Annotated in this window: 45 protein-coding genes and 1 pseudogene (1 of these 46 running past the window's edge); 30 read left to right on the forward strand and 16 right to left on the reverse strand. The window is 62.6% G+C overall.

Annotated elements, in window-relative coordinates; genetic code table 11:
• Positions 1 to 224: 224 nt before the first annotated feature.
• The 6 genes from recC to HBO05_RS26065 all read left to right on the forward strand — a co-directional run bounded on the left by recC (position 225) and on the right by HBO05_RS26065 (position 11,865).
• On the forward strand, positions 225 to 3,674 hold the full coding sequence (gene recC / locus HBO05_RS26040) for an exodeoxyribonuclease V subunit gamma (RefSeq protein ID WP_172314594.1): 3,450 nt from the start codon (positions 225 to 227) through the stop codon (positions 3,672 to 3,674).
• Positions 3,671 to 7,351 (forward strand): exodeoxyribonuclease V subunit beta, encoded by a 3,681-nt coding sequence (gene recB / locus HBO05_RS26045; RefSeq protein WP_172314596.1) that lies wholly within the window; start codon positions 3,671 to 3,673, stop codon positions 7,349 to 7,351. Before recC ends, recB begins: the two co-directional genes overlap by 4 nt.
• Positions 7,348 to 9,393: an exodeoxyribonuclease V subunit alpha gene (gene recD, locus HBO05_RS26050; protein ID WP_172314598.1), complete on the forward strand. Its 2,046-nt coding sequence runs from the start codon at positions 7,348 to 7,350 to the stop codon at positions 9,391 to 9,393. The genes recB and recD overlap by 4 nt, the downstream gene beginning before the upstream one ends.
• A 138-nt stretch (positions 9,394 to 9,531) precedes the next feature.
• Positions 9,532 to 10,104, forward strand: coding sequence for a YfiR family protein (locus HBO05_RS26055; RefSeq protein ID WP_169955144.1), 573 nt, complete (start codon positions 9,532 to 9,534; stop codon positions 10,102 to 10,104).
• Entirely contained in the window at positions 10,101 to 11,369 is a 1,269-nt protein-coding gene (locus tag HBO05_RS26060; protein ID WP_169955143.1) for a diguanylate cyclase, read from the forward strand. The genes HBO05_RS26055 and HBO05_RS26060 overlap by 4 nt, the downstream gene beginning before the upstream one ends.
• Positions 11,370 to 11,373: 4 nt before the next feature.
• Positions 11,374 to 11,865, forward strand: a complete 492-nt coding sequence (locus HBO05_RS26065; protein WP_169955142.1) for an OmpA family protein — start codon at positions 11,374 to 11,376, stop codon at positions 11,863 to 11,865.
• Between the two features lie 855 nt (positions 11,866 to 12,720).
• On the opposite strand, the gene HBO05_RS26070 is transcribed toward HBO05_RS26065, so the two are convergent.
• Positions 12,721 to 13,668, reverse strand: coding sequence for a LysR family transcriptional regulator (locus HBO05_RS26070; RefSeq protein ID WP_169955141.1), 948 nt, complete (start codon positions 13,666 to 13,668; stop codon positions 12,721 to 12,723).
• Positions 13,669 to 13,799: 131 nt separating this feature from the next.
• Between HBO05_RS26070 and HBO05_RS26075 the strand changes: the two genes are divergently transcribed.
• Both HBO05_RS26075 and mmsB read left to right on the forward strand, forming a co-directional pair.
• On the forward strand, positions 13,800 to 15,326 hold the full coding sequence (locus tag HBO05_RS26075) for a CoA-acylating methylmalonate-semialdehyde dehydrogenase (protein ID WP_170043672.1): 1,527 nt from the start codon (positions 13,800 to 13,802) through the stop codon (positions 15,324 to 15,326).
• A 14-nt stretch (positions 15,327 to 15,340) separates the two neighbouring features.
• The gene (gene mmsB, locus HBO05_RS26080) at positions 15,341 to 16,228 is read left to right on the forward strand and encodes a 3-hydroxyisobutyrate dehydrogenase (protein ID WP_172314600.1); all 888 of its coding nucleotides are present in this window, start codon (positions 15,341 to 15,343) and stop codon (positions 16,226 to 16,228) included.
• A gap of 48 nt (positions 16,229 to 16,276) precedes the next feature.
• Here mmsB and HBO05_RS26085 read toward each other — a convergent pair whose 3' ends face one another.
• Positions 16,277 to 16,621, reverse strand: coding sequence for a cupin domain-containing protein (locus tag HBO05_RS26085; protein ID WP_076962673.1), 345 nt, complete (start codon positions 16,619 to 16,621; stop codon positions 16,277 to 16,279).
• 363 nt (positions 16,622 to 16,984) lie between these two features.
• Here HBO05_RS26085 and kynB point away from each other — a divergent pair, with 363 nt between their 5' ends.
• Both kynB and kynA read left to right on the forward strand, forming a co-directional pair.
• Positions 16,985 to 17,635 carry an arylformamidase gene (kynB, locus tag HBO05_RS26090; protein ID WP_169955138.1) on the forward strand — a complete coding sequence of 217 codons (651 nt, stop codon included), beginning with the start codon at positions 16,985 to 16,987 and terminating at the stop codon, positions 17,633 to 17,635.
• On the forward strand, positions 17,632 to 18,489 hold the full coding sequence (kynA, locus tag HBO05_RS26095) for a tryptophan 2,3-dioxygenase (RefSeq protein WP_032862811.1): 858 nt from the start codon (positions 17,632 to 17,634) through the stop codon (positions 18,487 to 18,489). Before kynB ends, kynA begins: the two co-directional genes overlap by 4 nt.
• 223 nt (positions 18,490 to 18,712) lie before the next feature.
• Here kynA and HBO05_RS26100 read toward each other — a convergent pair whose 3' ends face one another.
• A complete protein-coding gene (locus tag HBO05_RS26100; protein WP_169955137.1) occupies positions 18,713 to 20,116 on the reverse strand; it encodes an amino acid permease in 1,404 nt (467 codons plus the stop codon).
• 71 nt (positions 20,117 to 20,187) lie between these two features.
• Positions 20,188 to 21,195: an anthranilate 1,2-dioxygenase electron transfer component AntC gene (gene antC, locus HBO05_RS26105; RefSeq protein ID WP_172314602.1), complete on the reverse strand. Its 1,008-nt coding sequence runs from the start codon at positions 21,193 to 21,195 to the stop codon at positions 20,188 to 20,190.
• Positions 21,196 to 21,207: 12 nt separating this feature from the next.
• Here antC and HBO05_RS29400 point away from each other — a divergent pair.
• Positions 21,208 to 21,327 (forward strand): annotated as a pseudogene (locus tag HBO05_RS29400) (outer membrane lipoprotein carrier protein LolA); the annotation flags it as partial.
• An 18-nt stretch (positions 21,328 to 21,345) separates the two neighbouring features.
• On the opposite strand, the gene antB reads toward HBO05_RS29400, so the two are convergent.
• Positions 21,346 to 21,837: an anthranilate 1,2-dioxygenase small subunit gene (gene antB / locus HBO05_RS26110; protein ID WP_169955136.1), complete on the reverse strand. Its 492-nt coding sequence runs from the start codon at positions 21,835 to 21,837 to the stop codon at positions 21,346 to 21,348.
• A complete protein-coding gene (antA, locus tag HBO05_RS26115) occupies positions 21,837 to 23,228 on the reverse strand; it encodes an anthranilate 1,2-dioxygenase large subunit (protein ID WP_169955135.1) in 1,392 nt (463 codons plus the stop codon). The genes antB and antA overlap by 1 nt, the downstream gene beginning before the upstream one ends.
• Positions 23,229 to 23,537: 309 nt before the next feature.
• Between antA and HBO05_RS26120 the strand changes: the two genes are divergently transcribed.
• Positions 23,538 to 24,539, forward strand: a complete 1,002-nt coding sequence (locus tag HBO05_RS26120; RefSeq protein WP_172314604.1) for a helix-turn-helix domain-containing protein — start codon at positions 23,538 to 23,540, stop codon at positions 24,537 to 24,539.
• A 133-nt stretch (positions 24,540 to 24,672) separates the two neighbouring features.
• Here the strand turns inward: HBO05_RS26120 and HBO05_RS26125 are convergent, their stop codons facing one another.
• Positions 24,673 to 25,548, reverse strand: coding sequence for a LysR family transcriptional regulator (locus HBO05_RS26125; protein WP_170043670.1), 876 nt, complete (start codon positions 25,546 to 25,548; stop codon positions 24,673 to 24,675).
• Positions 25,549 to 25,662: 114 nt separating this feature from the next.
• Here HBO05_RS26125 and HBO05_RS26130 point away from each other — a divergent pair, with 114 nt between their 5' ends.
• Genes HBO05_RS26130 through catA form a run of 3 tightly spaced genes read left to right on the forward strand, consistent with a single transcriptional unit; the run spans position 25,663 to position 28,066 of the window.
• A complete protein-coding gene (locus tag HBO05_RS26130; RefSeq protein WP_170043669.1) occupies positions 25,663 to 26,790 on the forward strand; it encodes a muconate cycloisomerase family protein in 1,128 nt (375 codons plus the stop codon).
• Between the two features lie 13 nt (positions 26,791 to 26,803).
• On the forward strand, positions 26,804 to 27,094 hold the full coding sequence (gene catC / locus HBO05_RS26135) for a muconolactone Delta-isomerase (protein ID WP_029299901.1): 291 nt from the start codon (positions 26,804 to 26,806) through the stop codon (positions 27,092 to 27,094).
• A gap of 42 nt (positions 27,095 to 27,136) precedes the next feature.
• Positions 27,137 to 28,066 (forward strand): catechol 1,2-dioxygenase, encoded by a 930-nt coding sequence (gene catA / locus HBO05_RS26140; protein WP_169955131.1) that lies wholly within the window; start codon positions 27,137 to 27,139, stop codon positions 28,064 to 28,066.
• Between the two features lie 153 nt (positions 28,067 to 28,219).
• Here catA and HBO05_RS26145 read toward each other — a convergent pair whose 3' ends face one another.
• Positions 28,220 to 28,693 (reverse strand): Lrp/AsnC family transcriptional regulator, encoded by a 474-nt coding sequence (locus HBO05_RS26145; RefSeq protein WP_017531067.1) that lies wholly within the window; start codon positions 28,691 to 28,693, stop codon positions 28,220 to 28,222.
• 143 nt (positions 28,694 to 28,836) lie between these two features.
• On the opposite strand from HBO05_RS26145, the gene kynU reads away from it, so the two are divergent.
• Positions 28,837 to 30,087: a kynureninase gene (kynU, locus tag HBO05_RS26150; RefSeq protein WP_172314606.1), complete on the forward strand. Its 1,251-nt coding sequence runs from the start codon at positions 28,837 to 28,839 to the stop codon at positions 30,085 to 30,087.
• A gap of 163 nt (positions 30,088 to 30,250) precedes the next feature.
• Positions 30,251 to 31,657 carry an amino acid permease gene (locus HBO05_RS26155; protein WP_172314608.1) on the forward strand — a complete coding sequence of 469 codons (1,407 nt, stop codon included), beginning with the start codon at positions 30,251 to 30,253 and terminating at the stop codon, positions 31,655 to 31,657.
• On the opposite strand, the gene HBO05_RS26160 is transcribed toward HBO05_RS26155, so the two are convergent.
• Positions 31,603 to 32,499, reverse strand: a complete 897-nt coding sequence (locus HBO05_RS26160) for a LysR substrate-binding domain-containing protein (RefSeq protein ID WP_170043667.1) — start codon at positions 32,497 to 32,499, stop codon at positions 31,603 to 31,605. The genes HBO05_RS26155 and HBO05_RS26160 overlap by 55 nt on opposite strands.
• A 190-nt stretch (positions 32,500 to 32,689) precedes the next feature.
• Between HBO05_RS26160 and HBO05_RS26165 the strand changes: the two genes are divergently transcribed.
• The 4 genes from HBO05_RS26165 (at position 32,690) to HBO05_RS26180 (ending at position 36,710) form a co-directional block, all read left to right on the forward strand.
• A complete protein-coding gene (locus HBO05_RS26165) occupies positions 32,690 to 33,454 on the forward strand; it encodes a sulfite exporter TauE/SafE family protein (protein WP_170043666.1) in 765 nt (254 codons plus the stop codon).
• Between the two features lie 123 nt (positions 33,455 to 33,577).
• Positions 33,578 to 34,168: an NAD(P)H-dependent oxidoreductase gene (locus HBO05_RS26170; RefSeq protein WP_169955126.1), complete on the forward strand. Its 591-nt coding sequence runs from the start codon at positions 33,578 to 33,580 to the stop codon at positions 34,166 to 34,168.
• A gap of 41 nt (positions 34,169 to 34,209) precedes the next feature.
• Positions 34,210 to 35,106 (forward strand): LysR family transcriptional regulator, encoded by an 897-nt coding sequence (locus tag HBO05_RS26175; RefSeq protein ID WP_169955125.1) that lies wholly within the window; start codon positions 34,210 to 34,212, stop codon positions 35,104 to 35,106.
• A 158-nt stretch (positions 35,107 to 35,264) separates the two neighbouring features.
• Entirely contained in the window at positions 35,265 to 36,710 is a 1,446-nt protein-coding gene (locus tag HBO05_RS26180; RefSeq protein WP_170058538.1) for a SulP family inorganic anion transporter, read from the forward strand.
• A gap of 23 nt (positions 36,711 to 36,733) precedes the next feature.
• Here the strand turns inward: HBO05_RS26180 and HBO05_RS26185 are convergent, their stop codons facing one another.
• Positions 36,734 to 37,114, reverse strand: a complete 381-nt coding sequence (locus HBO05_RS26185) for a lysozyme inhibitor LprI family protein (RefSeq protein WP_172314610.1) — start codon at positions 37,112 to 37,114, stop codon at positions 36,734 to 36,736.
• A 186-nt stretch (positions 37,115 to 37,300) separates the two neighbouring features.
• Between HBO05_RS26185 and HBO05_RS26190 the strand changes: the two genes are divergently transcribed.
• The 5 genes from HBO05_RS26190 to HBO05_RS26210 all read left to right on the forward strand — a co-directional run bounded on the left by HBO05_RS26190 (position 37,301) and on the right by HBO05_RS26210 (position 44,078).
• Positions 37,301 to 38,704, forward strand: a complete 1,404-nt coding sequence (locus HBO05_RS26190) for a gluconate:H+ symporter (RefSeq protein WP_169955122.1) — start codon at positions 37,301 to 37,303, stop codon at positions 38,702 to 38,704.
• A gap of 26 nt (positions 38,705 to 38,730) precedes the next feature.
• Positions 38,731 to 39,591, forward strand: a complete 861-nt coding sequence (locus tag HBO05_RS26195; RefSeq protein ID WP_169955121.1) for a MurR/RpiR family transcriptional regulator — start codon at positions 38,731 to 38,733, stop codon at positions 39,589 to 39,591.
• A 1-nt stretch (position 39,592) separates the two neighbouring features.
• Positions 39,593 to 41,056: a D-aminoacylase gene (locus HBO05_RS26200; protein ID WP_172314612.1), complete on the forward strand. Its 1,464-nt coding sequence runs from the start codon at positions 39,593 to 39,595 to the stop codon at positions 41,054 to 41,056.
• Between the two features lie 107 nt (positions 41,057 to 41,163).
• Positions 41,164 to 43,620 (forward strand): DUF6543 domain-containing protein, encoded by a 2,457-nt coding sequence (locus HBO05_RS26205; RefSeq protein WP_172314614.1) that lies wholly within the window; start codon positions 41,164 to 41,166, stop codon positions 43,618 to 43,620.
• A gap of 89 nt (positions 43,621 to 43,709) precedes the next feature.
• Positions 43,710 to 44,078: a glyoxalase superfamily protein gene (locus tag HBO05_RS26210; RefSeq protein ID WP_170043659.1), complete on the forward strand. Its 369-nt coding sequence runs from the start codon at positions 43,710 to 43,712 to the stop codon at positions 44,076 to 44,078.
• A 626-nt stretch (positions 44,079 to 44,704) separates the two neighbouring features.
• On the opposite strand, the gene HBO05_RS26215 is transcribed toward HBO05_RS26210, so the two are convergent.
• From HBO05_RS26215 to HBO05_RS26230, 4 genes are all read right to left on the reverse strand, one after another.
• Positions 44,705 to 46,624: a methyl-accepting chemotaxis protein gene (locus HBO05_RS26215; protein ID WP_172314616.1), complete on the reverse strand. Its 1,920-nt coding sequence runs from the start codon at positions 46,622 to 46,624 to the stop codon at positions 44,705 to 44,707.
• 162 nt (positions 46,625 to 46,786) lie between these two features.
• Positions 46,787 to 48,607 (reverse strand): CocE/NonD family hydrolase, encoded by a 1,821-nt coding sequence (locus HBO05_RS26220; RefSeq protein WP_172314681.1) that lies wholly within the window; start codon positions 48,605 to 48,607, stop codon positions 46,787 to 46,789.
• A 19-nt stretch (positions 48,608 to 48,626) separates the two neighbouring features.
• Positions 48,627 to 50,066: a Na+/H+ antiporter NhaC family protein gene (locus tag HBO05_RS26225; protein WP_169955116.1), complete on the reverse strand. Its 1,440-nt coding sequence runs from the start codon at positions 50,064 to 50,066 to the stop codon at positions 48,627 to 48,629.
• 211 nt (positions 50,067 to 50,277) lie between these two features.
• Complete coding sequence (locus tag HBO05_RS26230) at positions 50,278 to 51,171, reverse strand: LysR family transcriptional regulator (protein ID WP_170058532.1); 894 nt, start codon at positions 51,169 to 51,171, stop codon at positions 50,278 to 50,280.
• 241 nt (positions 51,172 to 51,412) lie between these two features.
• Between HBO05_RS26230 and HBO05_RS26235 the strand changes: the two genes are divergently transcribed.
• The gene (locus tag HBO05_RS26235) at positions 51,413 to 52,567 is read left to right on the forward strand and encodes an OprD family porin (RefSeq protein ID WP_262381132.1); all 1,155 of its coding nucleotides are present in this window, start codon (positions 51,413 to 51,415) and stop codon (positions 52,565 to 52,567) included.
• 3 nt (positions 52,568 to 52,570) lie between these two features.
• Here the strand turns inward: HBO05_RS26235 and HBO05_RS26240 are convergent, their stop codons facing one another.
• Entirely contained in the window at positions 52,571 to 53,986 is a 1,416-nt protein-coding gene (locus tag HBO05_RS26240) for a glycosyltransferase family 39 protein (protein ID WP_172314618.1), read from the reverse strand.
• A gap of 196 nt (positions 53,987 to 54,182) precedes the next feature.
• On the opposite strand from HBO05_RS26240, the gene HBO05_RS26245 reads away from it, so the two are divergent.
• The 3 genes from HBO05_RS26245 (at position 54,183) to HBO05_RS26255 (ending at position 57,487) form a co-directional block, all read left to right on the forward strand.
• Entirely contained in the window at positions 54,183 to 54,641 is a 459-nt protein-coding gene (locus HBO05_RS26245) for a GNAT family N-acetyltransferase (protein ID WP_169955112.1), read from the forward strand.
• A 90-nt stretch (positions 54,642 to 54,731) separates the two neighbouring features.
• Positions 54,732 to 56,231, forward strand: coding sequence for a PLP-dependent aminotransferase family protein (locus tag HBO05_RS26250; RefSeq protein WP_172314620.1), 1,500 nt, complete (start codon positions 54,732 to 54,734; stop codon positions 56,229 to 56,231).
• Between the two features lie 53 nt (positions 56,232 to 56,284).
• Entirely contained in the window at positions 56,285 to 57,487 is a 1,203-nt protein-coding gene (locus tag HBO05_RS26255; protein ID WP_172314622.1) for a benzoate/H(+) symporter BenE family transporter, read from the forward strand.
• Here the strand turns inward: HBO05_RS26255 and HBO05_RS26260 are convergent.
• Positions 57,484 to 57,671: the final stretch of a hypothetical protein gene (locus HBO05_RS26260; protein WP_172314624.1), read on the reverse strand. Its footprint extends 316 nt past the window's final position; 188 of the gene's 504 nt are visible here — the last part of the coding sequence; its start codon lies off the right edge, out of view — the gene reads right to left on this strand; it ends in the stop codon at positions 57,484 to 57,486. The two genes, HBO05_RS26255 and HBO05_RS26260, sit on opposite strands and share 4 nt — an antisense overlap.

Genomic DNA, 57,671 nt, shown 5'->3' on the forward strand with positions numbered 1-57,671 from the left:
GCAGTGAAACGATGCATCGCCGATGGTAGTGTGGGGTTTCCCCATGTGAGAGTAGGTCATCGTCAAGATTAAATTCCGAAACCCCAATTGCGAAAGCAGTTGGGGTTTTGTTTTGGGCGGTCGAAAAGGCGCTGAGGCGATTTGGCACGTCGTCCAACTCTGTCCATAACGCCCTTCAATGCTAAAGTCCCACCCTCGATTTTGCTTTTCCCAAGGAAGCCGTTATGCCGGATGCAACGTCCCTCAGCGCTGGATTCATGGTCGTCCACGGCAATCGCCTGGATGAACTGCGCAGCCTGGTTGTCAGTTGGATGCGTCGTTATCCGCTGGCTCCCCTGGAAAACGAAATCGCCCTGGTACAAAGCAACGGCATCGCGCAATGGCTCAAGCTGGCTCTTGCCGAAGACCCGGAAGAAGACGACATGGGTGGTTGCGGCATCGCCGCTGCAATCGACGTGCAACTGCCCGGCAGCTTTATGTGGCAGCTCTATCGCATGGTTTTGGGCCGTGACGAAATCCCGGTCAAATCCCTGCTGGATAAAGCCCCACTGACCTGGCGCCTTATGCGCCTGTTGCCCGAGTTGATCGACCAGCCGCACTTCGAGCCCCTGCAACGTTTCCTCACCCACGACACCGACCTGCGTAAACGCTACCAACTGGCGGAACGCCTGGCCGACCTGTTCGACCAATACCAGGTCTACCGTGCGGACTGGCTGGAAGACTGGGCCGCTGGTCGCCACCAACTGCGCAATGGCCGAGGCGAAGCCAAGCCCCTGAGCCCGGCCAACTGCTGGCAGGCCGAGTTATGGCGGGCGTTGCTGCTGGACGTTGGCGAGCAAGGCATGGCGCAGAGCCGTGCCGGGGTCCACCAGCGTTTTATCGAACGCATCAACAACCTGGATGCCGCCCCGCAAGGCCTACCGTCGCGAGTCATCGTGTTTGGCATATCCTCCCTGCCAGCCCAGGCCCTTGAAGCATTGGCCGGCCTGGCCCGTTTCAGCCAGGTGTTGCTCTGCGTACACAACCCTTGCCGTCACCATTGGTCCGACATCGTTGCCGACAAAGACCTACTGCGAAACGAATACAAACGCCAGGCGCGCAAGACCGGGATGCCCGTCACCATCGACCCGCAAACCTTGCACCAGCATGCCCACCCCTTGCTGGCCGCCTGGGGCAAGCAAGGTCGCGACTACATCAACCTGCTGGACAGCTACGACGACCCCAACAGCTACCGTTCGGCCTTCCGTGACGGGCGCATCGACCTGTTCAGCGACAGCGAACCGACCACCATCCTCAACCAGTTACAGGACGATATCCTCGAACTGCGCCCGCTCCCCGAAACCCGTGAGCGCTGGCCTGCCGTTGATCTGCAGCATGACACTTCGATTCGCTTCCACATCGCCCACAGCGCCCAGCGCGAAGTGGAAATCCTCCACGACCAACTGCTCCAGCGCTTCAGCGCGGACCCCACGTTGCGCCCCCGCGACGTTATCGTCATGGTCCCGGACGTTGACAGCTATGCACCGCATATACGCGCGGTGTTCGGCCAGTTGGACAAGAAAGACCCACGATTCATCCCCTTCACCCTGACGGACCAGGGCCAACGGGGCCGCGACCCGCTGTTGATCGCCGTCGAGCACCTGCTGAAACTCCCGGACAGCCGTTTCCCGGTCAGCGAGATCCTTGATTTGCTGGACGTCCCCGCCTTGCGCGAACGTTTCGCGATCCAGGAGCGCGACCTGCCCACACTGCACCGGTGGATCGAAGGCGCGGGCATCCGCTGGGGGCTCGATGCCGAACAACGCGCCGGCCTGGGCTTGCCGAGTGCGCTGGAGCAGAATAGCTGGCGTTTCGGCCTGCGCCGCATGCTGCTGGGCTACGCCGTCGGCAGTGGGGCTGCCTGCGATGGCATTGAGCCCTATGACGAAATCGGCGGCCTCGACGCGGCGCTGATCGGCCCACTGGTCGCCTTGCTTGACGCATTGCACGCTGCACATCAAGCGCTGTCACAACCCGCGACCCCGCACGCTTGGGGTGCACGCCTGCAAGGCCTGATGCAACGCTTCTTCCTGGCCAGCAATGAACACGACGACTATCTGCTGGGCCAACTCGAGCAACTGCGGGAAGACTGGCTGGAAACCTGCGAGTCCGTCGGCCTGTGCGATGAGTTACCGCTGACTGTCGTCCGTGAAGCATGGCTTGCCGGCCTCGACCAGGGTCGCCTGTCCCAGCGCTTTCTCGCCGGCGCCGTGAATTTCTGCACCCTGATGCCGATGCGCGCCATCCCCTTCAAGCTGGTGTGCCTGCTGGGCATGAACGACGGCGACTATCCGCGTGCGCAACCGCCGCTGGATTTCGACCTGATGGGCAGCGACTACCGCCCCGGCGACCGCTCCCGGCGTGAAGACGACCGATACCTGCTGCTCGAAGCCCTGCTTTCCGCACGCGACCAGCTCTACATCAGTTGGGTCGGCCGCAGCATCCGCGATAACAGCGAGCGCCCGGCGTCCGTGCTGATCGGTCAACTGCGCGATCACCTCGCCAGCGGCTGGCAGCACGCCCAGGAGCAACCACTGCTGGAGGCGATGACCCAAGAGCATCCGTTGCAACCCTTCAGTGCGCGTTACTTCCACGAGGGTGACCCTCTGTTCAGCTACGCCCGCGAATGGCAGCTACTGCACGAAGCCCAGGACGAAGCCCGCGAAACAGCGCGCCTGGCAGCCTACATCCAGGAAGAGCCCTTGAGCCTGGGCCAGTTGCAGGACTTCTTGCGCAACCCTGTCAGGCATTTCTTTAGCCAGCGCCTGAAAGTGTTTTTCGAAGCTGCCGAAGTGCCCCTGGCCGATGAAGAACCCTTCGTCCTCGACGCCCTGCAGCGCTACACCTTGAGCGACAGCCTGCTCGCCGCCGCGCTGACCGACCCGGATCATCTGGAGCAAGCCCTGGAGGCACAGGCACAACGTCTTCAAGGCAGTGGCCTGTTGCCCATGGTCGGCTTCGGCGAGTGCCTGCGCAACGAACTGATCGAACCCTTGCCTGACTTGCTGCAACGCTACCAGCAACTCCTGGCTCTCTGGCCCACGCCACACAACACCGCAGAGCCCGTCAGCTTCGCGCACCATGGGATTGCGCTCGACGGCTGGATCAGCGGCTTGCACCGGCGCAGTGATGGCGGCTTGCTCAGCGTGACCACCATCCCCAACAGCATCGGCTCGATCAAGACCCGCAAGTGGCATCGCTTGATCCGCCCATGGGTCAATCACCTGGTGGCCTGTGCCTGCGGCTTGCCGTTGAGCACAGGGTTGGTGGCGAGTGATGACACACTCTTGCTGGCACCCCTGGAGCAAAACCTTGCCCAGGATGTGCTCGGTAATCTGTTATTGGCCTGGCAGGCCGGCATGAGTGAGCCGCTGCCGGTCGCGGTCAAGACGGCGTTTGCCTGGCTCGGCCAGACTGATCCGGATAAAGCCCAGGCCGCCGCCCTTAAAGCCTACGAAGGCGATGGCATCACCAGCGACGGCGAGCGCCGTGAAAGCCCGGCCCTCACCCGGCAGTTCCCCGACTACGCGGCCCTGGTCGCCAGCGAAGATTTCGAAGGCTGGGCTGAAACCCTGTATCGCCCCTTGATAACCGCACCCTGGCGATCACTGACCAGCGAGGAGGCCCGTCCATGAGTGCCATCAAACCCCTGGCCCTGGCCTTCCCCCTGCGTGGCAGCCAACTGATCGAAGCCAGCGCCGGCACCGGCAAGACCTTCACCATCTCCGCGCTGTACCTGCGCCTGGTACTGGGCCACGGCGGCGACGAGGCGGGTTTTGGTCGCGAATTGCTGCCGCCGCAGATCCTCGTAGTGACCTTCACCGATGCTGCCACCAAAGAGCTGCGCGAACGCATCCGCACCCGCCTGGCCCAAGCGGCGCGCTTTTTTCGTGACGAAATCGAGCAGCCCGACGCCTTGATCGCCGAGCTGCGCGCTCAGTACAGCGCCGAGCAATGGCCTGGCTGCGCCAACCGCCTGGATATCGCCGCGCAATGGATGGACGAGGCCGCCGTCTCGACCATCCACAGTTGGTGCCAGCGCATGCTGCGCGAACACGCGTTCGACAGTGGCAGCCTGTTTACCCAGACCCTGGAAACCGACCACAGCGATTTGCTCGGCGAAGTGTTGCGCGACTACTGGCGCCTGTTCTGCTACCCGATGCACGGCGATGCGCTGAACTGGGTCCGCAGCAACTGGGGCGGCCCTGCGGCGCTGATGCCCCGAGTGCGTGCGCTGTTTGGCAGCGAGCGCCCCGCTGACGATCCGCGCGAGCCCGCCGAACTGATCGAGACCTGCCTGCACGAACGCCGCGAAGCCCTGGTGGCGCTCAAGGCCCCTTGGCAGGAATGGGCCGCCGAGTTGCGCGAAATCTGCCTGCAAGCCGTCGCCGCCAAGGCGGTGGACGGGCGCAAGATGCAGGCTCGTTATTTCGAGCCCTGGTTCGAGAAAATCAGCGCCTGGGCTGCCGACGAAACCCTGGAGCAACTGGATATCGGCACCGGTTTCACGCGCCTGACCCCCGATGGCATGGCTGAAGCCTGGAAGGGCGATGTACCCCATCACCCCGGCCTGGATGCCATGGCGGGCCTCAAAGCCAGCCTCGACGCCTTGCCCACGCCCGACGCGGCGGTGCTGCAACACGCGGCCGCCTGGGTCGGTAAACGTTTTGAGGAAGAGAAGCGCCGGCGCGCCGAGATGGGTTTTGACGACATGCTCATCCGCCTGGACACCGCCCTGCAAGCCGAGGGGGGCGAGCGCCTGGCGAGTGTGATCCGCGAGCAATTCCCGGTGGCCCTGATCGACGAATTCCAGGACACCGACCCGGTGCAGTACCGGATCTTCGAAAGCATCTACCGCATCGAAGACAACAACCCGCACAGCGGCCTGTTCCTGATCGGCGACCCCAAGCAGGCGATCTACGCGTTTCGCGGCGCCGATATCTACACCTACTTGCGCGCCCGCCAGGCCACCGCCGGGCGCTTGCATACCCTGGGCACCAACTTTCGCTCCAGCCATGCCATGGTCGAGGCGGTCAACCATGTGTTCGAGCGTGCGGAAACCGGGCGTGGGGCGTTTCTGTTTAGTACGCCCGACGGCGACAACCCGGTGCCTTTCCTACCGGTCTCGTCCCAGGGCCGCAAAGAGCAGTTGCAGGTCGATGGACATACACTGCCGGCCTTGAATATCTGGCACCTGGCCACTGACCAGCCGATCTCCAATGTGCTGTATCGCCAGCAATTGGCCGGCGCGTGCGCCAGCCAGATTGTCGCGTTGCTCAATGGTGGCCAGCAGGGCACGGCGGGGTTTATCAAGGGGACGGACTTTACCCCCGTGCAACCGTCGAACATCGCCATCCTTGTGCGTGACGGCAAGGAAGCCCAGGCCGTACGCGGCGAACTGGCCGCGCGCGGTGTGCGCAGTGTGTACCTGTCCGATAAGGATTCGGTGTTCGCATCCCAGGAAGCCCACGACCTGCTCGCCTGGCTCAAGGCCTGCGCCGAACCGGATGTCGAGCGCCCGCTACGCGCGGCCCTGGCCTGCGTCACCCTTAACTTGTCGCTGCCCCAGCTGGAGCAACTGAACCAGGACGAACTGGCCTGGGAGCAGCGCGTCATGCAGTTTCGCGACTACCGCGTGATCTGGCGCACCCAGGGCGTGTTGCCGATGCTGCGGCGCCTGCTGCATGACTTCAAATTGCCGCAAACCCTGATCGCCCGCAGCGATGGCGTACGGGTGCTGACCAACCTGCTGCACCTGTGCGAATTGCTGCAACAGGCCGCTGCAGAACTGGACGGCGAACAAGCGCTGATCCGCCATCTTGCAGAGCACCTGGCGCTCTCGGGCCAGGCCGGCGAAGAGCAGATCCTGCGCCTGGAAAGCGATGAGCAACTGGTCAAGGTGGTGACCATCCACAAGTCCAAGGGCCTGGAATACGACCTGGTTTTCCTGCCGTTTATCTGCTCGGCCAAGCCGGTCGACGGCAGCCGCCTGCCGCTGCATTACCACGATGCCAACGGCAAGTCCCAGGTCAGCCTCAAACCCACCGCCGAACTGATCGCCCAGGCCGATGACGAGCGCCTGGCCGAAGACCTGCGTCTGTTCTACGTGGCGCTGACTCGGGCCAAACATGCCTGTTGGCTCGGCGTGGCCGACCTCAAGCGCGGCAATAACAACAGTTCGGTGCTGCACCTCTCGGCCCTGGGCTATCTGCTGGGTGGCGGCGCGCCCCTGGGTGAGTCCGCAGCCCTGGCCCGTTGGTTGATGGATGTGCAGGACGGCTGCGCGGCAATTGCCTACGGGCAAATGCCCCAAGCCGACAGCAACACTTACCAGCCACCGCGCAATGACGCGACCTTGCTCGCGCCGCTCCTGCCCAAGCGCAAGGCGGCGGAAAACTGGTGGATTGCTTCCTACAGCGCCCTGCGCATCGGCGAAAGCATGAGCGCCGCCAGCCTGGAAGCCCCGGAAAGCCCACAAGCCCAAAAGCTGTTCGACGACGAACGCCTGGACCCGGATGCACCGCGCGAAGTCGCCGCGTCTGGCGGGGATATTCACCGTTTCCCACGGGGCCCCAACCCCGGGACCTTTCTCCACGGCCTGTTGGAGTGGGCCGGCAACGAAGGCTTCAACGTAACCGGCGAAGCCATCGAAGATGCCGTCGCCCGGCGCTGCAACCGACGCGGCTGGGAAGGCTGGATCGGCACCCTCAGCGGCTGGCTCGGGCACCTGTTGCAAGTGCCGCTGGGCCTGGGCCATGGGCAGGCAGCGATGAGCCTGAGCGACCTGCAGCACTACCAGATCGAAATGGAGTTCTGGTTCGCCAGCCACAAAGTCGATGTGCTTGCCCTCGACCAACTGGTCTGCCAGTACACCCATGACGGCGTGTCGCGGGTCGCCGCCGAGCCGGTATTGCTCAACGGCATGTTCAAGGGCTTTATCGACCTGACCTTCGAGCACGACGGCCGCTACTACGTGGCGGACTACAAATCCAACTGGCTCGGTGCCGACGACGCGGCCTACACCCGCGAGGCCATGGAACAGTCGATTCTCGACCATCGTTATGACCTGCAATACGTCCTCTACCTGCTGGCCCTGCATCGCCAGCTCAAGGCGCGGCTGCCCGATTACGATTACGACCGGCATGTGGGCGGCGCGCTCTACCTGTTCCTGCGCGGTAGCCAAGCCGCGAGCCAGGGCGCGTACTTCACCCGGCCGCCTCGGGAGCTGATCGAACGCCTGGACTTGCTGTTCCAGGGCAAGCCGCAACCGCCCAAGGTCGAACCGGCCTGGGAACAAGGAGTCCTGCTATGAGCCTCTCGACAATGCCGCTGGAGGCACTGGCACCGCTGGATCGCGCTGACGACCTGATGCACCTGCTGGAGCGCTGGGTCGAGCGCGGCTGGCTGCGGGCGCTGGACAAGGCGTTCGTCGGCTTTCTCCATGAGCTCGACCCACAGGCCGACCCCCTGGTGCTGCTGGCCGCCGCCCTGACCAGTCACCAACTGGGCCACGGCCATGTGTGCCTGGATTTGTTCGAGACCCTGAATGCCCCGGATTTCGCCCTGTCGTTGCCCCCTGAAGGTGATCTTTCCAGTGGCGTGATGCTGCCCTCGCAACTGCTCGATGGCCTGGACGGTGACCATTGGTGCCAGGCCCTGGCCGCAAGCCCGCTGGTGGCGCTGGCCGTGGATGGCAGTGTGGCGGCGCAGAGCCGGCCTTTGGTGTTGTCGGGCAAGCGCCTGTACCTGCGGCGTTACTGGACCTATGAGCGGCGCATCGACAGCGCCCTGCGCCAGCGTCTTGCCGCGCAGGAAGCGGTCTCGGCGGACCTGCCCCAGCGCTTGAATGGCCTGTTCCAGCAGCCGCCACCGGATGGCGTGGTCGACTGGCAGAAACTCGCCTGTGCCCTGGCCACGCGTGGCGCGTTCAGCATCGTCACCGGCGGCCCCGGCACCGGCAAGACCACCACCGTGGTGCGTTTGTTGGCCTTGCTGCAAGCGCCCGCGGTGGAGCAGGGCACGGCCCTGCGCATCCGCCTGGCGGCACCTACCGGCAAGGCGGCGGCGCGCTTGACCGAGTCCATCAGCCAGCAAGTACGCTCGCTGCAAGTGCCAGAGGCCGTGCGCGAAAAAATCCCCACCGAGGTCACCACCGTGCACCGGTTGTTGGGCAGCCGCCCCGGCACTCGGCATTTTCGCCATCACGCGGGCAACTTGTTGCCGCTGGATGTGCTGGTGGTCGATGAAGCCTCGATGATCGACCTGGAAATGATGGCCAACCTGCTAGATGCCTTGCCACCCCATGCGCGCCTGGTACTGCTGGGGGACAAGGACCAGTTGGCCTCGGTGGAGGCCGGCGCGGTACTCGGCGATTTGTGCCGCGATGCCGAAGCGGGCTGGTACAGCCCCGGCACTCGCCAATGGCTGGAAAGTGTCAGCGGCGAGAGCCTGGCGGGCAGCGGCTTGCAGGAAGACCTCGATGCCAGCCATCCGCTGGCGCAACAGGTGGTGATGCTGCGCTATTCCCGGCGTTTCGGCGAAGGCAGTGGCATCGGCCAACTGGCGCGTTGGGTCAACCAGCAAAACCCCGAACAGGCCCGGCTACTGCTGGATGCCGGCAGCCACGACCTGTCTTGCCTGCGCCTCAAGGGCGAGCATGATCGCGCCCTGGAGCGCCTGGTGCTGGATGGGCAAGGCGGTGATGCCCAGGGCTATCGCTACTACCTGAACCTGCTGCGCACCACGCGCCCGCCAGCCCAGACACCCCGCGACGACCCGCGCTGGACCGACTGGGCACGCCAGTTGTTGCAAGCCTTCGATGCCTTCCAATTGCTCTGCGCGGTGCGCAAGGGCCCCTGGGGCGTCGAAGGCCTCAACCAACGCATCACCGCCGCGCTGCTCAAGGCCCGGCTGATCGACAGCGACCAGCAATGGTACGAAGGCCGCCCGGTCCTGATGACCCGCAACGACTACGGCCTGGGCTTGATGAACGGTGACATCGGTATCGCCTTGAAGCTGCCCGAAAGCGACGGCGGGCCGCAGGTGCTGCGTGTGGCCTTCCCGCGCAACGATGGCCAGGGCGGGGTGCGCTTTGTACTGCCCAGCCGCCTCAATGATGTGGAAACCGTCTATGCCATGACCGTGCACAAGTCCCAGGGCTCGGAGTTCGCCCACACTGCCTTGATCCTGCCGGATGCGCTGAACCCGGTACTGACCAAGGAGCTGATTTACACCGGCATCACCCGTGCCAAGGACCGCTTCAGCTTGATCGAGACCCGTGGCGCAGTATTCGAGGAAGCGGTGCGGCGCAAAGTGAAACGGTTGAGCGGGCTGATGTTGGAGCTGGGTGTGTGATGCGTAGGAAAAACCTGACTGATATGTCGGTTTTTTCGTAATAAATGGCGGGATCTACCTAGGCCCCGTCTCGATGGGGTTTCCGCCAATATGCTATCGTTGCGGCATCATCCCGAGAAGATCATAGAGAATCGCTGCATGAACGTGGCTGTCTCGCCCGCAGAGCGTAGTTGGAGCTGGAGACGATTGCTGCTATCGGCCGTTCTGTGCCTCGTCACGCCTCTGGCTTTTGCCCAGGCGTCCACTGTCAGTGCGGCCGACCAGCGGGCCCAGGCCGTCACGCAGGTGGTACTGGGGATTCTCAGCTACGCCCGCTGGCCGGTGGAACCCACCCAACTGCGCTTGTGCATCGTGGGCCCGACCCAATACACCGATGACCTGGTCAAGGGCACAACCCAGGCCACAGGCCGGCCGGTGGTGGTCCAGCGCCTGCTGGCGGACAACCCCAATATAGTCAATGCCTGCGACGCGCTGTATATCGGCAAGCTCTCCACTGAAGAACGCAGCCACTTGTTCACCGCCTTGATCGGCCGCCCGGTGCTGAGCATCAGCGAAGGTGGCGACCAATGCACCGTGGGCAGTCTGTTCTGCCTGCGGGTGGGCGATGAGCAGGTGTCGTTCGAGGTCAACCTCGACTCCGTGGCCCGCAGCGGCGTGCGCATTCATCCCAGCGTGTTGCAATTGTCCCGCCGGCGAGCGCCGGAGCCATGAGGCTGCGTAACGCCACAAGCCGCCCCACTTTACGTTCGGTCTTAGGTCGCGGGCACCTGAGTGTGGCGCTGTTGGCGGTCGCCATGGCCAGCGTGTCCCTGACCCTGCTGGGCGTGCTGGCCCTGCGGGTATATGCCGACCACAACCTGCACCTGATCGCCCGCTCGATCAATTACACCGTGGAAGCCGCGGTGGTGTTCAACGACCGCGTGGCGGCCACCGAAGCCCTGGCGTTGATTGCCTCCACGGAAGAGGTGGCCGAAGCCCGGGTGCTGGACCTTAATGGCAAAACCCTGGCCCATTGGGTGCGCCCGGAGACCGGGATGTTGTCCAGGGTCGAGCTGGAGCTGGCCCATACGTTGCTGGAAGAGGCCATCAGCCAGCCGATCCTGCACCAAGGCAAGCAGATTGGCACCGTTGAGTTGAGCGGTCACGGCGGTAGCCTGTTGCGCTTTTTGCTCAGCGGCCTGGCGGGGATCATTATCTGCACCGCCTTGAGTGGCTGGGTCGCGATTTACCTGGCGCGGCGCATGCTGCGTGGCATCACCGGCCCATTGCACAGCCTGGCCGACGTCGCCCACGCCGCGCGCAGCGAGCGGGCTTTCGACCGCCGCGTGCCGCCGGCACAGATCGCCGAACTCGACAGCCTGGGCAATGACTTCAATGCCCTGCTCGACGAGCTTGAAGCCTGGCAAACCCACCTGCAAAGTGAAAACGAAACCCTCGCCCACCAGGCCAGCCATGACAGCCTGACCGGGCTGCCCAACCGCGCCTTCTTCGAGGGCCGCCTGATCCGGGCCTTGCGCAGTGCGGCCAAGCTCAACGAACGGGTGGCGGTGCTGTTCCTCGACAGTGACCGCTTCAAAGACATCAACGACAACTTCGGGCATGCCGCCGGTGACGCGGTACTGGTGGCCGTCGCCGCGCGCGTACGGGCGCAACTGCGCGAGAGCGACCTGGTGGCGCGCCTGGGCGGCGATGAGTTCGCCATCCTGCTCTCGCCCCTGCACAAGCTTGAAGATGCCCAGCGCATCGCCGACAAAATCATCGCCAGCATGGACCAGCCCATCCCGCTGCCGGGCAACACCGAAGTGTTGACCTCACTCAGTATCGGTATCGCGGTTTATCCCGATCATGGCGCCACTCCCGGCGCCCTGCTCAATGCCGCCGATGCGGCGATGTACCAGGCCAAACGCCTTTCCCAGGGCGGCCAGCACACGGCGGAGTCGGAGCACCCCGCTGCCAACGTTCAACACAGGAGTTGATCCCTTGTTTGCTAACACACGTGTTCTCTTTATCACCTTGTTTATCGCGCTGCTGGCGCTGAGCGGCTGCCAGACCGCCCCGCCCAAGGGCCTGACACCGGCGCAAGTGGCGGTGCTCAAGCAACAAGGCTTCGAACTGACCGACGAAGGCTGGGCGTTTGGCCTGTCGGGCAAAGTGCTGTTTGGCAGCGACGTCGAAAAGCTCAACAAACCCAGCACCGAGATCGTCGAACGCATCGGCAAGGCCCTCACCGGCGTGGGCATCGAACGTGTACGCGTAGACGGGCACACCGACGCTTCGGGCAAGGAAGCCTACAACCAGCAACTGTCCCTGCGCCGGGCGAAAAGCGTGGGCAAGGTCTTGGTGGACGTGGGTATGAAGGAGGAAAACGTGCAACTGCGTGGCCTGGGCAGTAGCGAGCCGGTGGCCTCCAACAGCACTGCCGCGGGCCGTACCGAGAACCGCCGGGTATCGATTGTAGTGATCGCCGACTGAGCCGACAGCTCGGCCTAACTGTGCAACCAAACTGTGGGAGCGGGCTTGCTCGCGAAGGCGGTGGTTCAGCCGGGTATGTATTGACTGACCCAGCGCTATCGCTGGCAAGCCAGCTCCTACAGTTTTTTGTGTCGCCCCAAAACTGCGCCCGACGCTACTCACCTGTGGGAGCGGGCTTGCTCGCGAAGGCGGTGGTTCAGCCGGGTATGTATTGACTGACCCAGCGCTATCGCTGGCAAGCCAGCTCCTACAGTTTTTGTGTCGCCCCAAAATTCTGCGCCCGACGCCACTCAACTGTGGGAGCGGGCTTGCCCGCGAAGGCGGTGGTTCAGCCGGGTATGTATTGACTGACCCAGCGCTATCGCTGGCAAGCCAGCTCCTACAGTTTTTGTGTCGCCCCAAAATTCTGCGCCCGACGCCATTCAACTGTGGGAGCGGGCTTGCTCGCGAAGGTGGTGGTTCAGTCGGGTATGTATTGACTGACCCAGCGCTATCGCTGGCAAGCCAGCTCCTACAGTTTTTTGTGTCGCCCCAAAATTCTGCGCCCGACGCCATTCAACTGTGGGAGCGGGCTTGCTCGCGAAGGCGGTGGTTCAGTCGGGTATGTATTGACTGACCCAGCGCTATCGCTGGCAAGCCAGCTCCTACAGTTTTTTGTGTCGCCCCAAAATTCTGCGCCCGCCGCTACTCACCTGTGGGAGCGGGCTTGCTCGCGAAGGCGGTGGTTCAGCCGGGTATGTAGCGATTGACCCAGCGCGATCGCTGGCAAGCCAGCTCCTACAGTTTTTGTGTCGTCCCAAAATTCTGCGCCCGCCGCTACTCACCTGTGGGAGCGGGCTTGCCCGCGATAGCGGTTCAGTCGGCAAACACCATCTCTCGCGTCTCGCCCATCAAAAGCCCCTGGTTCTGCTCCGTCACCTCACGGATGTAATCCCACAACAACGTAATCCGTTTCAACTTGCGCAAATCCTCCCGGCAGTACATCCAGAACTGCCGCGTAATATTGATCTCCTCCCCCAACACCGGCAGCAGCCGCGAGTCCTGCGCCGCCAGGAAGCACGGCAAGATCGCCAGCGAACGCCCCTGCTGCGCTGCTACGTACTGCGCGATCACGCTGGTGCTGCGCAGGCTGGCGCTGGCGCCCGGGACGACATTGGCCAGGTACAGCAGCTCTGAGCTGAACGCCAGGTCATCCACATAGCTGATAAACGGATGGTCGGCCAGGTCGGCGGGGCGGCGGATGGGTGGGTGTTGGTCGAGGTAGTCCTGGGTCGCGTACAGCTGCAACTTGTAGTCGCACAGTTTGCAGCACACGTAGGGCCCGTGCTCCGGGCGCTCCAGGGCGATGACGATGTCGGCTTCGCGCTTGGACAGGCTGATGAAGTGGGGCAGGGGCAAGATATCCACCGAGATCGCCGGGTAGGTATCGACGAAGTGGCTCAGTTGCGGGGTGACGAAAAAGCTGCCGAAACCTTCGGTGCAACCCATGCGCACATGCCCCGACAGCGCCACGCCGGAGCCGGAGACTTGCTCGCAGGCCATGTGCAAGGTGCTTTCGATGGACTCGGCGTAACCCAGCAAACGCTGGCCTTCGTTGGTCAGGACGAAGCCGCTGGTCCGGGATTTCTCGAACAGCAGGGTGCCCAACGAGCCTTCCAGCGAGTTGATGCGCCGCGACACGGTGGTGTAGTCCACCGCCAGGCGCTTGGCGGCGACGCTGGCCTTGCGGGTGCGCGCCACTTCGAGGAAAAACTTCAGGTCATCCCAGTTCAGCGACCCTAAGGAGGTGATGTTTTTTTGCATGTTGGACCGGCTTTTATGTGGGTTCTTATTGGAAGTTTGCACATCTATACTCCAAAAATCGTCCGAACGCCTCATCCTCAAGGCGCTTCACGCCTTGGCTCTCTGCATAACTACAAGATCTGGAGACCACAATGAACGCATCGCTTACGTCTGCCGATACCACCGTGAAACAGGCCAAACTGTTGATCAACGGTGAATGGGTCGAGTCCAAGACCACCGAGTGGCAAGACATCGTCAACCCGGCGACCCAACAAGTCCTGGCCCGTGTGCCCTTCGCCACGGCCGATGAAGTCAACGCGGCCATCGACGCTGCCCATCGCGCCTTCCAGACCTGGAAGCTGACGCCGATCGGCGCGCGCATGCGCATCATGCTCAAGCTGCAGGCGCTGATCCGTGAACACTCCAAGCGCATCGCCGTTGTCCTCAGTGCCGAGCAAGGCAAGACCATTGCCGATGCCGAGGGCGATATTTTCCGTGGCCTGGAAGTGGTCGAGCACGCCTGTTCCATCGGCACCCTGCAAATGGGCGAGTTCGCCGAGAACGTTGCCGGTGGCGTCGATACCTACACCTTGCGCCAACCCATCGGCGTCTGCGCCGGCATCACCCCGTTCAACTTCCCGGCGATGATCCCGCTGTGGATGTTCCCGATGGCCATCGCCTGCGGTAACACCTTCGTGCTCAAGCCTTCGGAACAGGATCCGCTGTCGACCCTGATGCTGGTGGAGCTGGCGCTGGAGGCTGGCGTGCCAGCGGGCGTGCTGAACGTGGTCCACGGTGGCAAGGATGTGGTGGATGCCCTGTGCACCCACAAAGATATCAAGGCCGTGTCTTTCGTTGGCTCGACCGCCGTTGGCACCCACGTCTACGACCTGGCGGGCAAGCACGGCAAGCGCGTGCAGTCGATGATGGGCGCGAAGAACCATGCGGTGGTGCTGCCCGATGCCAACCGTGAACAGACCCTCAACGCGCTGGTTGGCGCCGGTTTCGGCGCGGCTGGCCAGCGCTGCATGGCCACCTCGGTGGTGGTGCTGGTGGGCGCGGCCAAGCAGTGGCTGCCGGACCTCAAGGCCCTGGCGCTGAAGCTTAAAGTCAACGCCGGCAGCGAAGCCGGGACCGACGTGGGCCCGGTGATTTCCAAGCGCGCCAAGGCACGCATTCTCGACCTGATCGCAAGCGGCGTGAAAGAAGGCGCCAAGCTGGAGCTGGACGGCCGCGACATCCAGGTGCCGGGCTTCGAGCAAGGCAACTTCGTCGGCCCGACCCTGTTCTCGGGCGTGACCACCGACATGCAGATCTACACCCAGGAAATCTTCGGCCCGGTGCTGGTGGTGCTGGAAGTCGATACCCTCGACGAAGCCATCGCCCTGGTCAACGCCAACCCGTTCGGCAACGGCACCGGCCTGTTCACCCAGAGCGGTGCGGCGGCGCGCAAGTTCCAGAGCGAAATCGACGTCGGCCAGGTGGGCATCAACATCCCGATCCCAGTGCCAGTGCCGATCTTCAGCTTCACCGGTTCCCGTGGCTCGAAACTCGGCGACCTGGGCCCGTACGGCAAGCAAGTGGTGCAGTTCTACACCCAGACCAAAACCGTCACCAGCCGCTGGTTCGACGACGACAGCGTCAATGATGGCGTCAACACCACCATCAACCTGCGTTGATCAAGGAGACGACCATGAAGATTGCATTTATCGGCCTGGGCAACATGGGCGCCCCCATGGCCCGTAACCTGATCAAGGCTGGCCACGCGCTGAACTTGTTCGACCTGAACCAGACCGTGCTCAAGGAACTGGCCGAATTGGGCGGCACCATCAGCGCCTCACCGCGCGCGGCAGCAGAAGGCGCCGAACTGGTGTTGACCATGCTGCCCGCTGCCGCCCATGTGCGCAGCGTCTGGCTGAATGAAGACGGCGTGCTCGCCGGCATCGGCAAAGGCGTGCCCGCGGTAGATTGCAGCACCATCGACCCGCAGACCGCGCGTGACGTGGCGGCTGCGGCAGCCAAGCACGGTGTGGCGATGGCTGATGCGCCGGTCTCTGGCGGCACGGGCGGGGCGCAGGCCGGGACGCTGACGTTTATGGTCGGCGCCACCCCGGAACTGTTCGCCACCCTGCAACCGGTGCTGGCGCAGATGGGTCGCAACATCGTGCATTGCGGTGAAGTCGGCACCGGGCAGATCGCCAAGATCTGCAACAACCTGCTGCTGGGGATCAGCATGGTCGGCGTCAGCGAGGCCATGGCCCTGGGCGATGCGCTGGGCATCGACACCCAGGTGCTGGCCGGCATCATCAACAGCTCCACCGGGCGTTGCTGGAGTTCGGACATCTACAACCCATGGCCGGGCGTGATCGAGACCGCGCCGTCGTCCCGGGGCTATACCGGTGGGTTTGGCGCTGATCTGATGCTCAAGGACCTGGGCCTGGCCACCGAAGCAGCACGCCAGGCGCACCAGCCAGTGATCCTGGGGGCGGTCGCGCAGCAGTTGTATCAAGCGATGAGCCAGCGTGGGGAAGGAGGCAAGGACTTCTCGGCGATCATCAACAGCTATCGCAAGCCTCAATAGGGGATTTTCCGGGAGCCCGCGTCGGGTGGGCTCCCGGGTTTTTCGTGCTCAGGCAAACACGAAGTACTTACGCACCGTCTCGACCACTTCCCACGTGCCCTTCATGCCGGGCTCCACCACAAAGATATCCCCAGCGCGCAAATGGATCGGCTCCAGGCCGTCCGGGGTGATCACGCAGTAGCCTTCCTGGAAATGGCAGTATTCCCACTTCACGTATTCCACGTACCACTTGCCCGGGGTGCAGATCCAGGTGCCCATGATCTTGCTGCCGTCTTCGCTGGTGTAGGCGTTGAGGTTGACGGTGTGCGGGTCGCCCTCGAGTTTCTGCCATTTGCAGGCATCCAGGACCGGCAGGGGATGGGTATCGCGCAGTACGGTGATCGGCTGGGACATGATGGCTCCAAGGCAGGGAAGTGAAGCCCAACCCTATAGCCCCGGGCCGGATGCCAGTGGTCTGAACTCGACACTGGGATGCCCAGAAGCGCATTGGCATACGATCTTAAAACCTACGCCGACCCTGTGGGAGCGGGCTTGCCCGCGATGGCGGTGTGTCAGGTGCCGCATTTTTCACTGGTCCACTGCCATCGCGGGCAAGCCCGCTCCCACATTTGATCTGGGGTGGCTGATGGATCCATTCACTAATCAGACATTTCTTCGCAGTAAGTACGAAAGAAATCAGCCTTTGCGCTGGAATTCGCAAGAATATTTACCGCTGGCCCTCGTATCATTCACTTTAGAAACAACCGAGAGCCTTGTATGAATCCAATAAAAACGTGGTGGGATATCAGCCCGCCCTTGAGCACCGCCACCCCGACCTGGCCGGGCGATACGCCCTTCCAGGAAGAACGCGTCTGGCAGTTCGGCCCCGAATGCCCGGTGAACGTCGGGCGCATCACCCTGTCGCCCCACACCGGCGCCCATGTCGATGCGCCGTTGCACTACAGCGCCGACGGTGCGCCCATCGGCGAAGTGTCGCTGGATGTTTACCTGGGCCCGTGCCGGGTCCTGTATTGCCTGGGCAGCGGCGCGCTGGTGCAGCCCGAGCAGTTGCAAGGTCGCCTGGATAACCTGCCGGAACGGGTGCTGCTGCGCACTTATCAACAGGCGCCGCTGACCACCTGGGATTCGAACTTCACCGCCGTCGCCCACGAAACCGTCGAGCTGCTGGCCAGCCTCGGCGTGCGCCTGATCGGCATCGACACGCCGTCCCTGGACCCGCAACAGTCCAAGACCATGGATGCCCACAACGCCGTCGCCCGGCATGGCATGGCGATTCTCGAAGGTATCGTGCTCGACGACGTGCCGGAGGGCGATTACGAGTTGATCGCGCTGCCGCTGCGTTTTGCCAACCTCGATGCCAGCCCGGTACGAGCAATCCTGCGCCCGCTCAAGGAGCCCACGCGATGAGCCAGTGTCCTTTTTCCCCTGATTACCAGCCGCCTGAAGAGTGGCATAACGCCGAGCTGAATTTTTCCGAGTCCATGAGCTACGGCGATTACCTGGACCTGGGCAAAGTGCTCACGGCCCAGCACCCGCTGTCGCCGGACCACAACGAGATGCTGTTCATCATCCAGCACCAGACTTCCGAGTTGTGGATGAAGCTGATGCTCCACGAACTCAAGGCCGCCCGTGAGCACGTGCGCCTGGGTGAGCTGGCGCCGGCGTTCAAGATGCTGGCGCGGGTGTCGCGGATTTTCGACCAACTGGTGCATGCCTGGGCCGTGCTGGCGACCATGACGCCATCGGAGTACAAGGCGATCCGCCCGTACCTGGGGCAGTCGTCGGGTTTCCAGTCGTTCCAGTACCGGGAAATCGAGTTCATCCTTGGCAATAAAAGCGCGGCGCTGTTGCGGCCCCACGCCCATCGCCCGGAGTTGCTCAAGGAGCTGCAAGTGGCGATTGCCACGCCGTCGCTGTATGACGAGGCGATCAACCTGATGATCAAGGCGGGCCTGGCGATTGACCCGCAGCGTGCGCAACGCGACCCGACGGCGCCCACGGTTCACGACGAATCCGTGGAGGCGGCATGGCGCGAGGTGTATCGCGATCCGAACCGTTACTGGGACTTGTATCAGTTGGCCGAGAAGTTTATCGACCTGGAAGACTCGTTCCGCCAATGGCGTTTCCGCCATGTGACCACGGTGGAGCGGATCATCGGCTTCCAGCCAGGCACCGGTGGCACTGAGGGCGTGGGGTACTTGCGCAAGATGCTCGATACGGTGCTGTTCCCCGAGCTGTGGCGGGTGCGTTCGACGCTCTGATTGAAACCCAACAAAAAGCCCCGGCACTCATTGAGTACCGGGGCTTTTTGTTGGCAATGCATTCCTATTGTGACCCCGTTCATGTGGGAGGCCGGGCTTGCCCTAATGCCCGTCAGTCAAGCGCAGATCCCCTGTAGGAGCGGGCTTGCCCGCGATGCAGGCGGCGCGGTCGTTCAGTTAGACCGAGTCGATGCCATCGCAGGCAAGCCAGCTCCTACACAGGTTATTGTGCGACGGCGACGGCCTTGGCTTTCTTCGAACGCAACCAGTACGCCGCAAAGAGAATCCCCACCCACACCGGCATCGCATACACCGAGGGGCGCATGTCCGGGATGGCCAGCATCACGCCAACGATCACCAGCATGAACGCCAGGCACAGGTAGTTGCTGAACGGGAACCAGAAGGTCTTGAACGACGGCACCACGCCTTGCTCGCCCATGGCCTTGCGGAACTTGATGTGCGTCAGGCTGATCAGCGCCCAGTTGATCATCAGCGAAGCAACCACCAGGGCAAACAACAGCACCAGTGCATCCTTGGGTGCCACGTAGTTGATCACCACGCACAGCAACGTCACCAGGGCCGAAATGCCCAGGGCGCGCAACGGTACGCCTTGCTTGTTGAGCTTCATCAGCGCCTTGGGCGCGTCGCCTTGCTCGGCCAGGCCGAACAGCATGCGGCTGTTGCAGTACACGCCGCTGTTGTACACCGACAGTGCGGCGGTCAGCACCACGAAGTTGAGGATGTGCGCGGCGGTGTCGTTACCGATCAACGAGAAGATCTGCACGAACGGGCTGGCACTGTAGGCATCGCCGGACGCGCCGAGGGTTTGCAGCAGTTGATCCCATGGGTACAACGACAGCAGCACGGTCAGGGCGCCGACGTAGAAAATCAGGATCCGGTACACCACCTGGTTGATCGCCTTGGGGATCACCTTGCGCGGTTCGCTGGCTTCGGCAGCCGTAATACCCACCAGCTCCAGGCCGCCGAACGAGAACATGATGAACGCCATCGCCATCAGCAGGCCCATGCCGCCGTTGGGGAAGAAACCGCCGTGGTCCCACAGGTTGCTGATCGACGCCTGCGGGCCACCGGTACCGCTGAACAGCAGGTAGCAGCCGAGCACGATCATGCCGATGATCGCCACTACCTTGATGATCGCGAACCAGAACTCGGTCTCACCGAAGAACTTCACGTTCAGGGTGTTGATCAGGTTCACGGCGATAAAGAACACCACCGCGCTGACCCAGGTCGGTATTTCCGGCCACCAGAACTGGATGTACTTGCCCACCGCCGTTAATTCGGCCATGCCCACCAGCACATACAGCACCCAGTAGTTCCAGCCGGCGAGGAAGCCTGCATAGCCGCCCCAGTACTTGTGGGCGAAGTGGCTGAAGGAGCCGGCGACCGGTTCCTCGACGATCATCTCGCCCAGCTGGCGCATGATCAGGAACGCGATAAACCCGGCTATCGCATAGCCCAGGATCATCGACGGCCCCGCCGACTTCAGCACCCCGGCCGAACCGAGGAACAAGCCCGTACCAATCGCCCCGCCCAGGGCAATCAGCTGAATATGCCGGTTTTTCAGGCCACGCTTGAGGCCCACCGGGTTAACCATGTCATCCGCCATTAACATTCCCTTCTACTTGTTTTTTTCAGGGTTGATCCTGCACGCCAGACCCGCCCCTCACTGCTGAGGGGTCAGATATTACTCTCGGTAAACTTTTCGTAATACAGCTGAACGCCATCAAGTGCCTGTTCTTGCAGCCACTTCTTGATCGATTCGACCATTGGAGGGGGGCCGCAGACGTACATATCGGCCGATCTATCCCGCAATTCGGCCAGGTCGAAATGCTCGGTCAAATAGCCGCGCTTGCCAGGCCACTGCGGCGATGGGTCGCTGAGCACTTCGGTGTAGCGAAAACCGCGCAAGGTTTGGGCATACGCCTTGATGCGCTCGGCCTCGCACAAATCCTCGGCCCCGCGCACCCCGTAATACAGGTGCACCGGTTGCTCGCAGCCGCGCTCGGCTAATTCATCGAGCATCCCCAAGAGTGCCGACAACCCGGTGCCGCCGGCCACCAGCACCAGTGGCTGGGTGACGTGCCGCAGATAAAACGCACCCAGCGGTGCTTCCAGGGTGATTTCATCGCCGACCTGGCAGCGCTCGCGTATGTAATTGCTCATCACCCCGTCCGGCAGCAAGCGGATCAAAAACTGCAAGCGGTTGCCCGGGCGGTTGGCGAAGGAGTAGGAGCGCTGGTGCTCGGTGCCGGGGATCGACAGGCGCGCATATTGCCCCGGCAGAAAGTCCAGGGCCTGCTCCAGTTGCACCGCCAGAATCGCGGTGCTGGCCGACACCTGTTGCACCTCGCAGACCCTGGCGCTGACCTGCACCGGCCCTGGCGTATTGCACAGGCTCGAATCGAAATCGAAGTAAAACGCCGCATCCGATTGGACTCGGGTCTGGCAACTGAGCATCTTGCGCTGTTGCAGCTCGAGGCTGGACAAGGCCTCGTCATCCACATAGTCCTGGCTGTAGTCGCCGGACTCGCAACGCCCCTGGCAGGTGCCGCACACGCCTTCGCGGCAATCGAGGGGGATCTTGATGCCACTGCGCAATGCTGCATCCAGCAGGATTTCGTTGCTGCCCACCGCAAAGAACAAGGTCTTGCCATCGGCAAAACTGAAGGCCACTTTGTGATTCATCCACCGTTCTCCATGGATTGGGTAATACCTGTAGGAGCGAGCTTGCTCGCGAAAAACGTTAACGATGGCGCGGGCATCCTGAATGCACGCGCAGCCCTTGGTTTTTTCGCGAGCAAGCTCGCTCCTACAGTTGCAGGGAGGGCGTCAACGTCAGAGGTGGTAGAAATCCAGCACCGAGTTGATCGTGTCATTGAGCAGCAGCGCATGCTTGCGCGTGATCAGCCAGCTGTCGCCGTGGGGCTTGAGGGTGTAGGTGGCGTGGCCATAGAACTGCTCCGACATCGCCAGCCGATAAAACAGCGTGTGCCAGTTCAACCGCACCTGCAGGCAGCCATCAGCCTGCTCGGCGATCCGCACGTTATTGATCAGGTGCAAGGTGCGCGGCATCGGCGTGGCGGACGCGGCCTTGCCGGTGCGCAGGCGGAACACCCGGTCTTCCAGGCCCGAACGGTTGGCGTAGTAGATCAGCGACATCTCGCGCTTGGGATCGCGGGTGTAGACGTGCTCCGAGTCCCACTGCGGCAGGTGGAACTCACTCTGCGGGTCGAACAACTGCACGTAGGCGTCCCAGTCCTGGGCGTCGCACAGCTCGGATTTGCGGTAGAAAAACTGCTCGATCTGATACTGCAATTGCGCGCTCATCATTTCACCTCGTGCAGTTTCAACGATTGTGCGTCCAGACCGTCCAGCAGGAAGGTCTGCCAGTTGCGGTGCTGGTTGACGTACAGCCCTTCGTGGGTGAATTCGGTGCCGGTCATGGCCGGTTGGATGCCGATGGCCTCGCTGTTGGGCGTCGGCCCGGTTTCCCAGCGATGGCTGCCCCGGGAGATATCGCTCCAGCGTTCCAGGCGGCCCTGGAAGCCGCGCTGGGCTTCGCGAAATTCCACCAGGTCATCCGGGGTGCCCATGCCGGACACGTTGAAGAAGTCTTCAAACTGGCGGATGCGGTTTTCGCGGTCGGCGTCGGACTCGTGCTTGACCCCCAGGCACTGGCTGATGATCTCGGTCTTGTTCCACGCCACCGGGCGGATGATGCGCAGTTGCGAGCTGATCTGGTCGAGAAAGAACAGGCTCGGGTAGACGTTCAGGTTGCGCAGGCGGTGCATCATCCACTCGGCCTTTTGCTGGCCGTGTTCTGCCACCAGGCGCGGCATGATGGTGGCGTAGCCGGAGCGCACGCTGGGGTTGGGCATGTCGCTGAACAACACGCTGTGGCCGTTGTTGAAGGCAAACCAGCCATCATCGGTATTGGCATCGCCGGCGCCGAGTTTGCTGTAGTCCAGGGTGCTGCCGCAGGCGCTGCCGTTCTCTGTGTTGACCTGCTGGCGATGCTGCACCGTGGCCACGTAGTTATAGTGCACGGTGCTGACGTGGTAGCCGTCCAGGCCGTTTTCGTTCTGCAGCTTCCAGTTGCCGTCGTAGGTGTAGGCCGACTTGCCGGGCAGCACTTCCAGCTCACCGGTGGCGGACTGCGCGACCATCATGTCGAAGAACACTTTGGAATCGCCAAGGAAGTCTTGCAGGCTGTCGGTGCCAGTCACATCGAGGCTGATAAACACAAAGCCCTTGTAGCTCTCGATGCGCGCCTTCTTCAGGCCGCGGGTGGCCTTGTCGAAACCCTCCGGGTATTCCCCCGGCGCCTTGACCTTCACCAGGCGCCCGTCGCTCTTGTAGCACCAGGCGTGGAACGGGCAGGTGAAGGTCGACTGGTTGCCCTTGCCGACACGGGTCAGGGTGGTGCCGCGGTGCTGGCAGGCGTTGATCAGGGCGTTGAGCTGGCCTTCGCCGTCGCGGGTGATGATCATCGGCTGGCGCCCGGCGCGCATGGTTACGAAGTCGTGGTTGTTGGCCAGTTCGCTTTCGTGGCAGGCGTAGATCCAATTCTTTTCGAAGATCAGTTCCATCTCCAGGTCGAACAGCTCGGGCTCGGTGAACATGTCCCGGGCGATGCGGAACACACCCTCGGCCGGACGAAAATCCAGGCAGCTTTCGATAAACGTTTTCCACTGCTCGACGCTTCTTGCACCACTCATGGGAGGCACCTTTTATTGGGTAGCTAATCGGTGGTTCATTAGAGGCGGGCAGGGGGGCGGCCAGCTATCCGCTTAATGGGGGAAGATGGGCCGCATAGTTGGGGAGCAAGTACCCACTCAGGTGCAACGGCGCCGGGGAATGCGCTACTGTCTGGCCAGGCAATTGTCGCAAAAGCCGGCTTCTTATCCACATAGTCGACGCTCGCTATCCACCCAGTGGACAAGTGCCCGACGTGGCGCAGAACTTGCCTTGATCCACCGGACGCGCCGTCAGAGCGCGCTGGCCACAACCGCCGTGAGTGCAACCTGATGAGTAGCCATACACGCGATATCCGTATTGAACGTTTCGACCTTGAAGGCGCCCGCAGCTGGATGTCCGGCATCTGCGGGCCCCATCGGCTGGAAACCGCCACCCCGGAGCGCCTGCGCTTCCACCACAGTGCCAATGTGTTCAAGTCCCGCGCCACCACGCTTGGGGTGATCGAGTACGGCACTGACGTGACCATCGATATCGAAGACGCCGAGCACTTTCGCAGCTACAGCCTGAGCCTGCCGCTGGTGGGCGAGCAGGAGTTGAGCAAGGGTGGCCAGCGCCTGAGTTCCAACCGCGACCAGGGTGTGATCATCTCGCCCAATGAACACCAGGTGCTGGCGATCTCCGGCGACTGCCGCAAGCTGCAAGTGGTAATCACCCGCGTAGCGATGGGCGAAACCCTGGAAGGCCTGTTGCAGCGCCCGATTGATGCGCCGCTGCGCTTTGAGTCGGTGATGGATGCGGTGCAGGGTGCGCCGGCGGCGTGGTGGCGCATGGCGCGGCACTTTATCGCTGAGCTGGAGCACAGCAGCGAGCTATACGACCAGGCCGCGTTTACCCGCGACCTGGAAAGCTCGCTGATCAAGGGCCTGATCCTGGCCCAGCCGAACAACTACTCCGAAGAGCTGCGCGACGTGCTGGGGGTCAAGCTGCCTCACTACCTGGTCCGCGCTCGCCAATACATCCACGACAACGCCCGCGAGGCGCTGCACCTGGAAGACCTGGAGGCGGCCACCGGGGTGTCGCGGTTCAAGCTGTTCGATGCGTTTCGCAAATACTTCGCGCTGTCACCCATGGCCTACTTGAAGAAGTACCGCCTGAGCGCGGTGCGCCAGGAAATTCTCGAGCATGGCGCCACCCGCACCATCTCCGAAATCGCCCTGGGCTGGGGCTTTACCCACCTGGGAAGATTCTCGGCGGAGTACCGCAAGCTGTTCGACGAATCCCCCAGCCAGACGCTGCAGCGTAACGACGCCCGACGCATGCGCGGTGCCTGAACACACAGCGGATCAAAATGTAGGAGCTGGCTTGCCTGCGATAGCGGTGGGTCAGCCACTGCATGTACTGACTGCCCCACCGCTATCGCAGGCAAGCCAGCTCCCACAGGGTATTAGTGGTGGCTGGGCTGTTTCAGATCAGCTCTTCCACCAATTGCAGGCAATGACCCAGCCCCGGCGACTGATCATTGATCCGCCGGCTGAGAATGATCGGCGAAGTCGCCGTGGCCTCGACAATTGGCGTATAGCCGATATCCGCCCGGTGCAGCATCTGCACCGACGCCGGCACCAGCGTCACCCCCATGCCCGCCCCGACCAGGCCAATGGCGGTCTGCAACTCGTTGGTCCATTGCGCGACCTTGATCGCCAGGCCGTGGGTGTCGAACAGTGCGATCACATGGTCGGCGTAGCTGGGGCGTGGGTTGCCGGGGTAGAGCACCAACGGCTCGGCGGCCAGTTGCGCGAGGGTCACCGGCGCGCCCAGCAGCGCATGCCCGGCCGGCAACACCGCCACCAGCCGATCCTCGACCAACACGCGCTGGACGATGGCCGGGTCATCAATGCGAATCCGCCCGAAGCCCACGTCGATACGCCCGGCCTTGAGCGCTTCGACCTGTTGCAGGGTGGTCATCTCCGACAGCCCCAGCTCCAGTTCCAGCGCGTCATGGCTGCGCAGGCGGCGAATCAGCTCCGGCAACACGCCGTACAGGGTCGAGGGGGCAAAACCGATGCCCAGCCAGGTCTTCTGCCCCAGGCCGATGCGCCGGGTGTTGTCGCACGTCTTGGCCAATTGTTCCAGCAGCACATTGGCGTGCTCATAGAAGTACCGCCCGGCTTCGGTCAGCCGCAGCGGGCGGCCACGCTCCAGCAGGACCACGCCCAGTTCGTCTTCCAATTGCTGGATCTGCCGGCTCAACGGCGGCTGGGCGATGTGCAGGCGTTCGGCGGCGCGGGTGAAGTTCAGGGTTTCCCCCAGCACCTGGAAGTAACGCAGGTGGCGCAGTTCCATACGAGTTCCTCTCATACCTTGAGGGTATTGTTCGAGACCAATTCTATATTGGAAGCCAGCAACAATGGGCGACAGAATCGGGCAAGACCTATAAAGAACCCAACGGGTATTGCCATGCCGATTTGCGCCATCGAATCGATCGAGACCATCATCGTCGATCTCCCCACCATCCGCCCGCACAAGCTGGCGATGCACACCATGCAAAACCAGACCCTGGTGATCATCCGCGTGCGGTGCGCCGACGGCATCGAAGGGATCGGCGAGTCCACCACCATCGGTGGCCTGAGCTACGGCAACGAAAGCCCCGACAGCATCAAGGTCAATATCGACCAACACTTCGCGCCGCTGTTGATCGGCCAGGACGCCAGCAACATCAACGCCGCCATGTTGCGCCTGGAGCGCAGCATCCGTGGCAACACCTTTGCCAAGTCCGGCATCGAAAGCGCCTTGCTCGATGCCCTTGGCAAGCGCCTGAGCCTGCCGGTCAGCGAGCTGCTCGGCGGCCGCGTGCGCGATGCCCTGCCGGTGGCCTGGACGTTGGCCAGCGGCAATACGCAAAAAGACATCGACGAAGCCGAAAAAATGCTCGACCTGCGCCGCCACCGCATCTTCAAGTTGAAGATCGGCGCCGGTGAAGTCAGCCAGGACCTGGCCCATGTGGTCGCGATCAAAAAAGCCCTGGGCGAGCGTGCCAGCGTGCGCGTCGACGTCAACCAGGCCTGGGACGAAGCCGTGGCCCTGCGCGCCTGCAAGGTGCTGGGCGATAACGGTATCGACCTGATCGAACAGCCCATCTCGCGCAATAACCGTGGCGGCATGGCCCGGCTCAACCTCTCGAGCCCGGCGCCGATCATGGCTGACGAGTCCATTGAATGTGTCGAAGATGCCTTCAACCTGGCCCGCGAAGGCGCGGCCTCGGTGTTCGCCCTGAAGATCGCGAAAAACGGCGGCCCGCGCGCCGTACTGCGCACGGCGGCGATTGCCGAGGCGGCGGGTATCGGCCTGTATGGCGGCACCATGCTTGAAGGCGGTATTGGCACCCTGGCCTCGGCCCACGCGTTTCTCACCCTCAATAAACTGGCGTGGGACACCGAGCTGTTCGGGCCACTGCTGCTGACCGAGGACATCCTCAGCGAGCCGTTGGTGTATCGCGATTTCCACCTGCATGTCTCGACCGCCCCGGGCTTGGGCCTGGCCATCGATGAGGAACGCCTGGCGTTCTTCCGTCGCGACAAACATTAAGAGGACGCCTGCGATGTTGTTTCACGTAAAAATGACCGTAAACCTGCCCGTGGACATGAACCCCGAGCGTGCGGCGGCCCTCAAGGCCGACGAAAAAGCCCTGGCCCAACGCCTGCAAGCGCAGGGCAAATGGCGCCACCTGTGGCGCATCGCCGGGCTGTACGCCAACTACAGCGTGTTCGATGTCGACAGCGTGCAGGAACTGCATGACCTGCTGATGCAACTGCCGCTCTATCCCTACATGGCCATCGAAGTGAATGCCCTGTGCCGGCATCCGTCGTCGATCCATGAGGATGATCGCTGAGTCTGTCTAGCCACCTAATAATTACAAGATGAGGATTGCACCATGTCCATTCGACTGTCCCAGACTGCCCACGCCCAACGCTTCCTCGAAGAAGCCAGCGGCAACCTCAATGACGCCGGCAACCCACGGGCCAAGGCGCTGATCTACCGGATCCTGCGCGATACGGTAAATATCATCGAAGACTTGGAAGTGACCCCGCAAGAGTTCTGGAAGGCGGTCAACTACCTCAACGAACTGGGCAAGAACCAGGAAGCCGGGCTGCTGGCTGCGGGCCTGGGCCTGGAGCATTACCTGGACCTGTTGATGGACGCCGCCGACGAGCAAGCTGGCAAGTCTGGCGGCACCCCGCGCACCATCGAAGGGCCGCTGTACGTGGCGGGTGCGCCGCTGTCCAAATACGAAGCACGCCTGGACGATGGCCTGGATGCGGCCGTGCCGCTGTTTATGCGCGGGCAAGTGCGCGATATCAACGGCAAGCCGTTGGCCGGGGCGATTGTGGATGTGTGGCAGGCCAACACCGGCGGTACTTACTCCTGGTTCGACCCATCGCAATCGGAATTCAACCTGCGTCGCCGGATTGAGACCGATGCCCAGGGCAATTATCGTTTCCGTAGCATCGTGCCGTCTGGCTACGGCTGCCCACCGACCGGCCCGACCCAGCAGTTGCTCGATCAACTGGGGCGCCACGGCCAGCGGCCGGCGCATATCCACTTCTTCATCTCGGCACCGGGGCATCGGCACCTGACCACGCAGATCAACCTGTCGGATGATCCGTATCTGCATGATGACTTTGCCTACGCGACCCGGGATGAGCTGATTGCCGAGATTCGCTTCAGCGAAGACCCGCAGCTGGCGCGGGAGTTTGGCGTGGAGGGCAAGTTTGCGCAGATTGATTTCGACTTCGAGTTGCAGCCGGCGGCCGCGCCCGTAGAGCAAACACGCATGCAACGCGTACGCGCCCTCGAAGACTGAATGCAGTAAACAATGTGGGAGCAGGCTTTTGTGGGAGCTGGCTTGCCTGCGATGGTGTCGCCTCGGTATTGCAGATAAACCGAGGTGTCTGTATCGCGGGCAAGCCCGGCTCCCACAAAAGCTAGCTCCCACAGGTGATCAGCGGTGTGTTGGTTATTTGCGTACGACCAGGTCCAGCACCTCATCCCGGTCCTTGATCTTCTGCAACACGATCTCCGAGCGGATATCCATCACCCCCGCCGTGCGGTTCAGGTGGTTCACGATAAAGTCCGAGAAGTGCTTGAGGTTGCGCGCCTGCACCCGCAGCACATAGTTACTGGCGCCGGTGATCACATAGGCACTGGCCACTTCCGGCCAGCCTTGGACCTTCTTGATAAACGTCTCGTGCCAGTCCTCCACATCCTGGCGTAACGACAGGTGGACGATGGCTTCCAACTCGATCCCCAACTGCTCGGCATTGAGCACCGCGCGATAACCGCTGATCACCCCCTCACTTTCCAGCAGGCGCAAGCGGCGCAGGCAGGCGGACGGCGACAGGGCGACTTTCTCCGCCAGTTCCTGGTTGCTGATACGGCCATCCTGTTGCAGGAAATGCAGGAGGCGCAGGTCGGTGGCGTCGAGAATCATGCTTAGAATTAATCCGCGTATTTGGAGGTTAAATTCGAATTTCCTACAGCTTATTAAGCCAGTTGTAGCGCACTTTGCACGAAAATTCTGCAAATCTTCGTTCATTATTTGGTCCATCGTCACCTATAAAAACAGGACTTTTCATGACCAGCCGAAATCATTGCCAGACCCTCGACGCCCAAGACCCGCTGGCGCCACTGCGCCACCAATTTGCGCTGCCGGAAGGGGTGATCTACCTCGATGGCAACTCACTCGGCGCACGCCCGGTGGCGGCGCTTGCGCGGGCACAAGCGGTGATTGCCGAGGAGTGGGGCAATGGTTTGATCCGCAGCTGGAACAGCGCCGGCTGGGCCGACCTGTCCCAGCGCCTGGGCAACCGCCTGGCGCCGCTGATCGGCGCGGGCGAGGCCGAAGTGGTGATTACCGATACCACTTCAATCAACCTGTTCAAGGTGCTCAGCGCCGCCTTGAGCGTGCAGCGCCAACGCCAGCCGCAGCGCAAGGTGATTGTCAGCGAAGCAAGCAACTTCCCCACTGACCTGTACATTGCCGAAGGCCTGGCGGCACTGCTGCAACAGGGCTACAGCCTGCGCCTGGTGAACAGCCCGGACGAACTGCCGGCGGCCATCGACCAGGACACCGCCGTGGTGATGATCACCCACGTCAACTACAAGACCGGCTACATGCACGACATGCAGGCGCTGACCGCCCTGAGCCACGAGTGCGGCGCGCTGGCGATCTGGGACCTGGCGCACTCGGCGGGCGCGGTGCCGATTGACCTGCACCACGCCGGCGCCGACTACGCCATTGGCTGCACCTACAAATACCTCAACGGCGGCCCGGGTTCCCAGGCGTTTGTCTGGGTCAACCCGGCGCTGGTCGAGTTGGTGACGCAGCCGTTGTCGGGCTGGTTCGGCCATAGCCGCCAGTTCGCCATGGAGTCCAACTACGTGGCCGGCAAAGGCATCACCCGCTACCTGTGCGGCACCCAGCCGATCACCTCGCTGGCGATGGTCGAGTGCGGCCTGGATATCTTCGCCCAGACCGACATGGCCAGCCTGCGCCGCAAATCCCTGGCGCTGACCGACCTGTTTATCGAATTGGTGCAAAGCCGCTGCGCGGCCCATGACCTGACGTTGATCACCCCGCTCGAGCACGCCAGGCGCGGCAGTCATGTGAGCTTTGAACACCCTGAAGGCTACGCCATCGTCCAGGCCCTGATCGCCCGTGGGGTGATCGGTGACTACCGTGAGCCGAAGATCATGCGCTTTGGTTTTACCCCGCTGTACACCAGCTTTACCGAGGTGTGGGATGCGGTAGAAATCCTTGGCGAAATCCTCGATGAAAAAACCTGGGACCAGCCACAATTCAAGGTGCGCCACAGCGTCACCTGAAAACACCACAAAACCCTTGTAGGAGCTGGCTTGCCAGCGATGAAATCGCCTCGGTCCGACTGACTACCGAGGTGTCTGCATCGCAGGCAAGCCAGCTCCCACAGCCAGCTCCCACAGGTGCTTGGCCAGCAGTAACAATCACAATAATAAAAGGGGCACGCACGTGACCACGCCAGACAACGGCTTTGCAGCAATCACCAACCGCGAACTGGGCCTGCGGCGCCAGCTCACTTCCGGGCAGATGAGCATGATCGCCATCGGTGGCGCCATCGGTACCGGGCTGTTCATGGGCAGTGCCTACGCCATCGGCTATGCCGGGCCCAGCGTGCTGGTCAGCTACGCCATCGGCGCGTTGATCACCTTGTTGTTGATGGGCTGCCTGGCGGAAATGACGGTGGCCCATTCCACCTCCGGCTCTTTTGGCGCCTACGCCGAGTTCTACATCAGCCCCCTGGCCGGTTTTTTGGTGCGCTATGCCTACTGGGCGGCGATTGTGCTGGCGGTGGGCGCCGAGGTCACGGCGGTGGCGATGTACATGAAGTACTGGTTCGCCAACGTGCCGGAATGGGTGTGGATCGTCTCGTTCTCCAGTGTGCTGATCGTGCTCAACGCCATCAGCGTCAAGACCTTCGGCAACTTCGAATACTGGTTCTCGACGATCAAGATCAGCGCGATTGTCGGCTTCATCATCCTCGCGGTGTATGTGGTGTTCGGCTCCGGCAACCCGGATTACGGGGTGCAGAACTACACGGCCCATGGCGGGTTTTTCCCCAATGGCCTGAGTGGCATGTGGATCGCGGTGATCGTGTCGATCTTCAGCTACCTGAGCGTGGAAATGATCGCGGTGGCGGCGGGCGAAGCGGCCGACCCTGAGCAGGCGGTGAAAAAAGCCTTCCGCGCGACGATTGTGCGGCTGGTGGTGTTCTACCTGCTGACCCTGGCGCTGATGCTGGCCATCGTGCCCTGGAACCAGTCCGGGCAGAGCCAGAGCCCGTTTGTCACGGTGATGCAGACCATTGGCATTCCCGGCGCCACCGGGGTGATGAACTTCGTGATCCTGATTGCCGCGCTATCGGCCATGAACAGCCAGCTCTACATCACCACGCGCATGATGTTCAGCCTGTCGCGCGCCGGCTTCGCGCCAAAATCCATGGGCGCCCTGAGCAAGAGCGGTATCCCGCTCAATGCCCTGTTGCTGTCCAGTTCGGGCATCGCCCTGGCGACCCTGCTCAACGTGGTGTACCCGGAAAGCTCCTTCACCTTGATGATGGCCATCTCGATGTTTGGCGCGATCTTCACCTGGTTCATGATCTTCCTCACGCACCTGTTCTTCCGCCGCTACCGCAAGCGCCACGGCGGGCCGAAGTTGTCGTTCCAGCTGCGGCTGTTTCCCTACAGCACGCTGCTGGGGCTGGTGCTGATGGGCGCGGTGATGATCACCACGTTCTTCACCGAAGCGTTCAAGATGACCCTGGTGTTTGGCGTGCCGTTCCTGTTGATTCTCTCGGCGGTGTATTACGTGTTTTTCCGCAAAGGCACGGACAAGGCATCGAGCAAGGCCCTGGCGTAACCCGGCAACTGCTCGAACGAACGCGCGCACAGCAGCAGTTTGCGACAGGCCCAGTCCTCCGTCAGGGGCTGGGCCTGGAATGGCCGCGCGCGGGGCCAGCGCTGCAACGCGGCCAGCGGCACAATTCCCAGGCCCGCGCCACGGGCGACCATGCGCATCACCCCATCAAAACCATCGGCCCGCACCCGGGTCTGCAAGCGAAAGCCTGCGTGCAGGGCCTGTTCCTCCAAGTACACCGCCAGCGCGCTGTCGGCGGCCAGGCCCACGTAGTCGTAGGGCAGGCTGTCGATAAAACTCAGCGCGCCGGCCGTCAGCGCGTGACCCGTCGGCAGGATCAACACCAACGGGTCATCGCGAAACGGCCGGGTCTGCAAGCCATGGGTGTCCACCGCATCGGAAATAATCCCCAGGTCCGCCGCGCCCTGGCGCAGGGCGTGGGTGATGCGCAGGCTGGGCAGCTCTTGCAGGTCGATATCGAGGTTGGGGTGGGCGCAGAGAAAATCCGCCAGCAACTCCGGCAGGTATTCGCTGAGGGCGGTGGTGTTGCACAGCAGGCGCACCTGGCCTTTGACGCCGTTGGCGTATTCCGCCAGCTCCTGCTGCAGGCGTTCGGCCTGTTGCAACAGCAGGCGCGCGTGGCGGGCCAGGGCGTTACCGGCGGCGGTCGGGGTCACGCCACGGCGGCCGCGCTGCAGGAATTCGACGCCCAATGAAGCCTCCATTGCGCGGATGCGCGCACTGGCGGCGGCCAGGGACAAGTGGCTGCGGGCGGCGCCGGCGGTGATATTGCCGGCGTCGAGGATGTGCAGGTAGAGGCGCAGGTCGGTCAGGTCAAAGTGCATGGCTGGGGTTCTCGGGTGCCTGGACGGGCCTTATCGCAGGCAAGCCAGCTCCCACATTTGGAAGGGTGAACACATTCAGAATGTGGGAGCTGGCTTGCCTGCGATAGCGGTCTGAGCCTCACGCAAAACAAGAGGCTGCCTCAGTATATGGCGAATTTCCAACCCCACGGCAAACCCGCAAACTCCCCCCATGACTACCTTCCTCGCGTTCTACCAAAACCTGGGTTCAGCCCTGACTCTGCTGGTGATAGGCACCTTCCTGCTGGCCGGTGCCGTCAAGGGCGTGATCGGCCTGGGCCTGCCCACCGTCGCCATGGGCCTGCTCGGCCTGGCTATGTTGCCGGCGCAGGCTGCGGCTTTGTTGATCATCCCTTCGACTATTACCAACCTCTGGCAACTGAGCTTCGGGGGGCACCTGGGCGCATTGAGCAAACGCCTGTGGCCCATGCTCCTGCTGGTTTTCTTGGGAACCGGGCTCGGTTCGCTGTGGCTGGGCATGGACGGTGGCCCCTGGGTGGTGCGGGCCTTGGGCGGGGCGTTGCTGGTGTATGCGCTGTGCGGGCTGTTGCTGCCGACGTTCCGTGTGCCTGCCCGCACCGAGCGCTGGCTGGGCCCGCTGTGTGGGCTGCTGACGGGGATCATCACCTCGGCCACCGGCGTCTTCGTGATCCCGGCCGTGCCCTACCTGCAAGCACTGGGCTTGAGCCGTGACCAACTGGTGCAGGCGCTGGGCCTGTCCTTCAGCGTGTCGACCCTGGCCCTGGCAGGCGGGCTGTTCTGGCGCGGCAACCTCGGGGCCGGCGAACTCAATGCTTCGTTGCTGGCGCTGGTGCCGGCGCTGCTGGGCATGTGGCTGGGGCAAAAGCTGCGCCAGCGCATCAGCGCTGTGCTGTTCAAGCGCGTGTTCTTTATAGGCATGGCAGCCCTGGGCGGGCACTTGCTGGTGGGTGGCTAGCGCAACAATCAAATGATTACTTGTGCCTTAGGGTCAAAAGTGTTTTGCCGATCCGTGGCTTACTCCCCCGAGGAGTTGCCCGTAGCCTGCGCTCATACATTTTCAACCTTCAGGTAAACCCCCATGAAAAAAGTTCTGTTGCTCAACGGTGGCAAGAAATTCGCCCACTCCGATGGTCGCTACAACAACACCCTGCATGACGCCGCCCTGGCGGTGCTGGACCGGGGTGGTATCGACGTGAAAGTCACTCATATCGACGCCGGCTACGACGTGGCCGAAGAAGTCGCCAAGTTCCTCTGGGCCGACGTGATCATCTACCAGATGCCCGGCTGGTGGATGGGCGCCCCGTGGATCGTCAAGAAGTACATCGACGAGGTCTTCACCGAAGGCCACGGCAGCCTGTACGCCAGCGATGGCCGCACCCGTTCCGATGCGTCGCAAAAATACGGCAGCGGCGGCCTGATCCAAGGCAAGCAGTACATGTTGTCGCTGACCTGGAACGCGCCGCAGGCCGCATTCGACGACCCGAGCGACTTCTTCGAGGCCAAGGGCGTGGACGCGGTGTACTTCCCGTTCCACAAGGCCAACCAGTTCCTCGGCATGAGCGGCCTGCCGACTTTCCTCTGTGTGGACGTGATGAAACGCCCCTCCATCGAGGCTGATGTGCTGCGCTACGAGCAGCATCTGGCCCAGGTGTTTAACCTGGCGCCGTAATACGGCTAGTATCCACGCAGCCGTATTCACGAGGATGCACGTTGAAAGCCCGATCCGATGAGCTACAGATCTTCGTCTGCGTGATTGAATGCGGTTCGATTTCCGCCGCCGCCGAACAAGTCGGGCAGACGCCCTCGGCGGTCAGCCGCACCTTGTCGCGGCTCGAAGCCAAGCTCGACACCACCCTGATCAACCGCACCACGCGGCGCATGGACCTGACCGAAGAGGGCAAGTACTTCTTCGAGCAGGCCAAGCTGATCCTGGAACAGATGCAAGCGTTGGAAGAGCGCCTGTCGTCGCGCCAGAAAACCCCGTCCGGGCGCTTGCGGATCAATGCCGCGTCGCCGTTCATGCTGCACGCCATCGTGCCGTACGTCGCCGAGTTCCGCCGCCTGTACCCGGATATCCAGCTGGAGCTCAACAGCAACGACCTGATCATCGACCTGCTGGAGCAGAGCACCGATATCGCCATCCGCATCGGCGCCCTGGCGGATTCGACCCTGCACGCCCGCTCCCTGGGCTGCAGCCCGCTGCATATCCTTGCCAGCCCGGCCTATCTGGCACAACACGGCACGCCAGCGACCGTGGCCGACCTGGCCAACCATACGTTGCTGGGCTTTACCCAGACCGAAACCCTCAACCACTGGCCGCTGCGCCATGTGCAGGGCGACCGCTGGCAGATCGAGCCGGGCATTGCCGCGTCCAGCGGTGAAACCCTGCGCCAACTGGCGTTGGAGGGGCAGGGGATCGCCTGCCTGTCGCACTTCATGACCATCGAAGACATCAACGCCGGCCGCTTGCAGACGGTCCTGGCTCCGTTCAACAGCGGTTACCGCCAGCCGATCCACGCGGTGTACTACCGCAACTCGCAACTGGCCCTGCGTATCCAATGCTTCCTCGACTTTATCCAGGAAAAACTGGCGCGCTACGCCTGTTGACCTACCCGTTGTAGGAGCCGGCTTGCCGGCGATAGCGGCCTGAAGGTTGCGGGGTGATGCAACTGGCCTCATCGCCGGCAAGCCGGTTCCTACTGGTTCGGTTTCGTGGTTTTGCGTACCATCGCCGCCTCATCCCCCGCAACTCCCCCGGTAAACCCATGAAGCTCTCTCGTCTGCGCGCCGACGCCCTGGCCGGACTCACCACGTCTTTTGCCTTGTTGCCCGAATGCATCGCCTTTGCCCTGGTAGCCCACCTCAACCCGCTGATGGGACTGTATGGCGCCTTTATCATCTGCACCTTGACCGCGTTGTTCGGCGGCCGGCCGGGGATGGTCTCGGGGGCGGCTGGGTCGATGGCGGTGGTGATCGTCGCGCTGGTGGTGCAACACGGGGTGGAGTACCTGCTGGCGACGGTGGTGCTCGGCGGCCTGATCATGATTGCCTTCGGCCTGCTGCGCCTGGGCAAGTTGGTGCGCATGGTGCCGCACCCGGTGATGCTCGGTTTCGTCAACGGCCTGGCGATCATCATCGCCCTGGCGCAACTGGAGCATTTCAAAAGCGCTGAGGCCTGGCTCAGCGGCACGCCGTTGTATGTGATGACGGGGTTGGTGGCGGCGACCATGGCCATCGTCTACCTGCTGCCCCGCCTGACCCGCGCGGTGCCGCCGGCGCTGGTGGCGATTCTTGGTGTGGGGCTTGCGGTGTACCTGCTGGGCTTGCCCACTCGCACGCTGGGCGACATGGCCCACATCGCCGGCGGCCTGCCGACGTTTGCCCTGCCGCAGATCCCCTGGACCCTGCAAACCCTGGGCATCATCGCGCCTTATGCGTGTTTGATGGCCATGGTCGGGCTACTGGAAACCTTGCTGACCCTCAACCTCACCGACGAAATCACCGAGACCCGTGGCTACCCCGACCGCGAAAGCGTGGCCCTGGGCGCGGCGAACATGGTCAGCGGGGTGTTTGGCGGCATGGGCGGCTGCGCGATGATCGGGCAGACGGTGATCAACCTCAGCTCGGGCGGGCGCGGGCGGTTTTCCGGGGTGTTTGCCGGGGTGATGATCCTGCTGTTTATTTTGTTCCTGTCGCCGCTGATCGAGCGCATTCCCCTGGCGGCGCTGGTGGGGGTGATGTTCGTGGTGTCCCAGCAGACCTTTGCCTGGGCGTCGCTACGGGTGATCAACAAGGTGCCGCTCAATGATGTGCTGGTGATCATCGCGGTGACGGTGATCACGGTGTTCACCGACCTGGCCACGGCGGTGCTGTGCGGGATTGTGATTGCCGCGCTCAACTTTGCCTGGCAACAGGCGCGGGAGCTGTACGCCGATGAACATCTGGAGGCCGATGGCAGCAAGCTCTATCGCCTGCACGGCACCTTGTTCTTTGCCTCGACCACACCGTTCCTGAACCAGTTCGACCCGGCCAACGATCCGGCCCAGGTAACGCTGGACTGCCGGCACCTGAGCTTTGTCGACTACTCCGCCATCGCCGCGTTGATGACCTTGCGCGAGCGCTACGCCAAGGCCGGCAAGCACCTGCGGGTGCTGCACTTGTCGGAGCGCTGCAAGAAACTGCTCAAGCGTGCGCGGGTGCAGCACGACTGATCCTGGCGGGATAGGCGAGGGGGTTAGGGGCCGACGAGGTTTTCCAGTTCCTCGGCGCGGGTCTGGGTCATGTCCAGCACACAGCCGGAGCCGTTGACCTGATCGATGCTGGCGCCGGTCGCGGAGCCGACGAAGGCGCAATTGGCATCGCGGTATTTGATCCACAGGCGTTGCACATCCTGCAGTTGTTGCTTGCGCTGGCCCTGGGCATCCAGCGCGGCTTGATAGGCGTTGTTCAGGCGCTGGTCCTGAATCCTGGTTTGTTCGACGTTGCAACTGACCATCGCCGCCGTGGTGTTGGCGGCGTCCAGGCATTTTTGCAGGGCCGGGCTGCTGTCGGCGGCCACTGCGGCGCCGCACAAGGCCAGCCACAGCGTGCTGGCGGTGAAAGTTCTCAGGTTCATCTTGGGCTTCCTGGCGGTTATTGGGTTGCAGTTTAGGCCAGCAGTCTAGTTTCCCGTATCTGCTCTGTGCTGCATGTAAGAACTATCCCCCGATTTTCATCCTGGCTCTGCGGGCATGTCCCAAAGCGACAGCGCTTACCTGTGGGCGAAAATTACTTTCATAAAATTTGAAAACCTTCCTCGGTAATGATTTATGAGTTTCACAACCAATTCGACGTGACCCTTTCCGAGGAGTACCGCATGGCCGCATCACCGGGCGTCTGGCTGTTGGCATACGCTGCCATCGCCATCATTGCATTGATCGTGCTGATTGCACGTTACCGGCTCAACCCGTTTATCGTCATCACCCTGGTATCCATCGGCCTGGCGCTGCTGGCCGGGATGCCGGCGGATACGATCATGGGTTCCTACGAGGCGGGCGTCGGCAAGACCCTGGGGCATATCGCACTGGTGGTGGCCCTGGGCACGATGCTCGGCAAGATGATGGCCGAATCCGGCGGCGCCGAGCAGGTGGCGCGCACCCTGATCAACCGTTTCGGCGAGCGCAATGCCCACTGGGCCATGGTGTGCATTGCCTTCCTGGTGGGGCTGCCGCTGTTTTTCGAGGTCGGTTTTGTACTACTGGTGCCGATTGCCTTTACCGTGGCCCGGCGCGTGGGCGTGTCGATCCTGATGGTCGGCCTGCCGATGGTCGCCGGCCTGTCGGTGGTGCATGCCCTGGTGCCGCCGCACCCGGCGGCGATGATGGCGGTGCTGGCGTATAACGCCTCGGTCGGGCAAACCGTGCTGTATGCGATTTTGATCGGCATCCCCACCGCGATCATCGCCGGCCCGGTGTACGCCAAGTTCATCGTGCCGCGCATCCATTTGCCCGCCGAAAACCCGCTGGAGCGCCAGTTCATCGAGCGCGAGCCGCGCACCCGCCTGCCCAGTTTCGGCCTGACCATGGGCACCATCCTGTTGCCGGTGGTGCTGATGATGATCGGCGGTTGGGCCAACCTGATCTCCACGCCTGGCAGCGGCTTCAACCAGTTCCTGTTGTTTATCGGCAACTCGGTGATCGCCTTGCTGGTAGCGACCCTGGTCAGTTTTTGGACCCTGGGCCTGGCCCAGGGCTTCAACCGCGAGTCGATCCTCAAGTTCACCAATGAATGCCTGGCGCCGACCGCCAGCATCACCCTGCTGGTGGGCGCGGGCGGCGGCTTGAACCGGATCCTGGTAGATGCCGGCGTGACCCATGAAATCCTCGGCATGGCCAATGCCTTCAACCTGTCGCCGCTGGTGATGGGCTGGTTGTTCGCTGCATTGATGCGCATTGCCACCGGCTCGGCGACCGTGGCCATGACCACCGCGTCGGGCGTTGTCGCCCCCGTGGCCCTGGGCCTGGGTTACCCACACCCGGAATTGCTGGTGCTGGCGACCGGTGCCGGTTCGGTGATCTTTTCCCACGTCAACGACGGCGGCTTCTGGCTGATCAAGGAATACTTCAATATGACGGTGATCCAGACCTTCAAGACCTGGACCGTACTGGAGACTTTGATTTCAGTGGTCGCCTTCGGCCTGACCTACGGCCTGTCTCTTGTTTTATGAGCCTCATCCTGTAACCCGGAGACCCCATGGACATCCTCTACCAGATCCGCGCCCGCCAGGATTCCTTCAGCGCTGGCGAAGGGCGTATCGCCCGGCTGATGCTCGATGATGTGGGTTTTGCCGCATCCGCCAGCCTGGAAGAGCTGTCCCAGCGGGCAGAGGTCAGCACCGCCACCTTGTCGCGCTTTGCCCGCAGCGTCGGTTGCCGCGACTTGCGCGACCTGCGCCTGCAACTGGCCCAGGCCAGTGGCGTGGGCAGCCGTTTTCTGGACCCGGCGGGGTTGCCCGAGCAGTCGGCGTTTCATCGCCAGATCCTCGGTGATATCGAAGCGACGTTGCGCCAGCACCTGTCGGGCTTCAACCAGGCCGGGTTTGTCGATGCGGTGAACCTGCTGGGCAAGGCGCGGATGATCCACGCGTTTGGCATGGGCGGCCCGTCGAGCCTGTGCAGTGAAGAGTTGCAGGTGCGCCTGGTACGCCTGGGCTACCCGATTGCCGCCTGCCGCGACCCGGTGATGATGCGGGTCACGGCCGCCACGTTGAGCGCCGAACACGCCCTGATTGTCTGCTCCCTCACCGGCCTGACGCCCGAGCTGCTGGGCGTGGTGGAACTGGCCCGCAACTATGGCGCGCGGGTCGTCGCCATCACCCTGGCCGACTCGCCATTGGCGCAGTTGGCTGACGTACTGCTGCCGCTGCAACCAGCGGAAACCAGTTTTATCTACAAACCCACAGCGGCGCGCTACGGCATGTTGCTGGCCATCGATTTACTCGCCACCGAACTGGCCCTGGCCATGCCGGACGACAACCAGGAACGCCTGCGCCGGATCAAGCTGGCCCTGGACGACTATCGCGGCGGCCCTGACAGCCTGCCGCTTGGAGATTGAAATGAAGTACCACACGCTGATTCGCCAGGCGCTGATCATTGATGGCAGCAACACGCCGGGGTATCTCGCCGACGTGGGGCTGCGCGAGGGGCGGATCGAGAAAATCGGCGACTTGTCGGCCGCCCGGGGCGAGCATGAGATCGAGGCCAATGGCCGCGTACTGGCACCGGGTTTTATCGACGTGCACACCCACGACGACACCGTGGTGATCCGCCAGCCGCAGATGCTGCCCAAGCTCAGCCAGGGCGTGACCACGGTGATTGTCGGCAACTGCGGCATCAGCGCCGCGCCGGTCAGCCTGCGTGGTGCCCCACCGGACCCGATGAACCTGCTGGGCAAGGCCGAGGCGTTCGCCTATCCGCGTTTCCTCGATTACCGCGCGGCGGTGGAAAACGCTCACCCGGCTCTCAACGTCGCGGCATTGATTGGCCATACCGCTTTGCGCAGCAACCATATGGACGACCTGCACCGCACCGCCACCGCCACCGAAATCGCGGCGATGCGCGAGCAACTGCAGGAAAGCCTGGCGGCGGGCGCCCTCGGCTTATCCACAGGCCTGGCCTACGCCAGCGCGTTCAGCGCCGACACCGACGAAGTGCTGCAACTGAGTGAAGAGCTGACGGCGTTTGGCGCCGTGTACACCACCCATCTGCGCAGTGAGTTCGAGCCGGTGCTGGAGGCCATGGACGAGGCGTTTCTGATCGGCCGCCACGCCAAGGCACCGGTGATCATTTCCCACCTCAAATGTGCCGGCGCCGGCAACTGGGGGCGTAGTCCACAGCTGCTGGCGTCCCTGGAGCAGGCGGCGAAGAGCCACCCGGTGGGTTGCGATTGTTATCCCTATGCCGCCAGTTCCTCGACCCTGGACCTCAAGCAAGTCACCGATGCATTTCCCATCACCATCACCTGGTCGACGCCGCACCCGCAAGTGGGCGGGCGCGATCTGCAGGACATCGCCGCCGAGTGGGGCGTATCCCTGATGGACGCCGCCCGCCGCCTGCAACCGGCGGGGGCGGTCTATTACGGCATGGATGAGGCCGATGTGCAGCGTATCCTCGCCCATCCACTGTCGATGGTCGGCTCCGATGGATTGCCGGAAGACCCGTTCCCCCATCCGCGCTTGTGGGGCGCATTTCCACGGGTGCTCGGACATTTCAGCCGCGACCTGGGACTGTTCCCGCTGCACACAGCCGTACACAAAATGACCGGCCTGTCGGCCGCGCGCTTTGGCCTGGCCGAGCGTGGCGAAATCCGCGAGGGGCATTGGGCTGACCTTGTGCTGTTCGACCCGTTGCGGGTAAGGGATGTGGCGGACTTCAAGGACCCGCAACGTGCCGCCGAGGGGATTGATGGGGTGTGGGTCAATGGTGTGTTGAGCTACTGCGAGGGGCAGGCGAATGGTCACAGGGCCGGGCGCTTCCTGGCGCGTAGCGGGGATTTGCGGCGGGGTTTTGCCCAGGTGTGATCGGCCGTGAGGTGTGTCGGATTGTGGTCAATGAGGGTTTACAAAAGGTAGGTTGTGACGGTGGAAGCGCTATCTAAGATGGGCAGGACTTCTTACGGAGAGCCTGTATGCCAAATCAATATGATAGCGTCAGTCGTTTCGGTAACCCGCCCAACGTTGCGGCCGCGTTGTACGCCAGTGGCCCTGCTGCCAGCATTCATGCGGCGACCGCCAATGCGCTGGCAGCCTTTCCTTTCCCCCGCGATACGATCAAAGGCTGGATCCAGGAGAAAGTCTGGAACCTGACCAACCAATGGATCGACCCTGACAAGGTCTACCTGCATAAATTTTCGTCGGCGCACAGCACGCACAATCCCAGTGCGGTGACGGGCTGGGAGCACAACGGGGCTCCCGAATCCTCCATGACCCTCACCGAGGCCGTCGCCAGCGATTTTTTCTCGGCGCAGCGCTATGGCGCTGCCGGGAAGGCCCAGGCGGTAGCCCATTTCCTGTCTTCGAACACAAGCCCGTTCTCCCTGTTTGAAAGTGAAAGCGTCACGGACTTTTTCAGCCGTCTGGGCCGGTTCGTTCTTGATCGAACCGGGCCTGGCTTCATTTACTCGAAAATTCATGATGATGTACCCAATGCCCGGGAGGCCTGGCGGGACCTGGATTCAGTCTACGGCCTCTACCTGGATGGCCCGCAAAAGGGCAGCTACAACGCGGACAATCAACTGCGCATGAAGCCCAGCGAGTTGTTGGATTTGGTGCGCGAGGGCGACTTGCAGAAGAAGGTGATTGCCAAGCTGGACGACTTCTGGACCCAGCACGGCAGCGAGTGGCGCACGCTGGCGAAAAAGCAGTTTGTAATGCAAGCCCGAGCCGCCCGGAGCCTGAACCAGAAAGATCCCAGCCAGGGCTTGAGCCCGCAGGCGTATGCCAGCGTCATGCAGGCGGCCGCGCCCAACGTGCCGCTCGAAGGCCCGGTGTCAAAAGAACAGTTACAGGCCGAGGCGGCGCCAGGGCCGGACACCCGGGTGTTGTGCTTCGACATCAATGGCTACCGCTCCAACAACATCCTGCGGTTTGTCGCGAAGGATGGCAGCGAAACCTTGTATATCCCCGGGGGCCAACCCTCCTTGCTGGCGTTCAAGGACCGTGCCGAAGTGGACCAGTGGGTACTTGCGCAGAGCAACGACCCGGCGAAGGCCACGGCGCTGGAGGCGCATTTTTCCTTGCGCGATCGCCAGCAGGGGGTATTCGGCGTCCTGAGTGCCAGCGGTGTGGACAGTACCCTGAAAAAACTAGGTTCTCGTGACCTGGCGGCCAACGACAGCCATATCGACACCCTGAATTACCCTGTCGGTGGTGATGTGTTTTCCTTCATGGCCAGCCAGACACGTGAGCGCATCAACAACGATGCCGATACCGAAATGAAGTCCAATGCCGAGATGTACAAGGACGATGCCCTGGGCCTGTTGCAAGCGGGCAATGCGGTCTTTGCCATCCCGATGGCATTGCTCGGGCCGATTGGCTTCGCGCTTGGCACTGCATTGTTTGGAGCACAGGTGGGGCTGGAAATCGACACGGCTGTGCAAGGCGATACCCAGGCCGAGCGCGCGAGTGGCTTGCATGCTGCGGTGATGGACGTGGCGACGATGGGGTTTTTTCATGCGCTGGGCAAGTCTGTTCCCCTCACTGCCGATCCCGCCGTCGAGGCAGCCTCACCAGCGGGCCAGGGCGAGGCTGCAAACGGCGCGGGAGCCAGACCTTTTTTCAATTATCGACGAGTGAACGGCAAAATTGGCGTGTTGATGAGCCCCGACGGCCCGCCACGTTTACCTGCGCCGCTGGGGGGCAAGCTGAATCCTGCGTGGGATCCCTCCATGGAAATTTACCTGCAGTCGGGATCCCGGCGGCCGCAGGTTCAGCCCAGGTATGAGACCCCACAGCCCAGCCCCAAAAGACCCAGGCTTGACGACTCGGAGGGGGAACTGTCGGAGGATGAGCAGTCGCCACCTTCCGTGGCTTCGGATGCCACTTCATCCGGGGATTACGATCCCTATGAGGATAATGTCATCAAGACCAACCCCTTCAAGGCCGGCGTCACCCTGCCTGCCGGTGGGTATTTCAACAGTCGGGGCATGATCGAGCGCACCGACCGGCCCAAGTTGTATCGCGTCGAAAAGGCCGAGCGCGTGGAGCGCCGGGGGGACCCGTTGGATGTTGGTTTTCGGGACTCAAACTTCTTTTCCGGGCCCGAAAAAATGATGGATGGCAAGGTGCTGGTGGCCTCTGGTTCCAAGGCCGCGGCCATGCATTTTGGCGAGACAGAGTTCAGCGGCGATTACCATTTGTACGAAATCGACAGCCGCGGCATTCCTTCCGTGTCCTTCAATGAAAACATCGACGCCAACCCCCAGTTCGTCGAGGCCCGCCAGTGCGTTGCACCCGGTACCCTTGAGCGTCTGCGCAACGAGGGGCGCCTGGATCAGTTTGCGGCAAATGCCTATAGGTTCGATGAGGTGCATGTGTCCAATGAGGATCTGTCGAACGCGCGGATCACCAAAATCCCCCATGGTTGAACGCAGCGTCGTCAGGCATTCACAGTGGACGGGCTATGGGGTAGGGTGATGGCGCCTCAACAGGGAGTATTCTGGATTTGGAGAGTCTTATGCGGTTAGGAAACGTCACCCCCATCCTGCGGATTTTCGACGAGGCCAAGGCGCTGGAGTTCTACGTCGATTTCCTGGGATTCAAGGTCGATTGGCAGCACCGGTTCGAAGCGAATTTTCCGTTGTACCTGCAAGTGTCGTTGGGCGAGTGCGTGCTGCATCTATCCGAGCACCATGGCGATGCATCACCGGGCGCAGCGGTGCGGATTCAGGCATCAGGGGTGGATGGGTTCCAGCAGCAATTGCAGGCCAAGAATTATCGCTTTGCCAAGCCTGGAGTGGAGGAAACTCCCTGGGGCTCGCGGGAGATGAGCATCAAGGACCCGTTTGGCAATCGGCTGGTGTTTGTCGAGGAAGGGCAAGCCTGATCGACAAATTTCAGGCAATAAAAAACCGCCTTGGTAGGGCGGTTTTTTATTGCAATCCCAGTTAGTGGCTGGGGTTGCGCGCTCACAGGAAGCACTGACGTGTTGGCGATACTACTGCCGCTTTATGGCTTTATGCAAGACCTGACGAAGAGCGTTTGCCACTCTCGTCCGTGTTAGTTTTTGTTACTTGCGAACGCAAAAAGCAGCAACAACTTTGCAGGGGCATCAGCCGCTGTTTGTCACACCTTGGCGTGAGGTGCTGAGCTAATATCGCCCTCGTTTTGCGTTCGCCGTGAAGTAGGTTGGCTGGGTTCGCGCGCAAATTTTGGACCGACTGCCACGGGCTGGTAATCCGTGCCGGATTCATGCAGGAGGACCATCAACCCAGCCGCCTCACAGGAGCACTGACTAGCGTCCAAAGGCTCACGTGTTCCGGTAAGTGCGCTGGAGGTAAGGCCCAACTCTTAGGAGGGCCGAGTATGTCCAAGTTTGCACGACGTACGTGGGACCTCGTAGTGAATTGCCTGCGTGTTTATCACGTCTGGAAATTCCTGCGAGACAGCTTCGATGACCGCTAAGGCCTGAGAAGTGGAGCCGCCCCGGTTTCGGCCGGGGCGGCTTTTTGCTTAGACCCGGAAATGGCTGACCATCTGCTGCAACTGGCTGCCCAGCCGTGCCAGTTCGACGCTCGACTTGGCAGTCTCGTCGCTGGCCGTTGCGGTCTGTTCCGATACGTCACGTACATTGACGATGCTGCGGCTGATCTCTTCGGCCACGGCGCTTTGTTGTTCGGCGGCGGCGGCGATCTGTTGGTTCATCGACTGGATGTTCGACACCGTGCGGGTGATGTTCTCCAGGGAGACGCCGGCCTTGCGGGTCAGTTCGACGCTGCTGTCGGTCAGGCTGCGGCTGTTGTTCATCACATTGGCCACTTGCTGGGTGCCGTTCTGCAAGCCGGCGACCAGGCCTTCGATTTCTTCGGTGGATTTTTGCGTGCGCTGGGCCAGGCCACGTACCTCGTCGGCGACCACGGCAAACCCACGCCCGGCTTCACCGGCGCGCGCCGCTTCAATCGCGGCGTTGAGCGCCAGCAGGTTGGTCTGCTCGGCCACGGCCTTGATCACGTCCATCACGCTGCCGATCTTGTTGCTCTCTTGTTGCAGGTGGGCCATGGCGTCAGTGGAGCGTGCCACTTCGTCGGCCAGGCGTTCGATCTGGGCGATGGCTTCGGCCACCACCTTGTCGCCTTCGCGGGCCTGGCCATCGGCGGCGGATGCGGCCTGGGAGGCTTGTTCGGCGTTACGCGCCACTTCCTGCACGGTGGCGGTCATTTCATGCATGGCGGTGGCCACTTGATCGGTTTCGATTTTCTGGCTGTTGACCCCGGCGCTGGTCTGCTCGGTCACGGCCGACAGCTCTTCGGCTGCGCTGGCGATCTGCGTGACGCCGTCGCGGATCCCGGAAATCAGCTCGCGCAAGGTGGTGCCCATGCGCTGGATGCCTTGTTGCAGCACGCCCAGTTCGTCGCGGCGGGTCACTTGGATGTTGTGGCTCAGGTCGCCGGAAGCGATGCGCTCGACCACGGCCAGGGTTTCCTGCAGCGGGCGGGTGATCTGCCGGGTGATGACCAGCGCGGCGATAATCCCCACCAGCAGCGCCAGCACGGTGCTGATCAGTTGCAGGCTGCGGGCCTGGACGCTTTCGGCGTCGCGGCGTTGCAGCTGGATGTCATACAGCGCTTCGCTGCGCGACACGATATCGGCACCCTGCACGGTCATTTCCTGGCGAGCGAGGACGATATTGGCGTTGGCCGCTTTATACGCCTGTAGCGCATTGCGATAGGCGCCCAGGGCATTTTCCAGGGCGATCAGCTCGGCTTGCTGGGACTCGCCAAACACGTTCTTCAAGCCTTTGAGGCCATTGATCGCCGATTCAATCTGCGCCGCGGCACGGGCTTCGGTGTCCGGGTTGACGTTGCCGGTGTAGCCGCGCACTTCATAGCGGGCCACCTGGAACTCTTCCTTGGCGTGGTTGACGGCTTCGTACTGGGCGAAGCGTTCACTGCTTTCAGGCAACTGCCGCACGCTCTGGTCCAGTGCCGCAATCACCAGGCCGGCGGCGTCGGCGCGTTCGCCCATGGTCTGGCGAGCCGCGTTGCCGTTACGGTAGGCCTCGCGCATTTTGTTCAGCGACTGCCGGTAGGCGGTGATGATGTCTTTCTGCTCGTTGAGCAGCTTGAGGTTTTCCGGGCTCTTGAAGCTGTTGACCAACTGTTGCTGCTGCGCGGCAAAACTGTCGAGGGTGGTCTGGACGTTCTGCGCCACGGTTTCATCGCCGTTGGCGAGCATGTATTGCAGGCGCACGATCCGCAGTTTGGTCAGCGAGGCGTTGAGCTGGGTGATGTCGCTCATCCAGTTGCTGCGGTCGATCAGGCTGCCCAGGCTGGTCCAGCCGGTGAGCGCGAGGATCGAGGTGAGCACCAGTACCAGGCCGAAGCCCAGGCCCAGTTTCAAGTTGACGCTGATGTTGCCAAACCATGTATTCATCGAATTCCTCCAGGAACAGATTGCGTGTACATCAGTTGCTGGAAGATCGCCCAGCCGATGGATAGTCAGGAGATATCGGCAGGCAGGGCGAGAGCTGAAACGGTTTTTTAGCCAATGTGGGATTGGCGGATGAGCGGTCATTACTCCCGATGTAGGCGCTCTTCACCCGTTGGGCAGGATGCTCAGGACCAGACACGATGCGGCATCCCGGCTGAGGTGGATGCGATTGTGGGCAATGCGCGGGTCGTGGGCCTGGCCCTCGGCTTCGCCGCTGTTGGGGTTGACGTCGAAGCGCGGGAAATTGCTACTGGAAATGTCCAGGCGCAGGCGATGGCCCTGCTTGAACAGGTTGCAGGTGGCAAATGGCTCGATGTTCACTTTCACCCGCTCGCCGGGTGTCAGCGGTTTGGGCTGCTCCCACGCGTCGCGATAACGGCAGCGGCGGATGCCGTCGGTGATGTTCATCGCAAAGCCTTGCGGGTAAGCGGCGCTCGGCGGGTAGACATCCACCAGCTTGGCGGTGAAGTCGGTGTCCGGCGCGTCGCTGTCGATCCATAGCTCGATCTGCACCGTGCCGGCGACGATCAGGTCTTCGCTCAGGGGCGCGGTCTCAAAGCTCAGCACATCGTCGCGCTCGCACAGGGGGCGATTGTCACCATGGGTGCCAAAAAAGTCCGCGCGCTCACGCTGGTCGAAGGCGCCACCGACGAAGATCGGCGCACCGGATGTCAGTGCGCCGCCCACGGTCGGCACCGGGTTGGCCGGGTCGGCGTAGTAACCCAGGACGGCCTCGTCAGCGCTGGGCGCAACCTCGGTCAATTGCCGTTGTTCATCCAGGTACAAGGTCAGCGCCTGGGTGCCGGGCAGCGGCCATTGCTCGGCCTGCAACCAGCGGCCGCCGTGTTGCAGGCGCCCCTTTTCATCCGGCAAGCCGCTGCCGCCGCCCATCAGGAACACCTGCACCTGGGCTTGCGGTGGCTGCGTCCCTGGCTTGAGGGACTGCTCGAACCATTGCAGGCGGCAACTCAACCAATCCTGCGCCACCTGGCCGTCAAACGCGGCCTGGGCGCCGAACTCCACATCGCCGCTATGGCTGATGTTACGGTCACCGTGCAGCCACGGCCCCATGATCAACTGTTGCGGTGCACGGTTGGCGCGGGTGAATGCGGCGTAGTTGGCCAGGGTCGAGCTGACATAAGCGTCATACCAACTGGACATGAACAACACGGGAATATCCGGCAAGTCCGCGTAATGACCTTCGGCATAAATTCCCGACTTCTGCCAGTAGGGGCCGAAAGTGCCCTGGGCCCACTGCTCCAGCAGATAGGCTTCGTACTCGGGCACATGGCGCAACGGTGATTGGCCCGCCTGCCAGGGCATGCGGCGGAACCACTCATGGATGTCTTCGTCTTCCAGCGCCTGGCGTACTTGCGGGTCGGCCAGGGCTAGCGGGCTTTCCTTGGCCTGGCGAAAGGCCCAGGTAGCCTGCTTGAGTTCAAACGCACCGCCCTGGCGAATCCCGCATTGGTAGGCGTTGGCGAAGCCGCCGCTGTCGAGCACCATGCTGCTCAGGCCCGGCGGGTGCAGGCAGGCCATCGCCAGCTGGGTGTGGGCCGCGTAGGACAGGCCCATGCTGCCGATCTTGCCGTTGCACCATGGCTGGCGAACGATCCAGGCCAGGGTGTCGAAGCCGTCTTCGCCCTCGGCGGTGTATTTGGTGAACACCCCTTCGGAGGCGTAGCGCCCGCGGCAATCCTGGAATATCGCGACAAACCCCTGGGCGGTAAAACGCGCCGCCATCTGCTCGCGGGAGATGTGCTGGCCGTCGAGCTGTTTTTCCGAGCGCGACGGTTTGCGCTTGTCATAGGGCGTACGTTCGATCACCACCGGATACGGCCCTTCGCCGCCCGCCGGCAGGTAGATATCGGTGGCCAGGTGGATGCCATCGCGCATGGCGATCATCTGGTTGTGCAGGGTTTGCATAGGTAAAACACTCATCGGCTCAATATCCGGTTTGCACGGCAATGGCCAACAGCACCATCGCCAGCACCGCGTAGATCAGGAACAGCGGCAGGATGTAGCGCGCCCATTGGCCCCAGCCGACGTTGGCGGTGGCCAGCAGCACCAGCAGGCCGCTGGAGGTCGGGGTGATCATGTTGGTCAGGCCGTTGCCCATCAAAAAGGCAAACACCGTGGTTTGCGGGCTGACCCCGGACAACTGGCCCAGCGGCCCGAAGATCGGCATGGTCACCGCCGCCTGGCCTGAGGTGGACGGGATCAGCACGTCCAGCCCCAGTTGCGCGAAGAACATGCCGTAGGCTGAGACCACCGGCCCGTGGTCGCCCACCAGGTTGGCCAGGCTGTTGACGATGGTGTCCAGCACCTGGCCGGTGCTGAGGATGATTTCCACGGCGGTCGCCAGGCCGATCAATACGCCGGCGATCAGCACCTTTTTCATGCCATCGACAAACGCGCTGGCGGCAGTGCTGGCAGCCAGGCCGGCGATCACCGTAAAGGCCACGGTCAGCAGCAGGTAGAACGCCGACAGTTCATGGTATTTCCAGCCCCAGCGGTTCGAGGCATACACCAGGAAGCCGATCCCGCCGCCCAGCACCAGCAGGTTCAGCAGGTGGCGAATCGGCAGGGGTTTGCTTTCAAAGGTGATCTGCGCGCTGGCATCAAAGCCGTGCTTGCGAATGCTCCACAGCACAAACGCGATACCCACCAGCAGGAAGGTGCAGTAAGCGGCGACGCGCATGCTCAAGCCGCTGAAGATCGGCAGGCCGACCATCGGCTGGGCCACGGACAACGCCACCGGGTTGGAGATGGACGCCAGGTAGCCGATCTTCACCGAGATGGTGACGATGGCCAGGCCAATCAGGTTCGACAGCCCCAGGCGGTTAGCCATGGCCACCATCAACGGCACGATCAGGATGAATTCCTTGGCCAGCCCCATGAAGGTGCTGCCGGCGGAAAACACCAGCATCAGGCTCGGCACCAGCACGTAGATATTGCCCCGCGTCAGGCCCAGCAGGCGCTCCAGCCCGGCGTCGATTACCCCGGCCTTGTTCAGCACGCCGAACATGCCGCCGATGAACAGCACCATGAAAATCAGCGCCGCACGCTTTTCGATGCCTTGGGGGATGGCCATGAAGCCTTCCACCAACGACACCGGGCGTGCGGTTGTGTCGCCGGCCTTGCGTGGTTCCAGGGAGAACAGTTGGCTGAAGGAGTCCTGCTTTTCCAGCACCTGGTACGAGCCCGGCACCACCAGGCCATTGTGGCGCTGGAACTTGCCGGCATTCACCGCATAGGTGAAGGCGACGGCGAGCAGCACGATACTCAGCAGAATGATCGCCGGGTTGATTTGCTTGCGTTGCACGGGTTTGTCTGCGGCCGCCTCGGTGGGCGGCGGGGTACGGAGGATCTGCGGTTCGGTCATGCTGGCGGCCCCGGCGCGACCCCGTCTGGGCGGGGTGAGTGCGCTGTTATTGTTGTGGTGGGCGGACACTAGGGCAAAGCGCGCAGGCCCACAACGTTATGCGTGGGGCGGGTTGGGGTATGCGTTTTACACACAGATTGCGCGCAACGACGAGCGGTTCGGCTCGGAGGCTGTGGTGTTGGCGCGGCTGTCATCGCCGGCAAACCAGCTCCTACAGTGGGGTGGCGAGGCGGCTTTTGAGGTGGTCGGCGAAGGCCGTTACCAACTGTGAGCGTGGCTCGTCGGCACGAAATGCCAGGCCAAATTCATAGGGCAACGCCGGGCGAAACGGCCGGCTGACAATCGGCAGATGCATGAAGTGGCTGGCCAGCAAACCGTTGACGATCGACACCCCTAGGCCTTCGGCGACAAAGCTGCAGGCGGCGCCCACCGAGTGCACCTCGACCCGCACCTGGGGCGTCAGGTTGGCGGCGCGGAACATCTGGTTCAACTCGGTACGCACCGCCCGTTGCCGGCCCAGCATCACCAGCGGCACGTTGCGCAGATGCTGCACCTCGATGAACTCTTGGCGACTCAACGGGTGATCGGCTGGCATCACGCACACGCCTTCGGTGTGCAGCACCGGCTCGATATCGAAGTCGGGAATCTCGGTGGGCAGGCGCACAAAACCCAGGTCGGCGGAGCGGTCCAGTACGGCGCGTTCGATCATGTCGTAGGAGCCGGTCAGCAGTTCGACCACGGTGTCGTCATGGTCCTTGAGAAAGTCCGCGACAATCCGCGGTAACAATTGCTGGGTCATGCTGGTGGGGACACCGACCTTGAGCAGGCTTTTGCGCGAGCGGCCGACGCGCATTTCGTCGGCCAGACGCTGGATACGCTGCATGCCGTCCACCAGGCCGGCGACCTCGGTGAGCAACTCCTCGGCCTCTGGCGTGGCCATCAGGCGGCCCTTTTTGCGCAGGAACAGGGCAAACCCCAGGGCGTCCTCCAACTGGCTCAACAAGCGGCTGACCGCAGACTGCGACAAGCCCATGCGCGTGGCCGCGCCGATGGTCGAGCCGGTGGACATGATCGCCTTGAAGGCTTCGAGTTGCTTGAGGTTCACCGTGGATTTCCTGTCGAAGGGCGGCTTTGCGCATAGCGTCATGCGCTTCTCGCATAACGTTGTGGGACGTTCGGCAAGCCGTTAGTGTCCGCCCCAATGTGACCTGGCGTCCAGCCTGGCACACGGAGCAACTGCCCATAAAAATCGACAATACGGCATTGAGGAAACACTGATGCGTGAGCTTTTCACGAGAGGCGGCGTAGTTACCGCCGGCTTGCTGGCGAGTCTGTCGCCGGCGCTGATGGCCCAGGGGTTCTGGGAGGATTCCCAGGGCAAGCTGAGCCTGCGCAATTACTATTTCAACGACGGTTATCGCGACGGTGGCGAGGACCGCAAGGAGTGGGCGCAAGGCTTTCTGCTCAACCTGCAGTCGGGCTACACCGAAGGTACCGTGGGGTTTGGCCTGGATGCCCAGGGGCTGTCGGGGATCAAGCTCGACTCCAGCCGCACCCACGCGGGCACCGGTTTGTTGCCGGTCCATGATGATGGGCGCGCCGCCAATGAATTCTCCAGCCTCGGCGTGACCGCAAAAATGCGCATCGGCGCGGCCGTGGTGAAAACCGGCACGCTGTTGCCCAAGATCCCGGTGCTGGTGCACAACGATGGGCGCCTGCTGCCCCAGACATTTCGCGGCACCCAGGTCGAATACACGGGCATCCGCAACCTGTACCTGCACAGCGGGCACCTGGATCAATTCAAGCTGCGTAACTCCACCGACAGCGTGGATATTTATCCACAGGGCTACAGCGGCAAGAAGGGCAGCGACTTCGATTTCGCCGGCGCCACCTATGCCTTCACGCCTACGCTCAGTGGCACCTGGTACTACGGGGAAATGCGCGAATTCTATCGCCAGCAATTCCTCGGCCTGGTGCATAAGCAGCCGTTGGGCCCGGGCAGCCTGACCAGTGATTTGCGCTACTTCATCAGCAATGAAGCCGGCAAGGCGCGCAACGGCAAGGTCGACAGCGACATGTTCAGCGGCCTGTTCACCTATCGCCTGGGGCCGCAGGCACTGGGCGTGGGCTACCAGAAAGTCAGCGGCGATACCGCGCTGCCCTATGCCAGCGTGTCGACGGTGTACTCGTTCAGCAACGCTGGGGTCGGCAAGTTCATCCAGGCCGGTGAGCAAACCTGGATGCTGCGCTATGACTATGACTTCGCCGCCGTGCTGCCGGGCCTGAGCTTCATGACCCGTTACTACAAAGGCCAGAACGGCGACTTCAAGGGCCGCGAAGCGCGCGAGTGGGAGTCCGACACCCACCTGCGCTATGTGATCCAGGACAGCACCCTCAAAGGCCTGGGCGTGGAATTGCGCAAGGCCACCTACCGTTCCACCTATGCCAGTGACCGCGATAATTACCGGGTCTACCTGACGTACGATCTGGCGCTCTGGTAGGCCTTACTGTTCGACAAACGAGTAGGGGCGACTGCCCACGGTGATCTGCTTGAGAGCGGTGACCGGAGTCGTCAGTTGCTCGATACGGTCCAGCAACGCCACGTTGCCCGGCCTGGCATCGAGATAGGCGCGCAGTTGTGCCTCCGTCTGCAGGATCGGCAAGTTGCTCTGGGTGTAAAACACGCTGGCGCCGGCCACACGCTCGTTGGGCTGGTACAGCACCACCGTGTGCCCTTGGGCCTGTAGTTCCTGGATTTGGCGGGTCAGCGGCACGAAGGATTCTCGCCGGTCGGCCTTGGGCGCATACCAGATAGCAGCGCCCAGGTAGCCGGCAATCACCACGGCAAATACGCCGGTGATCAGGCTACGGCGATAGGCGGGTAGGCGGCTGAGCAGAACCGCGCCATATTCGGCCGCGAGGACCGCCGCCGCCGGGGTCAGGGCCATCAGATACACGATGCGTTTGCTGGAGGCGAAGGTCAGTAGGGTAAATTGCGCCACCAGCCACAGGCTGAAAAACAGCCGGTAACGATTGCTCGCCAGGCTTTTGCGAAAATGCCACAGGCCCAGGTACACCAGGATATTCCACGGCAAAAAGGCTTCGGGCAGTTTGGCGAGGTAATAGTAGATCGGCTCGTAATGCCCGGCTTCGACGAAGGAGCCGTTGAAACGCCCGACACTGTTGGTCCACAACACCTCACCGACTGCCTGCATCCCACCCCGTTGATACAGAAACCCCAGCCAGATCAACAACGGCACCAGCGCCAGTAGGGTGAACATGCCGGGCCGCAGCCATTGGCCGGGCCGCACGCGCTTGTCCAACAGGCTGGTGCAGGCCAGGTAGGCAAAAATCACAATGCCCGGCATCGCCAGGCCCAGCACGCCTTTGCTCAAGGTGGCGATGGCCATCCCCAAGGTAAACAGCAGCCATGTGCCGATATTGGCACCGGGCTGGGATTCCGCGCGGGTGGCCTGGTAGAACGCCAGCAGGGCCAGGGTCACGCCGAGGCTGAGCAGCGCATCCTCACCTACGCCGCGCACGTTGCTCCAGTAACTGGCCATGGTCGCCAGCACCAGCGCGGCGCCAAACGCCAGGGGCTTGGGCCGTCCGAAGCGGCGCAGCATGCCGTACAGCAGCATCACACTGAACAACCCGGCAAACGCCGAGGCCAGTCGTACCGCGCCGGTGCTGGCGCCAAACAGGCGAATCGCCCCGGCATCCAGCCATAGGCTCAGGGGTGGTTTTTCCAGGAACGGCTCACCGAACAGGCGCGGCACCACCCAGTCATTATCCAGGTGCATGGCCATGGCAATCCCGGCCACCCGGGCTTCGGTGGAACCTTGCAACTCATGATTACCCAGGGCCACGAAGAACAGCAGACCGGCAAGCAGCAGCAACAGCGGGGCAGGGCGTGTCATGGGGTGGGTTACCGGATGCTAGAGGGGGGTAGCGTTGGAGTATACGAAGGCAATCCTTAACGAATTGTGAACGTAGCGCCCGTTGTAGATTGGCCTGCCAGGTGGTCTGGAAGTGGTCGGTTCGCCGCCGCCTTGGAAACCTACCATTGCCAGGTCCCGATCCACACTGGACCGGGCTTCCCGATAGGAGAACGCGATGAGTAACGATCCACAGGCAATCGTGGTGAGAGCCTTGCAACCCGAAGACTATGAGCAATGGCTGCAACTGTGGCTGGCCTACCAGGACTTTTATCAAGTCACCCTGGATGAGACCACCACCCGCACCGCCTTCAGTCGCTTGCTCGATGCCGATGAAGCCATGGCCTGCGCCGTGGCGGTACAGGGCGATGAGTTGGTCGGGCTGGTGCATGCGCTGTTGCATCGTTCGACCTGGGCGGTCGCTGATTTTTGCTACCTCGAAGACCTGTACGTGGCCCCCACCGTGCGCGGTGGCGGCACCGGCAAGCTGTTGATCGAATGGGTCCAGCGCTATGCGCAACACCACGGCTGCGCCCGGTTGTACTGGCATACCCAGCAGACCAATAAACGTGCGCAGAAACTCTACAACTGGATCGCCGAAGACTCGGGCTGCATCGAGTATCGGATGGCCCTGTAGCGCCCGCCCGCAACGCTCGCCGATATTGCTCGTGGACATATCGGCGGCTTCGCACAAAGATGCATGGTTTTTTAGCCCTTGGCCAAGTCAATGACCCACAACCTGGAACTGGACACGCTGAAGATCCGCCTGACGGACCCCAAGCTGGCCTCGCTGGATTTGCGGGTGCGGGTGCAACGGGTGCTGCGCCAGTTGATCCTCGAGGGCATCCTCGCGCCCGGCAGCCGCTTGCCCGCCACGCGCACGCTGTGCAAGTCACTGGGCATCTCCCGGGATACCGTGGAAATGGCCTACGTCCAACTGCAATTGGACGGTTACCTGTGTCGGCGCGAAGGCTCGGGCAGTTTTGTCTCCGAGAAAATCGGGCCGAGCCTGCTGGGGGCGCGCAAGCGCCAGCCGGTGGTGGCGAACCAGGCGGCGCTGAGTGCCAGGGGCGCGCAGATCCTCGCCAGCGGCGGCGTTACCGACCAGCAAGTGGTCAAGGCGTTTGCCACGGGGCTGCCGGAAACGCGCACCTTTCCCGTGGGCATCTGGGAGCGCCTGCACCGCCAGGCATTGAAGGATTATCGCCCGAACCTGCTGTTGCACGGCGACCCGCAAGGCGCCGAACCCCTGCGCCAGGCCATCGCCGACTACCTGAACCTGGAGCGCGGCGCGCGGGTCACGCCGGATCAGGTGCTGGTGCTGTCGAGTACGCGCCAGGCCCTGTATTTGTGCGCGCAGGTGCTGGTGGATGAAGGCCGGCCGATCCTGATGGAAGACCCCGGTTACTTCGGCGCCCGCAAGGCGTTTGAAATGGCCCAGCTCAAGGTGGTACCGGTGGCGGTGGACGCCAAAGGCCTGTGTATCGACGCCTTGCGCGCCGACCGCAGTGGCGCCAATGCCGTGTATGTCACGCCGTCCCATCAATACCCCACTGGCGCCACCCTCGCGCTGGAACGGCGCCTGGACCTGATCGCCTGGGCCGAGCAGCGCCAAGGCTGGATCATCGAGGACGACTACGACAGCCAGTTTCACTACGAAGGCCTGCCGACCGCCTGTGTACAAGGCCTGGATAGTTACCAGCGCACGCTGTACCTCGGCACCTTCAGCAAATCCCTGTACCCCGGCTTGCGCATGGGCTTTATGGTGCTGCCCCGGGAGTTGGTCAAGCCCATGACTTACGCCCGCAGCATCCTCGACGGCCACACCCCGCAAATCGCCCAGTTGACCCTGGCGCGCTTTATGAGCGATGGGCATTTCGGCAGCCATATCCGCGCGATGCGCAAAGTCTACGGCGAGCGACGTGATGCCATGGCCGAGGCGGTGGAGCGCCACTTGAGCCATGTGGTCACCGCCAGCTTGCCGCCCGGGGGCTTGCAATTGCCTTGCGTGCTGCATGAGGGATGGTCGGAGCTGGAGACGATTCGCCAGGCGGCGCGGGTGGGTATCCAACTGCCTGGCCTCACGCGGCTCTACGCCCAGCCGCCGGCAAGGGGCGGCTGGCTGCTGGGGTTCTCGGCGCTGACGCCCGGTGAAATCGACAGCGCCAGCCGGCAATTGGCCAAGGTGCTCAAGGGTGGTCTGGTGCAAGGTCGGGAAGTGGACTGAAAGGGCGGTCCGGTGCTTGTTAGCCTTTGCGGCCTCAACCAAAGGAATGCGCCATGAACCGACCCGCCCCACGCCTGCGCCTTGCCGACTACCTGTCACCGAGCATCAGTGCGCTGATTTCCGTCATCGTCAATTACGCCGGGACCTTTGTCCTGGTGTTCCAGGCCGCGCACCTGGCGCAACTGAGCGCGGCGCAAACCGCGTCCTGGGTCTGGTCGGTGAGTATTGGCGTGGGCGTGAGCGGTGCGTGGTTGAGCTACCGCTACCGCGAGCCGATCATCACGGCGTGGTCGACGCCGGGGGTGGCCTTTCTGGCGACGGTCATGGCGTTTACACCGTATGCCGAAGTGATCGGTGCCTATGTGATGTGCGCCATCGGTTTTATCGTGCTGGGCCTGAGCGGTGCGTTCGAGCGCTTGGTGCGGCTGATCCCCGGTGGCATTGCGGCGGGTTTGCTGGCGGGGATCCTCTTGCAGTTTGGGGTGGCGGCGTTTGGCGGGGCCAACGCGGACCCGCTGCTGGTGATTGTCCTGGTGGTGTCCTACGCGGTGCTGCGCCGTTTCACTTCACGTTATGCGATGGTCGGAGTTCTGTTGATTGGCCTGGGGTTGCTGCTCGCCCAACAGCGGCTTGACCTGCACAGCCTGGAGCTGCAACTGGCCGCCCCGGTGTTTGAAATGCCGCATTTTTCCATCGCGGCGTTTTTTGGCGTGGCCTTGCCGCTGTTCGTGATCACCCTGACCGGGCAATACATCCCCGGCATGCTGGTGCTGCGCAACGACGGGTTCAAGACCAGCGCCAACCCGATCATCACCGTCACCGGCCCGGGGTCTTTGTTGATGGCACCCTTCGGCGCCCACGCGTTCAATGTCGCAGCGATCACGGCGGCGATCTGCACCGGGCGCGATACCCATCAGGACCCGTCCAAGCGCTACATCGCCGGGTTGGTGTGTGGGGCGCTGTACATCCTGGTCGGGGTGTTTGGCGTGACGCTGGCAACCTTGTTCATGGTCCTGCCGCGCGCGTTTATCACCACCTTGGCGGGCCTGGCGCTGCTCGGCGCCATCGGTTCAAGCCTGGCCAATGCCATGGCCGATACACGCACCCGGGAAACCGCGTTGATCACCTTTTTGGCGACGGCGGCCAATGTCACGCTGCTGGGGATTGGCGGCGCGTTCTGGGGGCTGGTGGCGGGGTTGTTGGTGCATGGGGTGATTCACGGTGGGCGCGGGGTTCAGACGCGCGCGGCGGGCTAAAGGAGTTCGGCGCGTTTCACCGCGATACCCAACGGGCCACTGAGCTTTTCGACCCTGACCTTGCCACCCGCCCGAAGCGCATCCGGGTGGCAGATTCTTATACGTTTTTCGAGTTCTCGATCGTAGACCTTTAACCCGCTACAGCCCTTGCCGGCGGAGGTGTATTCGTAGCTGGCGATGTAGT

This window comes from Pseudomonas sp. WS 5079 (genome assembly GCF_012985465.1).
Taxonomy (GTDB): domain Bacteria; phylum Pseudomonadota; class Gammaproteobacteria; order Pseudomonadales; family Pseudomonadaceae; genus Aquipseudomonas.

Excerpts from the sequence above, each read along its gene's own strand:
- recC (WP_172314594.1), top strand. The coding sequence starts at position 225 with ATGCCGGATGCAACGTCCCTCAGCGCTGGATTCATGGTCGTCCACGGC.
- recB (WP_172314596.1), top strand. The coding sequence starts at position 3,671 with ATGAGTGCCATCAAACCCCTGGCCCTGGCCTTCCCCCTGCGTGGCAGC.
- recD (WP_172314598.1), top strand. The coding sequence starts at position 7,348 with ATGAGCCTCTCGACAATGCCGCTGGAGGCACTGGCACCGCTGGATCGC.
- HBO05_RS26055 (WP_169955144.1), top strand. The coding sequence starts at position 9,532 with ATGAACGTGGCTGTCTCGCCCGCAGAGCGTAGTTGGAGCTGGAGACGA.
- HBO05_RS26060 (WP_169955143.1), top strand. The coding sequence starts at position 10,101 with ATGAGGCTGCGTAACGCCACAAGCCGCCCCACTTTACGTTCGGTCTTA.
- HBO05_RS26070 (WP_169955141.1), bottom strand. The coding sequence starts at position 13,668 with ATGCAAAAAAACATCACCTCCTTAGGGTCGCTGAACTGGGATGACCTG.
- HBO05_RS26075 (WP_170043672.1), top strand. The coding sequence starts at position 13,800 with ATGAACGCATCGCTTACGTCTGCCGATACCACCGTGAAACAGGCCAAA.
- mmsB (WP_172314600.1), top strand. The coding sequence starts at position 15,341 with ATGAAGATTGCATTTATCGGCCTGGGCAACATGGGCGCCCCCATGGCC.
- HBO05_RS26085 (WP_076962673.1), bottom strand. The coding sequence starts at position 16,621 with ATGTCCCAGCCGATCACCGTACTGCGCGATACCCATCCCCTGCCGGTC.
- kynB (WP_169955138.1), top strand. The coding sequence starts at position 16,985 with ATGAATCCAATAAAAACGTGGTGGGATATCAGCCCGCCCTTGAGCACC.
- kynA (WP_032862811.1), top strand. The coding sequence starts at position 17,632 with ATGAGCCAGTGTCCTTTTTCCCCTGATTACCAGCCGCCTGAAGAGTGG.
- HBO05_RS26100 (WP_169955137.1), bottom strand. The coding sequence starts at position 20,116 with ATGGCGGATGACATGGTTAACCCGGTGGGCCTCAAGCGTGGCCTGAAA.
- antC (WP_172314602.1), bottom strand. The coding sequence starts at position 21,195 with ATGAATCACAAAGTGGCCTTCAGTTTTGCCGATGGCAAGACCTTGTTC.
- antB (WP_169955136.1), bottom strand. The coding sequence starts at position 21,837 with ATGAGCGCGCAATTGCAGTATCAGATCGAGCAGTTTTTCTACCGCAAA.
- antA (WP_169955135.1), bottom strand. The coding sequence starts at position 23,228 with ATGAGTGGTGCAAGAAGCGTCGAGCAGTGGAAAACGTTTATCGAAAGC.
- HBO05_RS26120 (WP_172314604.1), top strand. The coding sequence starts at position 23,538 with ATGAGTAGCCATACACGCGATATCCGTATTGAACGTTTCGACCTTGAA.
- HBO05_RS26125 (WP_170043670.1), bottom strand. The coding sequence starts at position 25,548 with ATGGAACTGCGCCACCTGCGTTACTTCCAGGTGCTGGGGGAAACCCTG.
- HBO05_RS26130 (WP_170043669.1), top strand. The coding sequence starts at position 25,663 with ATGCCGATTTGCGCCATCGAATCGATCGAGACCATCATCGTCGATCTC.
- catC (WP_029299901.1), top strand. The coding sequence starts at position 26,804 with ATGTTGTTTCACGTAAAAATGACCGTAAACCTGCCCGTGGACATGAAC.
- catA (WP_169955131.1), top strand. The coding sequence starts at position 27,137 with ATGTCCATTCGACTGTCCCAGACTGCCCACGCCCAACGCTTCCTCGAA.
- HBO05_RS26145 (WP_017531067.1), bottom strand. The coding sequence starts at position 28,693 with ATGATTCTCGACGCCACCGACCTGCGCCTCCTGCATTTCCTGCAACAG.
- kynU (WP_172314606.1), top strand. The coding sequence starts at position 28,837 with ATGACCAGCCGAAATCATTGCCAGACCCTCGACGCCCAAGACCCGCTG.
- HBO05_RS26160 (WP_170043667.1), bottom strand. The coding sequence starts at position 32,499 with ATGCACTTTGACCTGACCGACCTGCGCCTCTACCTGCACATCCTCGAC.
- HBO05_RS26165 (WP_170043666.1), top strand. The coding sequence starts at position 32,690 with ATGACTACCTTCCTCGCGTTCTACCAAAACCTGGGTTCAGCCCTGACT.
- HBO05_RS26170 (WP_169955126.1), top strand. The coding sequence starts at position 33,578 with ATGAAAAAAGTTCTGTTGCTCAACGGTGGCAAGAAATTCGCCCACTCC.
- HBO05_RS26180 (WP_170058538.1), top strand. The coding sequence starts at position 35,265 with ATGAAGCTCTCTCGTCTGCGCGCCGACGCCCTGGCCGGACTCACCACG.
- HBO05_RS26185 (WP_172314610.1), bottom strand. The coding sequence starts at position 37,114 with ATGAACCTGAGAACTTTCACCGCCAGCACGCTGTGGCTGGCCTTGTGC.
- HBO05_RS26190 (WP_169955122.1), top strand. The coding sequence starts at position 37,301 with ATGATTTATGAGTTTCACAACCAATTCGACGTGACCCTTTCCGAGGAG.
- HBO05_RS26195 (WP_169955121.1), top strand. The coding sequence starts at position 38,731 with ATGGACATCCTCTACCAGATCCGCGCCCGCCAGGATTCCTTCAGCGCT.
- HBO05_RS26200 (WP_172314612.1), top strand. The coding sequence starts at position 39,593 with ATGAAGTACCACACGCTGATTCGCCAGGCGCTGATCATTGATGGCAGC.
- HBO05_RS26205 (WP_172314614.1), top strand. The coding sequence starts at position 41,164 with ATGCCAAATCAATATGATAGCGTCAGTCGTTTCGGTAACCCGCCCAAC.
- HBO05_RS26210 (WP_170043659.1), top strand. The coding sequence starts at position 43,710 with ATGCGGTTAGGAAACGTCACCCCCATCCTGCGGATTTTCGACGAGGCC.
- HBO05_RS26215 (WP_172314616.1), bottom strand. The coding sequence starts at position 46,624 with ATGAATACATGGTTTGGCAACATCAGCGTCAACTTGAAACTGGGCCTG.
- HBO05_RS26220 (WP_172314681.1), bottom strand. The coding sequence starts at position 48,607 with ATGCAAACCCTGCACAACCAGATGATCGCCATGCGCGATGGCATCCAC.
- HBO05_RS26225 (WP_169955116.1), bottom strand. The coding sequence starts at position 50,066 with ATGACCGAACCGCAGATCCTCCGTACCCCGCCGCCCACCGAGGCGGCC.
- HBO05_RS26235 (WP_262381132.1), top strand. The coding sequence starts at position 51,413 with ATGGCCCAGGGGTTCTGGGAGGATTCCCAGGGCAAGCTGAGCCTGCGC.
- HBO05_RS26240 (WP_172314618.1), bottom strand. The coding sequence starts at position 53,986 with ATGACACGCCCTGCCCCGCTGTTGCTGCTGCTTGCCGGTCTGCTGTTC.
- HBO05_RS26245 (WP_169955112.1), top strand. The coding sequence starts at position 54,183 with ATGAGTAACGATCCACAGGCAATCGTGGTGAGAGCCTTGCAACCCGAA.
- HBO05_RS26250 (WP_172314620.1), top strand. The coding sequence starts at position 54,732 with ATGACCCACAACCTGGAACTGGACACGCTGAAGATCCGCCTGACGGAC.
- HBO05_RS26255 (WP_172314622.1), top strand. The coding sequence starts at position 56,285 with ATGAACCGACCCGCCCCACGCCTGCGCCTTGCCGACTACCTGTCACCG.